Source organism: uncultured Streptococcus sp. (assembly GCF_905372115.1).
GTDB lineage: Bacteria > Bacillota > Bacilli > Lactobacillales > Streptococcaceae > Streptococcus.
Genome location: NZ_CAJPNR010000001.1, coordinates 57,672 through 114,334 on the forward strand (window position 1 = coordinate 57,672; position 56,663 = coordinate 114,334).

Sequence of the window (56,663 nt, forward strand, 5' to 3'; positions counted from 1 at the left end):
CGGATGGTACACCGAGATCCAGCTTTGGCGGTGGCCGCTTGGGTACTACTCACTATATGAGCAGACGGGTCTTGGTGGATTCGATCAAGTACCTGACAGAGCAGTATAAGGTAGATGGCTTCCGCTTTGATATGATGGGGGACCACGATGCTGAGTCCATCCAAAAAGCCTTTGAAGAAGCCAAAAAACTTAATCCAAATCTCATTATGCTGGGCGAGGGCTGGAAGACCTATACAGGTGATGAAAATAAAGCTGTCCAGCCGGCTGACCAATCTTGGATGAAGTCAACAGACACGGTAGCGGTCTTCTCAGATGATATTCGCAATACCTTGAAATCGGGTTATCCAAATGAGGGAACACCAGCCTTTATCACTGGTGGCAAGCGCAGTGTGGAAAATGTCTTCAAAAACATCAAGGCGCAGCCAACCAATTTTGAGGCGGATAGCCCGGGGGATGTGATCCAATACATCGCAGCCCATGATAATCTGACGCTCTTTGATATCATTGCCCAGTCGATCAAGAAAGATCCGGCAGTGGCTGCCAACTATCAGGAGATTCATCGTCGCCTGCGTCTGGGAAATCTGATGATTTTGACTTCGCAAGGGACACCATTTATCCACTCTGGTCAAGAATACGGCCGAACCAAGCAATTCCGTGATCCTGCCTATAAATATCCTGTCTCCGAAGACAAGGTTCCAAACAAAGCGCATTTGTTGACCAATGAGGACGGCACGCCGTTTGACTATCCGTACTTCATTCATGATTCTTATGATTCGAGCGACGCGGTCAACCACTTTGACTGGACCAAGGCGACTGATTCGGAGAAGTTCCCTGAAAATGCCAAGAGTCGTGCCTATATGAAAGGCTTGATTGCCTTGCGGAGATCAACAGATGCTTTTACCCGCAGCTCCAAAGATGAAGTGGAGCAAAATGTGACCCTCATCACCCAGCCTGGCAAGGATGGTATTGAGAAAGAAGACCTTGTTCTCGGCTACCAAGTGGTTGCGTCAAATGGCGATATTTATGCTGTCTTTGTCAATGCGGACACCAAGGAACGACAATTCAACTTTGGTGAAGCCTACAAGCATCTAGCAGGTGCAGAGGTTGTGGCAGATGGCAATATGGCAGGAGTGATAGCTATTTCTGATCCAGCAGGTATCACTAGAAACAGCAATGGTTTAGCCCTAGCTCCGCTCACAGCGACTATTTTGCGACTTCGAAAAGTTAACCCAGCTCAGGAAGAAAAATCCCAAGATCCAACAGCTCAAGAAGAGCAGCTGTCTGCCTCTTCTGTAGCCAAGGCTCAGCCTAAGCCTTTATCCTTGGATGCGCAAGAACCTCAGGATTCAGCAGTAAAAGAAGCGGCTAGCCAAACAGAAAAAACCTTGCCAAAAACGGGAACAAGCACTTCCCTACTGGCACTTTTAGGTGGCTTCCTTGCTTTCCTGGCCGGTCTGTTAACCTTTAGAAAGAAACAGTAAGGAGTTCTGCTTTTTATCTGATACACCTCAAATCACATCAGATTCGATGTCTCTCCGGAGCTTTTGGAGGCTGTAGATAAAAGGGATAGATAAAAAATTTAGATAGCAAAAACGCATAGAATCAACACTTTTATGATTTTATGCGTTTTTTAATGCAGAGTGTCATCATAAATGGATTCAAATTTTTATTTTCTGCTCAACTTTGTCAACGGTTAAGTCCTTTAGTTTCAAGTCAACAAAGGAAAAAATTGAATTAAACGACCATTCCCTTACTCAGTCTTGTGTATACAGAGTGTGTGCTGACATTGGGCACAGCTTTTCTCGTTGGTTGGTTGGTGCCGGTTTCGGATCTCGTATGGATAGATGCCCATATATTTTTTGAAGAGGGAGGAAAAGCGGCTGTGTGACTGGTAGCCAACGGTGAGAGCGACATCCTTGATACTGAGATGGGGCGTTTTCAAAAGCTGCTCGGCCATACTTATACGCCGGCGCTGCGTGTACTCAGTGATGGTCATATTGTATTTTAGCTTAAAAGCATTTTTCAGCTTTGTCTTGCTCATCATGGCAATTTTGGCCAACAGGTCTTGCGGGATATTGGATGCATAATGGTCATCAATATATCTGCTGACATTGCCGAGAGCCAGATCGTCTTCAGCATTCAAAGGGCTTGCTGTCTGATGGTTGTAGTACTCATTGATAATGACACTGAGCCATTCCTTGGCCTTAATCTCATAGAAAAGTTCACTTCCGATAGAGTTGACATGGTAATGCAAGAGCTCGTCTGCGATTTTTTCCAGCTTTCCAGCATTGAACTTGTGAGATTCTGTGAAAATATCACTGATTTCCCTTAGGTCTAGCTGGTACTGGGTCATCAGGTAGTCTTCAATCATCTGACGTTTAAAGTCAATTTCCACCGTTTGAAAAGGAGTTTGGCCATTTAGCAAGAAGCGGACAGACTGCTTTTGATTGAGAATGATAAAGCTAGATTTGCTGCGCAGAGCTTTGTAGGGAGACAAGCACTCTCCATGGGCAGCTTTCATATAGGAGGAAAAGGCTAAGAAATCTGGGAATTCCTTCAAATCCATGGTAAAAAAAGTGTCTCTTTTGATAAAGGAATCATGAATGTTGATGCGGAAATAGTCTGTTTCGTAATTCCAGTAAAATCCTTCCATCTCTTCCTTATCAACAAAGTAGGTCTTGCCGTGGGAGGAGAAACGCTGGCAGTTTTCTAGTAGAGTGTAGTTGCTATACGATAAAATGCTCTCAAAATCTTTGCTCATCAAATGTCCTTCCTTGCTACGATTAGCCAAATACTACAATTCGTCATAAAATTTAATATTGATTGTTGTTCATTTTTAAGAATGGTAAAATATTAGTAGTAATTTCAGTATATATGATTGACTTTGTTTTGACAAGTAGGAGAAGGTGATTTCGATGTTTTCAGTGTATAAGAAACTATTTTTTTACATTCCAGAGCGGAAAGGTCTGGCTTATCTTGCTATCATTTGTTCGACCTTGTCTTCTGTGCTGATGGTGGGCTCGCTTTATGTGCTTTATCAGTTTTTGGAGAAGGTTATTCGTTTTCAAGAGACCGAAGCTAGCCTTCCGACAGCCGTTACGGTAGTGTCTATGATGTTGGTCGCTTCGTTCCTATATACAGGATCAGGCCTTCTTGCTCACGTGGTGGCTTTTCGTTTAGAGACCAATCTGCGCAAGCGGGGCATTGATGGCCTCATGGCTTCTAACTTTTCCTTTTTTGACCAATCCAGCTCGGGAAAAACTCGTAAGATTATTGATGATAATGCAGCGGAGACGCATACGATTGTTGCTCATCTCATACCTGATAATGTTGGAGTGGTGGTGACGCCTTTGATGATTATCGGTCTGAGCTTTGCGGTACATCCGCTACTGGGTTTGCTGCTACTTGTTTTGATTGCTATTGGAGCTTGGCTGGTCAAGGGCATGATTGGGGAGAAGGAGCTCATGCAGCTTTATTCGGAGAAGCTGGAAAATCTGAACAGCGCCACTGTCGAATACGTTCGTGGTATGCAGGTGATTAAGATTTTCAAGACTTCAGTTGACTCTTTTAAAGCTTTGTCCCAAGCTATCCGAGAGTATTCAGACACGGCGTTAGATTATTCTTTTACCTGCCGTCAGGCATACGTCAGCTTTCAGGTGCTCTTTGCTTCTTATATTTTATTTCTGATTACGGGTTTTGTCTTTTTTCTGCCTGCTAGTCAGCACCTCAGTCTGCTACCTGCTTTTCTATTTCTCTTTTCAGTCATTGGTCTGCTGTTTACTTGCTTTATGCGGGTCATGTATCTGGGCATGTACCAGTACAAGGCCATCCAGGTGATTGATAAGATCGAGCATCTTTATACTGAGATGACCGATAGCAAGGTTTATCAGGGACAGGAGAGCCAATTGCTGGATTCCAGTGTGGAGTTCAAAGAGGTATCCTTTGGCTATGAGGAAGACCAGTTAATTTTGGAGAAACTATCTTTTCATTTGGAGTCAAATAAGGTCTATGCTTTGGTGGGAGCCAGCGGTAGCGGTAAGTCAACGATTGCTAAGCTCATTGCCGGTTTTTATAAGCCTTCTAACGGCCAGATTCTGCTGGGGCACAAGCCTCTAGAGTCCTACAGTCAGGAAGCGGCCATGCAGCAGATCGCCTTTGTATTTCAGCAGTCTAAGCTTTTTAAGAAGTCTATTTTTGATAATGTCAAGCTAGGTAATCCTGCAGCCAGCAATCAGGAAGTCATGCGGGCTCTGGAATTGGCCTGCTGCCAAGATATTCTGGATAAATTTTCTGAGCGGGAGCAGACCGTGATCGGCTCCAAAGGCGTCCATTTGTCGGGTGGCGAAATGCAGCGACTGGCTATTGCTCGAGCCATTCTCAAGGATGCTCAGCTGATTATTTTGGATGAGGCATCGGCCTCTACAGATGTCAATAATGAATACCAGATTCAGCAGGCCTTTGCGCATCTAATAGAGCATAAGACGGTCATCATCATTGCTCATCGTCTGAGCTCTATCAAGGGAGTGGACGAAATTTTAGTCATTGAGAAGGGCAAGATTATCGAGCGGGGTAAGGATGAGGAACTCTCTGTCAAGGGCAGTCTCTATCAGCATCTGAAAGAACTCTACGCCAGCGCTGACGAATGGAGGGTCTCTTGATGGAAAAATTGCAAAATTTATTTTCCCTAACACAGACCGGTGCCAAGCACCTTTTCAGGGCTTGTCTGGTTTCCTTTTTTGGCTTTTGTGCTCAAATGCTGCCAATGTTCTTCTTTATGTTTTATTTGCAGGGAGTTTTGACTGGGCGGCTGGCCTCGCCATGGATCTTCTTGCAGGGAGGTTTAGTGATTGTCTTGGTCCTTTATAGTATTATCTATCTGGATTACAATGCCACCTATACCACGACCTACAAGGAAAGCGCCAATATTCGGACAGATATTGCGGAAAGTCTGCAAAGTCTGCCCTTATCCTACTTTTCCAGTCATGACCTGTCCGATCTGTCTCAGACTATCATGAGTGATGTAGAGCGACTGGAACACGCCCTGAGTCATGCGATTTCCAAAACAATTGGTTTTGTCTTCTTCTTTGTCCTAGCTAGCTTGATGATGCTTCTAGGCAATCCGATAATGGGACTTTGCATCATTCTTCCACTGCTCTTGATTGCGGCTATGATTTGGTTATCTAAGGAGCTGCCCAAGCGGGCTTCGGGCCGTTACTGGCAGCAGCTGCGGGACAATTCAGAGAGTTTTCAGGAGGCGATTGAGCTACAGGAGGAGATTAAGGCTTACAATCTTGGTCCATCACTGAGCCAAAAACTTTACAGGCAGATGGAAGAGAGTGAGCGTATCCACCTAAAGACAGAGATCCTGCAAGGTCTGCCAATCTTAGCAGCTGGAGTAGGGTTGCGCCTGACCTTGGGGTTGGTCGTCTTGGTTGGTTCTTATCTTTTAGCGCAAGGCTGGATTCCATTACTTTATTTTCTGGGCTACCTTCTGGCTACTATTAAGATTATTGATGGTATGGAAGGCCTCTATATGAATGTGGCAGAGATTCTCTATATTGACTCCGCTGTTAAGCGGATCAAGGAGCTGCATACAGCATCCAAGCAGGCAGGAAGAGAGCAGGAACTTAAGAACTTTGATATCGAGCTAGTAGATGTTGGCTTTGCCTACAAGCCGGATCAGCCTGTTCTACAAAAGGTCAGCTTCACTGCCAAGCAAAATGAAATCACGGCCTTGGTTGGGCCGTCTGGCTGCGGAAAAACCAGTTTGCTACGGCTCATCTCCCGACTCTATGATTACCAAGAAGGGCATATTTATATCGATGGTCAGGAGCTGCAGGATATCAGCACCCAATCGCTCTTTGATTCGATCTCAATTGTCTTTCAGGATGTTATTCTTTTCGACGCTTCTGTCTTGGAGAATATCCGCCTTGGTCGGCCAACGGCTACGGATGAGGAGGTCAAAGAAGCTGCTCGCATGGCTAACTGTCAGGGATTTATTGAGCAGTTGCCGCAAGGTTATGACAGTCTGATTGGCGAAAATGGAGCCAAGCTATCAGGCGGTGAGCGCCAGCGGATTTCGATTGCGCGTGCTTTGCTCAAGCAAGCGCCTATTGTGATTTTGGATGAAATCACCTCATCACTCGATATTGAAAATGAAAAATTAATTCAAGAAAGTCTCAGTCTTCTGTTGAAAGACAAGACGGTCATCATCATCTCCCATCGCCTCAAGTCTGTCGAGAATGCGGATAAGATTGTCGTTTTAAAAGACGGTCAGGTGGATGGTATTGGCCGTCATGATGAGCTGCTGCAGGTCTCCAGTGTATACCAAGAGCTGGTAGAAACGGCGCAGTTGATTGAGAACTTTAAGTACAAGCACGCTTTTTAATGAAACATGGAGGTTTTCCTAATGAAACAAGCATCTTTTTCTGTAAAGGATCTGGTCAATGCCGGTCTCTTTTCCTTGCTCATTGTTATCGTGAGCTTTGTATCTGGTATGATTGGTTTTTTACCCATTACTATGCCGATTGTTCCCTTTTTCGGCGCCCTGATGTCTGGTCCTCTTTTCATGCTTTACAGTACCAAGATTCGTCGTTTTGGCATGGTACTGGTTATGGGGTTGGTGTCGGCTCTAGTCTTTGTAGCAACGGGGCACACGATTTTGATTGTGCTGGGAACGGTCCTAGCTGCTCTCTTAGGTGAGTACATCCTGAAGCGCGGTAACTATCGCAGTATCAAGCATGCCCGTTGGGCCTATGTTGCCTATAGTCTTTCTTCCTGTGCTAATCTCCTACCCATCTATTTGACGCGTGATGCCTACATGCAAAAGGTTATCGATCAAGGCTATGGCAAGGAATTTGCAGAGCAGATGTTTAGTGTCTTGCCAGATTGGTCATTCTTTCCGGTTTTGCTCTTAGGTGCTTTGGGTGCTTATCTGGGCTGCACGATTGGCATCAAGATGCTGAAAAAGCATTTTAGTCAATCTGGGATGGCATAGGGTGCGCCGATGAATCTGGATTTTAGAAGCAAAATAGCCATGACAGTGGTGATTTCCTATATCTTGCTGCTGGGAAATCTGCATCATCATTACTTTCCAGTAGTTGTCTTTCTATCTGCTTTGCCTTATCTCTTGCTCTTGCTGGAGAGAAAGTATGTGGAAGCTCTCAAAGGTTTGGTCTTGCTAGGGATTGCTATCCTGATGCAGCTCTTTCTGTTGCACCGGCTGTCTTCTTCAGTTTTAGAAGCTATTTTTCTCTTTATGAGCATGGTGGTCTTGCGGATGGCGCCGGGAGTGATGATGGGGCGCTATAGTCTTTTGACTACTTCTATGAGTGATTTGGTGGCGTCCTTGCAAAGGATGAAGCTGTCTGATAGTCTGATTATTCCGATTTCGGTCATGTTTCGTTTCTTCTACACTGTCAAGGAAGACTATCATCAGGTCAAGGATGCCATGTATCTACATGGATTGACCGGCAAAACCTTTTTCAGCCAGCCAGTCCGAATGATAGAATACTGCTATGTTCCCCTCCTTATGTGTCTGACACGGACGGCAGATGATGTGGCCGTTTCAGCCATGACGCGAGGTTTGATTGTCGGCGGTCAGCGTTCTAGCCTGTCCCAGACTAAGATGCACATACAGGATTATCTATGTCTGAGTCTGATGTTGGCAGTTTTAGCCTTAGATATTTGGAGTCGCTATGCTTGAGTTTAAAGAGTTTACTATTTCTTATGACGGACCAATTTTGGAGGAGGTCAATCTGCGGTTTGAGCCAGGGCAGATAACGGTAATCAGCGGAGCTTCTGGCAGTGGTAAGAGCAGCTTGCTCAAGGCAATCAATGGCATTATTCCGCATTTTCAGCCAGCAGAGCTAATGGGCAGTCTGATTTACAAGGGACAGGAGTTGCAGGAGTTGGATTTGGCTCAGCGCAGCCGTTTCATTTCGACCGTTTTTCAGAATCCCAAGACCCAGTTTTATGCGACCAACTCGACCGATGAGATGGCCTTTGCCTTGGAAAATCGTAATCTGCCGCGCGAGGAAATCTTGGAGCGGATTGATTATTATACGGAACTGTTGGGGATGAAACAGTTACTGGATCGAGATATTTTCACGCTGTCAGGCGGAGAAAAACAGCTCTTAGCCATTACCAGCGTAGCCTGTATGGACAATGCTATCTATATGTTTGATGAGCCGTCCTCCTCTCTGGATCGCGATGCTATTGAGAGACTGAAGGAAGTCTTGCTTAAGCTTAAGTCTCTGGGCAAGACTATTATTATCGCTGAGCATCGGCTATATTACCTGCGGGAGATAATGGATCAGTTTGTTTTGCTAGAGGGGAATCGGGCAACAAGCCACCTGCCAGAGGAGCTGGATACTGCTTTTATTGGCCAGCATCGGCTGCGCAGTTTGAGCAGGATTGAAAAAGCAGACTTGCAAGTATTGGACTATCAGGTCAAACAGATGACAGATAAGAATTTTGACTCGAATCAGGCACTAGTGGCTCAAGACTATCTTTACAGTTATGGCCGAAAGCAGATTTTTGATATGAATCTTTCTCTAAATCAGGGGATTCACTTTATCATCGGGCAAAACGGGGTGGGCAAGAGTACCTTTCTACGCTCGCTTTGTGGTTTAATCAAGTCTTTCAAGGGGCAGACCTTCTTTCATGGGCTGGTTGTCAAGCCTAGCTATGATTGGATCGGTATGGTCATGCAAGATGTCAACTACCAGCTCTTCACTGAGTCGGTCTGGTCGGAAATTTCTATAGTCAGCGATGATGCTACTGCTAAGCAAGCGGCCTTGGCTCAGGTCGGGTTATTAGATAAGAAAGACCGCCATCCTCAGAGTTTGTCGGGTGGTGAAAAGCAACGGCTTCTCTTAGCGATGGCCAAGGTTTCAGATAAGCCTATTGTCATCTTAGATGAGCCAACCAGTGGCCTCTGCCGCCCTCAGATGGATCAGATGATCAAGGACCTGCATCAAATGGCCCAAGCAGGCAAACTAGTCATTTTGGTGACACACGACTATGAGCTGATTCATAATTGTGGCGGCCATATTGTCGAATTTGTCAGGACGGTGGGACAGAACTAAACATTGAATATTTGTAGCTTCGTAATCCTTGTTTCTAGGCTCAGATCTACAAGGTTTTCCATAGCTTTTAAATAGTCCCAGCCTCACGAAGATGATTGAAGTATTAGCTGTGATAATCAAGGATAGATGTTTGATATAATAAAAAAAGCCGGTCAGGCTTTTTTATTATGTCTGCGTTAAACACTCTTACCAGGCAAGAGACTGACTGGCAGGAAATAGCCAGTCGTTTGAACTTCTTGGCCGGCAATTTTTTTGAGGAGCAGGTCTACAGAGAGGCAGGCAATATCTTTCAGCGGTTGCTTGATCGTTGCCAGCTGCGGGTAGTAGTTCTCTATAAAGTAGGTGCCGTCGTAGCCGATGATTTTCAAATCTTTGGGAATCTGGATGTCTAGCTCCTGAGCGACTTTCATAATTAAGATGGCTGTCAAATCATCTGAAGCAAAAATAGCATCGGGCTTAGTTTGACTCAGGATTTGCTTGATTTCCATTTCCTTTCGGACGGGTGAAAAATCACTCGAAACATTGATAATCGGTGCGTCCGGCAGGACGGAAGCAAAGCCAGCATGGCGCAGGCCGGTCGGTGAGTTGGAATTGTCATTGCCAGTAATCATGATGATATTTTGAGCTCCAGCCTTGACCAAGGTCTGAGCCGCCAGCACTCCGCCGCCATAGTTGTCTGAGGAGACAACTGGGATATCCGGCGAAAGATTGCGGTCAAAGGCAATGATTGGTGCGGTCACACGATTGTAGTCCTCGATACCTAGATTGTGGCTGCCAGAAATGATGCCGTCCACCTGATTGGCTTCCAGCATCTCAAGGTATTCACGCTCCTTATCTGAGTCATGCTCACTATTACAGATGATGGTTTTATAGCCTTGTTTAAAGAGCTCATGCTCCAGCTTACCAATCAATTCTGCGTAAAAGACATTGCTGATATTAGGGAAAATGAGTCCAATTAGCTTGGCTGATTTACCTTGGAGACTGCGTGCCAGATTGTTAGGCTTGTAGGCCAGCTCTCGCATGGCTGCCTCAACCTTAGAAATCGTTTTTTCGGATAAGTAGCCTTTTCTGTTGATGACGCGGGAAACAGTTGTGGGGCTGACTCCTGCAAGTTTTGCTACATCAGTTAGCTTTGCGACCATAATCTAATTCATAGTAAGTACCGGTTGGATTGCCCTTAGTAATAGCAATACCTGTTTGGTCTTCTCTAGGGAAGACACGGCCGGAAAATACTTTCTCTCCTTTATTGATGAAAATTTCAAAAATTGATTTATCTATAAATATACTAGCATTTGTAGCTTCTTTGTCAATATTGCAGCTTCGGCTGGTTCCAAAGTCCAGAGCGAATGGCTCACCCGCTTGACTGCGGTCAACGGTCACTTGACCTTCCTTAAGATCAAAATTGATGCGTAACCCCTTGTCATCTTTGTCCGCAAAGAGGAGGATTTCATGCTCGGTGTTTGCAGCGAGATTCAGTTCTAGTTCGTAGCTGTTCTTGCTTTCTGCCAAAGCAGCGAAAGGCTGTTCCTCTGCTCGCAAATCCTTGATAGCAGGCACTGGGTACTGGTAGAGTTTGCCGTCTTTCAGGGTCAATTCCTTGACGAGGGAGAAGGCTCCTTGATGGTCGAAGCGGTCAGATGGGTATTCCACATCAGGCAAGCCTAGCCAGCTGACAGCCAGTGCGCGACCGTCAGGTGCGTTAAAGGCTTGGGTCGCGTAGCACTCAAAGCCGTAGTCCAGATTTTGGATAGGGCTAGGATCAATCATAGCAGCTTTATTTGTGTCAAACGATTGACCTATTTTATACATATTTGGATAAATATTGTCATAATCCAGTACGTCCTTAGACAAACCTTGAGGGCAATAGAGCAGGACTGGTTGGTCGTTGATAAAGACTAGATTAGGACACTCCATCATGTAGGCTGTCTTGTCATTGGCGAAGTCTAAATCGCTGACGACTTCCCAGTTGGTATAGTCGTTATCAAGAGCCTTGTAAAGCTTGACATAGCCTTGTTTGTCTAGATTTTGCCCACCGACAATAGCATAGAACTGCCCTTTGTAGTTGAAAATCTGCGGATCACGGAAGTGGTCGGTCGCTTCAGCAGGTTGCTCAATCAAGACCTTGTCAATTTTTTCCAGCTTACCCGATTTATCTAACAAGGCACCGATTTGATAAGGGTGACGCACCCAGTTCTCATCACGAACATTGCCAGTGTAGAAGAGAAAGAGCTTGTCGTCAAACTGCATGGCAGAGCCAGAGTAGGCACCGTGGCTGTCCAGAGAAGTATCTGGCAGCACCCGAAGACCAGTTTCCGTGAAGTGAACGAGGTCATCGCTTTCCAACTGTACCCAGCACTTGAGTCCATGAGCAGCTCCGAAAGGAAAGTTTTGATAGAAAACGACCCACTTGCCGTCAAAATAAGAAAAGCCATTGGGGTCATTGAGGAGACCTGTCTGAGGCTCCACATGGTAGTTAGCCCGCCAAGGAGATTTAGCGATGTTTTCTTTAATCTGCTGTAGCTCTTCCTGAGTCCAGTCTTCATAGCGTTTGTAGCGTTTTTCAGTCGTCCAAGCCAATCTTTTGTCCTCCGAATCATATTATTTCTTATTACTATAGTAAACGTTTTCTGTCGAAAAATCAACATTTAACAGTAAAAAAATATTTTTTCTGCAAAACGCTTGACATATTTTTGAATCATGGTAAAATAATATTCGTAAAGGTGATAAAATCGCTTTCAAAAAGTTAAAAATATTTATAAGGAGATTTTTGCAAATGGATTATTCAAAAGTTGCAAAACAGGTCATTGAGGCTGTTGGAAAAGATAATCTTGTGGCAGCAGCACATTGTGCAACTAGATTGCGCCTCGTGTTGAAAGATGACAGTATTATTAATCAAAAAGCATTGGACGATAATGCTGATGTTAAAGGGACTTTTAAAACAGATGGTCAATATCAGGTTATCATTGGTCCTGGTGATGTAAACTTTGTTTACGCTGAGATTATAAAAGAAACTGGTCTTAAAGAAGTTTCAACTGATGATTTGAAGCAGATTGCTGCTAGTGGAAAGAAGTTTAATCCTATTATGGCTTTGATTAAACTCTTGTCCGATATTTTTGTACCTATTATTCCAGCCTTAGTTGCAGGCGGTCTTTTGATGGCTCTTCGTAATTTCCTGACCTCAGAAGGATTGTTTGGGCCACAATCGATTGAGCAAATGGTTCCAGCTATTAAGGGGCTGTCAGAAATGATTCAGCTCATGTCTGCTGCACCATTCATGTTCCTGCCGATTCTTGTTGGTATCTCAGCTGCAAAACGTTTTGGAGCTAACCAGTTCCTGGGTGCTGCAATCGGTATGATTATGACGACACCAGACCTTGGAGGGGCTGAGAAATTTTGGGATATTTTTGGTTATCATGTGACACAAACAAGTTATGTTTACCAAGTAATTCCGGTTCTCGCTGCAGTATGGATTTTGGCTCACCTTGAAAAATTCTTCCACAAGAAGTTGCCATCAGCTGTTGATTTCACCTTCACGCCATTGCTATCAGTTATGATTACTGGATTTTTGACATTTACTGTAGTTGGTCCAGTAATGCTATTGGTATCTAACGGTATTACAGATGCAATCGTTTGGCTTTATAACATAACAAGCTTTATTGGTATGAGTATCTTCGGAGGAACCTATTCATTAATTGTAATGACTGGTCTTCACCAATCTTTCCCAGCCATCGAAACACAATTGCTTTCGGCTTGGCAAAATGGCAGTGGTCATGGTGACTTTATCTTTGTTGTTGCTTCTATGGCCAATGTTGCGCAAGGTGCAGCTACATTCGCAATCTTGTTCTTAACTAAGAATGCTAAAACAAAAGGTCTTGCATCTTCTGCAGGTGTCTCAGCTCTCTTGGGTATTACAGAGCCGGCTCTCTTTGGTGTAAACTTGAAATATAAATTCCCATTCTTCTGTGCCCTTATCGGATCAGCAGTAGGAGCTTTCTTTGCAGGTCTTCTCCAAGTTATTGCTGTGTCTCTTGGTTCGGCAGGTTTCCTTGGTTTCCTTTCAATTGATGCTAAATCAATTCCGTTCTATTTCTTATGTGAAGTTATTGCTTTTGCAATTGCCTTTGCTTTGACTTATTTCTACGGTAAGACAAAAGCGGCAGATGTCTTTGCAGCAGAAGCTGTTGCCGCAACGGCTGATGAAGCAGCAGGAGCAGAAGTAGCTAATGACACAGTTGCTGAAGAAAAGGCTGCTCTCCAAGACGAGAGAATCCTTGCTCCAATCGTTGGTCAGGCAGTAGCTTTGAGCGATGTTGATGATCCTGTTTTCTCTAGCGGAGCGATGGGGCAAGGACTTGCCATCAAGCCTAGTGAGGGTGTGGTTTACGCCCCAGCTGATGCAGAAGTTACGATCGCTTTTGCGACAGGCCATGCCTATGGTTTGAAGACAGCTAATGGTGCTGAAATTCTGATTCACGTCGGAATTGATACAGTGTCTATGAATGGCGAAGGTTTTGACCAAAAGGTTGCTCAAGGCGACAAGGTCAAAGCTGGTGATGTTCTGGGAACATTTGAAGCTGAGAAAATTGCAGCCGCTGGTCTGGATGATACGACTATGGTCATCGTTACCAACACAGCTGATTACGCTTCTGTGACTCCAGTAGCAGAAGGAGCACTTGCTAAAGGTGACGCAGTTATTGAAGTGAAAGCTTAATGGAATTTAGAAAACGAACAAATCAGCTTTTGTTCGTTTTTTATGTCATAAGTACAGTCTTGTTGAAAAAGCTTTAAAAAGACTGTTTTTGGCAAGAAGTCTGCAAGAGATATGCTATAATGAATAGAGTAAAAATCAAATGTTAAAAGAGGATTTATAATGACAAAATTGTATGGAAGTTTGGAAGCGGGCGGCACTAAGTTTGTCTGTGCTGTAGGCGATGAACGGTTTGAAGTTGTTGAAAAGACACAGTTTCCAACGACCACGCCTATTGAAACGCTGGATAAGACGATTGAGTTCTTTTCTCGTTTTGACAATCTAGCTGGTTTAGCTGTTGGTTCTTTCGGGCCAATTGATATTGACCCTAATTCAAAGACTTACGGCTTTATCACGACGACGCCTAAGCCGCATTGGGCTAATGTGGATATTGTCGGCGCTCTGCGCCGAGCTCTCAATGTGCCTATTTACTTCACAACGGATGTCAATAGTTCAGCTTACGGTGAAGTAGTAGCCCGCAACAATGCTGGAGGCCGCATTGAAAATCTGGTCTATTATACGATTGGGACAGGAATAGGTGCTGGCGCTATCCAGCGAGGCGAATTTGTCGGCGGAACAGGTCATCCGGAAATGGGGCATTATTATGTAGCTAAGCACCCTATGGATGTGGAAAAAGAGTTCAATGGTGTTTGTCCTTTCCACAATGGCTGTTTGGAAGGATTGGCGGCTGGACCAAGCTTAGAAGCGCGGACCGGAGTTCGTGGGGAAAATATTAAACTTAATAGTTCCGTCTGGGATATTCAAGCTTACTATATCGCTCAGGCGGCTATTCAGGCGACAGTGACTTTCCGTCCAGATGTCATCGTCTTTGGTGGCGGGGTTATGGCTCAGCAGCACATGCTGGATCGGGTTCGTGAGAAATTCACAGTTCTTCTGAATGGTTATTTGCCAGTTCCCGATGTTCGTGACTATATCGTGACACCGGCTGTGGCTGGAAATGGCTCCGCAACACTGGGGAACTTTGTACTGGCTAAAGAAGTTAGCGAGCGCCACGCAAAATAAGCTTATAGGGTCTGATTTATCAGGCCATTCTCTATGAGGAAAAGTAATGGAAAAAGCAATTGTCAAAGATATTTTCTTCCTGCAGCAACCATCAGAGCAAGCAAGTAGAGAAGACCTTTATCTGGCTCAAGACTTGCAGGATACTCTGCAGGCCAATCGAGAAAACTGTATAGGGCTCGCAGCCAATATGATTGGCGAGCGTAAGCGAGTCATTATCTTTCTATATGGTTTGGTGCCGGTAGTCATGTTTAATCCGGTGCTGCGCTCTAAGTCAGGCCCTTATCAGACAGAAGAGAGCTGCCTGTCCTTGGTTGGAAGCCGTCCTACCCAACGTTATCAGGAAATCACAATTGATTATCTGGATAAACATTGGCAGCAGCAGACCATGACCTTGAAAGGCCTGCCTGCCCAAATCTGCCAGCATGAATTGGATCATTTGGAAGGGATTATCATTTAGAAAAATTTGACAAAATTGCAAAAAATGTCTAAAATTAGAGATAATTAGCAGAATAATATTGAAGGAGGCAAGATGTAAATGAAAACAAAAACTTTAGCACTGATAAGCGGTCTGGTTGGTTTGATTGGAGGGACTATTTTGCTGCTCTCGAATATCTTTTTTGTTCCTTTTTCAGCCCTACTAGGTGATTCTGGCCTGAATTTACTGGGAGCGGTGATTAAATTGGCAGCTCTGGGCTTGGGAATTACTTCCTTGGCTTATTACAAAGGTCAAATGCGTTTCAGTGTCGCAGCGGGCGTCCTCCTTATCGTCGGAAGCAGCAACATCGCGCCCATTCCATTTATAGGCTGGATTGCAGGCATTCTCCTTATCATTGGAGGGGCTCTATTCCTCGCTTCTTCTTCAAAATTTTAATGCGGGACCAATCAATTTTTAGGCTGTTTGTCAGTTTGAAAGGAAGGGTGAAGAAATTTTCTTCGCTTTTTTTCTTGTTGAAAAAATAGTTCTCATGGAAACTTTTTTCTTGACTTTCTTTTTTCTTGTGTTAAAATAGTTCTCACGAAAACTATTTTTACAAAGGATACAGGTATGGATAAGCCTTTACTGGAATTGAAGCGTTTTGGACGAAAGATTCATCTCATAGCGGAAAAGCTTGCCAAGGAGCAAGGGATTGAGTCCATGGCTGGGCCTCAGGGGCAGGTCTTGCATATTGTCGCCTGTCGTATGGAAGAGGGGAAGGATACCCTTATCAAGGATATTGAGCAGGAGTTGGATATTTCCAAATCGGTGGCCTCTAACTTAATGAAAAGGATGGAGAAGAATGGCTTTATCAAGCTGGAAATGGGCAAGACAGACAAGCGGGCTAAATATATCCGTCTCACTCCGCAGTCGCAGGAAAGAATGAAAAAAATCCGTGACTTTTTTGATGAAATGAACCTTTCTATTTTGAATGGTGTTTCTGAGCAGGAACTGCTGATTTTTTCTCAAGTCATGGCCAAGTTTTATCAGAATATCGAAAGTTTAGAAAATGGAGGGAAAGATGTTTAAGTTATTTAAACGGCTGACGGTAAGGGAAGTGAGCATGATTGTTCTCAGTGTGCTCTTCACCTTCCTAACGGTATATCTGGAATTAGAAGTTCCAACCTATATTTCGACGATTACAGAGTTGCTGCAAACACCAGGGACTGGTTTGGCAGATTTGTGGGAGCCAGGTCTGAAAATGATCGGCCTGTCTTTTGCTAGCTTGCTGTCAGCTATTGTGGTTGGCTTTTTTGCCGCTCGTATAGCAGCCAGCTTTACCCAGAGCTTGCGGAGCGATATTTTCAACCGTGTGCTAGACTATTCGCAGACGGAGATTAAGAAATTTTCAATCCCTAGTCTGCTGACTCGGACGACAAATGATATTACCCAGGTACAGACCTTAATTACCATGGGGCTTCAGGTGGTGACCAGGGGACCGATTATGGCGATTTGGGCCATGACCAAGATTATTGGCAAGTCCGAGAACTGGCTGATAGCAGTTCTTATTGCTGTTATAGTCAATATCCTGCTGACAGTAGTTTTGGTGACATTGGCCTTTCCCAAACAGTCAGTTGCGCAACGCTTGGTCGATAAGCTAAACAGTGTCACTAGAGAGAGTCTGACTGGGATTCGCGTGGTCCGGGCTTACAATGCTGAGGATTATCAGGATGAGAAATTTGCGGCGGCCAATGATGAAGTAACCCGACTTAATCTTTTCATCGGTCGTCTGATGGCTATGATGAATCCAGTTATGATGGGGATTTCCAGCGGATTGACACTGGCTATTTACTGGATTGGTGCTTATTTGATCCAGGAGGCTGGGCTGCAGGAGCGTCTCCCACTCTTCAGTGATATGGTCGTCTTTATGTCCTATGCTATGCAGATTGTGATTGGATTCTTGCTCATGGGGGCCCTCTTCATCGTCCTGCCTCGGACCATTGTATCGGCTGGCCGGATTAATGAAGTACTGGACCTGCATTCTTCTATCACCAGTCCAGAACAGCCTAAGGCAGCAGCGGATAGCAAGGGAGAGGTGGTCTTTCGAGATGTGTCCTTCCGCTATTCCAAGAATTCAGAAGCGGTCATTGAGCATGTTAGCTTTACAGCGCAGGCTGGTGATACCGTGGCCTTTATCGGTTCAACCGGTTCAGGGAAATCCACGCTAGTCAATCTCATTCCTCGTTTCTATGATGTGACTGAAGGAGAGATTCTGGTAGATGGTGTCAACGTTCAGGATTATCAGCTGGAAGACCTGCATAATAAGGTCGGCTACATCCCTCAAAAGGCTGTGCTTTTCTCTGGCGATGTTGAGAGCAATCTGGACTTCGGTCAAAGCAAAGAAAGCCCGCTAGATGAGCAGAAAATGTGGGAGGCTCTTGACCTAGCACAGGCTAAACCCTTTGTCCAAGAGAAGGAAAAGGGGCTGAAAGCAGAAGTGGCTCAAAGCGGGACCAACTTCTCTGGTGGTCAGCGTCAGCGTTTGGCTATTGCCAGAGCATTGGCTCGTAAGCCAGAAATCCTCATCTTTGACGACTCCTTCTCAGCTCTAGACTATAAGACAGACCGCATTTTGCGCAAGGAACTGGCTGAGCGGACGCAGGATATGACCAAGCTAATTGTGGCACAGCGGATTTCTACTATCATGGATGCGGATCAAATCTTGGTCTTGGATGCTGGTAAGGTGGTCGGTCAAGGTACCCACCGAGAGCTTTTGGCCAACAACGAAGTCTATCAAGAAATTGCCTACTCACAACTATCCAAGGAGGAATTAGAAAATGGAAAATAAGAAGCCTTCATTATTTAGCCAGATACGGCCTTATCTCAAAGGCTTCCAGCTTCCTCTTGCTTTGGCATTTGTGGGAGCTGTCTTGTCAAACATTATCACGGTCTATGGGCCAAATAAATTAAAAGAAATTACCAATCTCATCTCTGAAGGTTTGGCTACCAATATTGATTTAAAAGCTGTGTCTGAGATTGCACTTCTGCTGACCGTGCTCTATGCAGTTGGAGCCCTGCTCAACTACGGGCAGTCCTTTATCATCAGTACGGTTATCCAGTATTTCTCCAAGCGGCTGCGGACGGCCATTGCAGAGAAGATTAACAAGCTGCCGCTGGGCTATTTCGATAGTCATTCTCAGGGGGATACTCTGTCGCGCGTGACCAATGACGTAGATACGGTCGGCCAATCCCTCAACCAGAGTCTGGGAAATGTTATCTCTGCCAGCCTGCTCTTGGTGGCTGTGGTTTTGACCATGTTCTTCATGAACTGGATCTTGGCCTTGGTAACCATCTTAGCTACTGTAGTCGGCTTTGTCTTTGTCGGCCTCATCATGGGCAAGTCTCAGGGCTATTTCACCGCCCAGCAAAACGATCTGGCTGCAGTAAACGGTTATGTGGAGGAGATGTACTCTGGTCATAATGTTGTTACCAGCTATAATGCCATTGAGAAGTCTAAGGAGCGCTTTGCAGTTCTCAATCACAATCTCTATAACAGTATTTGGAAATCGCAATTTATCTCTAGCATGATGATGCCGCTCATGTTCTTTACGGGGAATTTTGCTTATGTGCTGGTTATTTTGGTCGGTGCTGCTCTGGCAATTAATGGCTCTATTAGTATCGGAATTATTGTCGCCTTTATGGTTTATGTGCGGACCTTCTCTCAGCCTTTGTCACAGATTGCCCAAGGTATCGCCGTCTTGCAGCAGGCTGGTGCAGCACTGGTTCGTGTCTTTGAATTTCTGGCTGAGCCTGATATGGAAGACGACCAATATAAAGAGCAGCAGCTTACTGCTGTCAAGGGAGATGTTGCCTTTGAAGAAGTCTTCTTTGGCTACAAGCCGGACCAGACCATTATTCATGATTTCTCAGCCCAGGCCAAAGCAGGACAGAAGATTGCCATTGTCGGCCCAACAGGTGCGGGTAAGACGACTATCGTTAATCTCCTTATGAAGTTCTATGAAATTGACAAGGGACGGATCAGCATTGATGGTATAGATATTAAGGATATGAAACGCTCCGAGGTTCACGATGCCTTTTCAATGGTCTTGCAGGATACCTGGCTCTTTGAGGGGACTATCCGAGAGAACTTGATTTATAATCAGGAGCATGTGACGGATGAAGCAGTTGTTGCTGCAGCGAAGGCGGTCGGTGTTCATCACTTTATCATGACTCTGCCGCTGGGCTATGATACAGTGCTAGATGACAGGGTCAACTTGTCGGTCGGTCAGAAGCAACTGCTGACCATCGCTCGTGCTCTACTGAAAGATGCACCGCTCTTGATTTTGGATGAGGCAACTTCATCAGTCGATACGCGGACGGAGGAGCTGATTCAAAAGGCTATGGACAAACTCATGGAAGGACGGACTTCCTTTGTCATTGCCCACCGCCTGTCCACTATCCGTAATGCGGATCTCATCTTGGTCATGCGCGATGGAAATATCATTGAGCAGGGCAACCACGATGAACTCATGGATCAGAATGGCTTCTATGCAGACCTCTATAATAGTCAATTTGTAGAGGAAGATGCAGGTTGATGATCAAATAAAACATCAGGAATGTTGCTTTTCCTGATGTTTTTTTAAATTTAACAGAATTTTAAAAAATGCTCAGTTTTCAGTAAGGACGCTCTAGAATCTTGACTTTTTTCAGAGGTGCTCTAGGAAAAACTTGACAGCTTTTCTTGTTTATATTAAAATAAATTTAATATACGAACTGAAAGCGAACACAACGGCGTGTTTGGACGACATATATGTGAGCAACGGTGCTACAAAAAATAAAACTTCTTTATTTTTTGTAGTACTTTTTTTATCAGCGAATCTGGAGTAAAAACGATGAAGCAATTTATGCTGGCTGGTGTTTCCAGCGGTGTCGGAAAGACCACAGTTACCCTAGGGATTTTGAAAGCTCTGGCAGACAGAGGCTATCAGGTCCAGCCTTATAAGGTTGGACCAGATTATATTGATACGGCTTACCATAGTCGGATTACCAAGCGGCCGTCGCGGAATGTGGACAGCTTTATGATACCGGATAATCAGAGTCTGGCTTGGTCCTACTACAAATGGCATGGAGACGCAGATGTGGCAGTGGTTGAAGGAGTCATGGGCCTCTTTGATGGTCTGGGAACAGATAAGGACTGTGCGTCCTCTGCTTCTGTTGCTAAGAAGTTGGGTATTCCAGTTGTCTTGATTATCGATGGGAAGGCGACATCCACCTCGGCAGCAGCCATGGTCCATGGCTTTGCGACTTTTGATCCGGATTTGGATATTGCTGGAGTCATTATCAATCGGGTGGCTTCACAGAACCACTATGAACTCATCAAGGGCGCCATAGAGCGGTATACCGATGTTGAAGTTCTGGGTCATCTTCCTAAGAATGCAACAGCAGAGCTGCCATCGCGCCATCTGGGTCTAATCCCTGATGTAGAAATGGATGATTTGGACCATCGATTTGAGGACTTGGGAGCGGCAGCAGCCAAGCATATAAATCTAGACAGGCTGCTGGAAAAGGCAGAACTTCCCGATAAGCGGATGACCAATCCTTTTCATATCCGAAACGATCAGCCCTTGACTTTGGCTTATGCTTTGGATGATGCTTTCCACTTTTACTACGAAGATAATCTAGACTTTTTAAGAGAGCTCAATGTCCAGCTAGTGCCTTTCAGCCCTCTGAAGGATAAGGAATTGCCAGCTGCAGATGCTTATTATTTTGGCGGTGGTTTTCCAGAAGTCTATGCTCAGGAGCTGATGACAAATGCTGATTTCCGGGCTTCGGTTAAGAAAGCTCACGAGCAGGGCCGGCCAATCTACGCAGAATGCGGTGGCCTCATGTATCTGGGAGAGTTGCTGGAAGTAGAGGGTCAGGTCTATGAAATGGTTGGCATTTTCAAGGGCAAGAGCCTGATGACACCCGGCCTAAAAAGCTTTGGTTATTGCCAAGCAGAAACGCAGGGAGACAGTCTTTTTGGTCCTAAAGGTACTGCGGTCAGGGGACATGAGTTTCATCATTCGGTCTTTGAGACGGAGGAAGATACGGTCCTCAAGCTAGAGAAGGTCAGAGACGGTCAGGTCGTAGCTGCCTGGACAGGCGGTTATCAAAAGGGCCGTACCTTTGCCAGCTACCTGCATGTTCATTTTTATCAGGACGAGCAGCTACTGGCCAACTGGCTGAACTATATCAAAGAGGCGAATTGATATGACACTCATTGCAATTTTTCTAGCCGTCTTACTGGACTGGCTGATTGGCGACCCCTATAGCTGGCCTCATCCAGTCAAGTGGATAGGTTCCTATATTTATCTATGCATGCGCTTGCAGGAGAAAAGGCAGTTTTCGCCCTATCTATTTGGCTTTTTCCTCTGGCTGACAACGGTTGCCTTGGCGTTGGGGGTGAGCTACGGGTTACTCTGGTTAGCTGGCCTGGTCCATCCGGTCCTCTACTGGATCGTCTGGATCTATCTGGCCTATGCCAGTCTGGCGGCTAAAAGTCTAGCTTTTGAGGCCCAAAAGGTTTACCATAGGCTCAAGTTTGGCACTTTGGAGGAAGCTAGAAAGCAAGTTGGCATGATTGTCGGCCGTGAAACTTCTCAGCTGACACCAGAGGAAATCAGCAAGGCGACGATTGAGACGGTGGCTGAAAATACTAGCGACGGGGTTATCGGACCGCTGCTCTGCCTCTTTCTAGGTGGCCCCATCTTAGCCATGACATACAAGGCCATCAATACCTTGGACTCCATGGTAGGCTATAAGACGGAGAAATACCACAAAATCGGCTTGATATCTGCCAAGATGGATGATTTGGCCAATCTGATTCCTGCGCGTTTGACTTGGCTTTTCTTGATTCTCAGCAGTCAGATTTTACTGCTGGATGTCAAAGGAGCCCTGCGGATTGGCTGGCGGGATCGCTACCAGCATGCTAGTCCCAACAGTGCTTTTTCAGAGGCAGTTGTAGCTGGAGCTCTGGGCATTCAGCTGGGCGGACCGCACGTCTATCATGGAGAGCTGATTGAGAAGCCAACCATAGGAGAGGATTCCAGACCGGTTGCGGCGGATGATATTCAGACGGCTATCTCTCTGCTTTATACAAGCACCATGACAAGTTTAATCTTGTTCACTCTTTTTTATTTAGTAAAGCAAGCATATTTCTAGGAGTATACTATGACATATATCCAAAATCCTTCCTCTATCGAGGAAAAGAGTTTTCAAATTATTCAGTCTATGATTACTGAAAAAGATCCCGATTACGTCTTCCATTCGGAAATGGAAGAATCCATTATTAAGAGGGCTATCCATACGACGGGAGATTTCGATTATCTCTATACTATGCGATTTGAGCATGATGTCCTAAAAAAAATAGAAGAGGTAATCAGAGCTAAGGGGACCATTCTGCTGGACTCTAATATATCTCTCAATGGGATTAATAAGCGCGTGCTTGACCAGCTGGGTGTGAGCTACCGCTGTTTGATCAGCGATGAAGAAGTGGTTGCGCTGGCTAAGGAAAAGCAGATTACCAGAGCTATGGCAGCGGTTGAGATAGCAGCTAAGATTGAAGGTCCTAAAGTATTTGCCTTCGGTGGTGCTCCTACTGCCTTGTCTTATCTGATTGAGCTGGCAGATCAGGGATTGGTAGAAGCGGATGCAGTGATTGGGGTTCCAGTCGGCTTTATCAATGTCGAAGAGTCAAAAGAAGAACTGCTTCAGTCAGGTCTTCCGGCCCTTGTCAATCTCGGCAGAAAAGGCGGCAGCACGATTGTAGTAGCCATTATCAATGCCATTATCTACCAGCTGAGAGAAGTGGTGACGGATGACTATGTCCGCTACTCTACACCATCCAGTAAAGAAGGAGGAAAGAACTAGATGTCCTATCTAAAAGCAGCGCACAAGATTGAAGAAGCTAGTTTCAGTAAGATTCAGGAAATTATTGACCAAGAGCATCCAGATATTCATTTTTCGGATCCTTTTGAAGAGGCAGTGCTCAAGCGGGTTGTCTTTACCAGTGCAGACTTTGACTACCTCTACAATATCAAGTTTTCCAATCAGGTGATTGAGAAAATTCTCTACGTCCTCCGAAACAAGGGCACCATTTTTACAGATACAACCATGGTCTTGGGTGGTTTTAATAAAAAACTGCTGGATGACTTAGGTGTTTCCTATCGCTGTCTGGTCAATGAGCCAGCAGTCTTTCAGGAAGCTAAGGAAAAAGGAATTACTCGCTCCATGGCTGCTGTAGAATATGCAGCTAAAGTGGATGCTCCAAAACTGTTTGTCTTCGGGAATGCTCCAACGTCTATCTTCAAGGTTTTGGATATGGTCGAAGAAGGAAGCTTGCAGCCGGATGCGGTTGTCGGGGTTCCAGTCGGATTTGTCGGAGCGGCAGAATCCAAGCTCAAGCTCCATGAAAGTCCTGTGCCTTCTATTGCGGCACTGGGCCAAAAAGGCGGCAGTACCATTGCAGCAGCTGTGGTCAATGCCATTCTCTACCAGCTCAAGCTAGGCACTACGGACTATGAGCGTTACAGTGTTTCAGATAAAAAGCAGGCTCCGGAGAAAGGAGAGGGCTAATGATGGATGAATACGCTTATGTCAATGGAAAGAAATTAAGAAAAGGTTTTACAACTGGTACTTGTGCGACGGCAGCGACTGTTGCAGCCTTGAGCATGATCTTAAATCAGGAAAGAGAAGAAAAGGTTACTGTTCATACGGCTTCAGGTGTGGAAGTGACAATGGATGTTCACAATCCTTCCTTTGGAACAGAAGAAGCGACAGCGGCCATTGAAAAAGATGGCGGTGATGATGCGGATGCGACACATGGTCTCTTGATTTATTCGACCGTGACCCTTTTGCCAGATCAGACGGAAATCGAGATTGACGGAGGTCAGGGCGTCGGGCGCGTGACCGAGAAGGGGCTGGCCTGTGATGTCGGCATGGCAGCCATCAATCCGACTCCTAGACGGATGATTGAGCAGCATGTCCGTGAGATTATCGGTCCCAACTGTGGAGCACGGGTTATCATTTCCGTTCCTGGCGGCGAAGAAACGGCCAAGCTGACCTACAATTCCAGACTAGGTATTGTAGGCGGTATTTCAATCTTGGGAACGACAGGGATTGTCAATCCTATGTCCGAGGATAGCTGGAAGGCGTCCATAACGATCGAGTTAACCATGCTCTATAATCAAGGACATCGCTCAGTCGTCTTGGTGCCAGGGAATTACGGTGAAGATTTTGCTACTAATACTGTGGGGATTCCAGCTGGGCGCATCGTCAATATGAGTAACTTTGTCGGCCATGTCCTCAAAGAAGTCCAGCGCATCGGATTTACCAAGGTTTTGATGATCGGTCACATGGGCAAGTTTGTCAAAGTGGCGGCTGGGATTTTCTCTACCCACAGCAAGGACTCGGATGCCCGTATGGAAACGCTGGTGGCTAATCTAGCCCTGATGGGGGCGCCCATGGAGCTGCTGGAAAAGGTTGACAAGTGCTTGACGACCGAGGCAGCTGGGACAGCCATTAAAGAATTTTCTTACGAGGGGGTCTATCAGGTCTTGGCAGATAAGATCAAGGCTAGAAGTGAGCGCCTGCTCCGCTATCGTAAGCCAGAAGTCAGTATTGAAGTGGTCGTCTTTGGGACTGAGGAAGGCTATTTGGCATCAACCCAGCCTTTAGAGCAGATAAAGGAGGAATGGACATGATTTATGTTATCGGAATTGGTCCGGGAGATCCGAGCTATGGTCTTCTGGGACAGGAAGCCTATTTTGAAAAGGCTGACCGCATTTTAGGCAGCGAGCGGCATTTAGAAATTTTGCCACCTACTTATAAGGATAAGGGCCTAGTCCCGCCTAAAAAATTAGCCGCGCTGGCGGAATTGCTGGGGAGCTTTGGTGAGGATGAGGAAATTTTATATCTGGCCTCAGGCGACCCGCTGATTTACGGTTTGGGCAAATGGCTATCAGAGAAGTTTAAGGGGCGCGTAGTTATCTCGCCAGGTATCAGCGCCATGCAGTATCTGGCCAGCAGAATTGCCTTGCCCATGAACGATGCTTATCTGACGAGCAGCCATGCTAAGGAGCCTAACTTTGACTTGATTATGAGTTTGTCAAAAGTCTTTATGGTGACCGATCAGAAAGTTGGCCCCTACGAGATTGCTCAAGAGGCAGTTAAAAGAGGCTTAGATAAGGTGCTAGTCATCGGTGAGCAGCTGAGTTATGAAGACGAGCGTATTACCATTCTGCCTGCGAGTGAGGTAGAAGATAGAGAATATGAAATGAATGTGGTGGTGGTGTTAGATGAGGGATTCGGAATTTATCAGGGCTAAGGTCCCAATGACTAAGGAAGAAGTCAGAGCCATCAGTTTGGATAAGTTGGAGCTGCATCGAGCCAAGCGCATGCTAGATGTCGGCTCTGGAACTGGCAGTGTCACGATTCAGGCAGCCCGAACCTATCCAGAACTGGAAGTAGTGGCAGTGGAGCGAAATGAAGACGCGGTGGCCTTGACGCAGGAGAATATCCAGCACTTTGGCTGCCACAATGTCCGTCTCCATCAAGGACTAGCTCCGATTGAGCTGGAAGGCAGCTTTGATGCCATTTTTGTCGGAGGAACCGGGGGCAATATGCAGGAGATTTTCGACTGGTGTGCCCAGCTCATGGAGCCGGGCGGTCGGCTGGTCTTGAACTTTATCCTGCTGGAGAATGCTCTGGAAGCAGCTCAAATAGCGGAGCAGATGGACTGGGAGGATTTAGAGATTGTCTCCGTTCAGGCTAGTCGCTGGACAGCTATAGGTAAGGGGCACTACTTCAAGCCTCAGAATCCGACTATTATCGTTTCCTGTAAGAGAAAAGAAAGAGAGGCTAATTGATGTCCAAAGTACATTTTGTTGGAGCAGGCCCAGGTGACGTGGAGCTGATTACGCTCAAAGGTTACAAGCAACTATCTGAGGCTGATGTGGTCATTTACGCAGGCTCCTTGGTCAATCCAGATCTGCTGAACTACTGTAAGGAAGGGGCTGAAATTCACGACAGCGCCGGCATGCACTTGATGGAAATCATCGATGTCATGGAGGCTAGCGTCAAGGCTGGTAAAGATGTGGTCCGCCTGCAGACGGGAGATTTCTCCATCTACGGCTCCATTCGAGAGCAGATCGAAGAGATGAAGAAGCGGGGCATAGAGTTTGACTGTACGCCGGGCGTCAGCTCTTTTCTGGGAGCTGCTTCCAGTATTGGGGCAGAGTATACTGTACCAGAGGTTTCTCAAAGCCTCATCATCACTCGGATGGCTGGCCGGACGCCTGTGCCAGATCGGGAATCCCTGAAAAGCTATGCTCAGCACCGGACATCTATGGCTATCTTCCTGTCCGTTCAAGGCATTGAAAAGGTCGTCAGCGAGCTGATTGAGGGTGGCTATCCTCCAGAAACGCCTGTGGCTGTCATTTACAAGGCTACTTGGCCGGATGAAAAGAAGGTCTTTGGCGATTTGACAAACATTGCTGAGAAAGTCAAGGAAGCTAAGATTAGAAAGACAGCTTTGATTTTGGTCGGTGACTTTTTAGGTCAGGAATTCTACTATTCTAAGCTCTACCATGCAGATTTTCAGCATGAGTTTAGACGGGGGAAGAGCAGCCATGCCAAGTGATTCTCAAGCCCGCTACGCAATCGCAACTGTGACAGCGGTCGGCAAGGACTTGGCTCTGACTCTGCGGGAGAAGCTGGGCAAGGAAATCCCTATCTATACGACGCCTCGATTGGCAGATGACAGGGTAATTGCCATTGAAGGACGAGTGGTTGAGGCACTTGGTCAGCTCTTTCAAGAAGTGGATGTCCTCATTTGTATCATGGCTATCGGGGCAGTTGTGCGAGCTATTGCTCCAGTCTTGAAAGACAAGGCGAGCGATCCAGCAGTAGTGGTCATGGATGAGAAAGCGACGAATGTCATCAGCCTGCTGAGCGGGCATCTAGGCGGAGCCAATCAAGTGACGCGAGACATCGCAGAATTGCTCGGTTCCAATCCTGTTATCACGACAGCAACGGATGTGCAGAATGTAACAGCTCTGGACAATCTGGCTCAGTCGGTCAATGGCTGGCGACCGGAATTGAGAGAATTTATCAAACCTTTCAACAGCTATCTAGGCAGCGGCCGAACCGTCTATTTCTATCAGGAAAAGGACTGGGTTACCGACCTTCGCGGTCTGACTCTGGTGGATGAGGAAGACCTTGTGGCTGTTCTCAAGGGAAGGGAACCACTGATTCTGCTGACTGCAGAAAAAAAGGTCCTTCAAAGAGAAAATCTAGTTATCATCTATCCCCAACCCTATATCTTAGGAGTTGGTGCTAGAAAGGATGTGGCTCCAGCTGTCTTCCGAGAAGGCTTTGAGGAATTCTGTCAACAGCAGGGGATTTCTGCCAGTGAGATTTCCAAAATTGTCAGCATTGATGTCAAGAAGGATGAAGCAGCCATTCTGGCCTTGGCTGAGGAATTGGGCTGTCCCTTTGAGACCTTTAGCAAGGAGGAGCTGTCTGTCGTAGCAGACCGCTATCCTCAGTCAGAATTTGTCAAAAAGACAGTCGGAGTCGGCAGTGTCGCCTTGGCCAGCGCAGATCTGGCCAGTCAGGGCCAAGTCCTGACAGAGCGCTTTGCCAAGAACGGCTGTACCTATGCGCTTGCAAAAGCAATAACCAAAAAGTAAACCAAAAAGAGCAGACGGTCTTATGAACCAACTGCCCTTCTAAAATTTTATCATACCCATAAAGGAGAAAAAATATATGTTATACGTTATCGGATTAGGCCCAGGTAAAGAAGAATTGATGTCACAAGAAGCATTGGCTGCTATAGCCGATTGTGAAATTATCGTCGGCTACTCGACTTATATGCGATTGATTCTTGATTTGGTCAAGGACAAGGAACTCGTAGCGAATGGTATGCGCCAGGAAATCGACCGTTGTCAAAAGGCCATTGATTTGGCTAGAGAGACTGGCAAAAATGTCGGAGTTGTTTCCAGTGGAGATGCCGGAGTCTATGGAATGGCTGGCTTGATTTTAGAATTGCTGGGAGATGCCAGTGATGTAGAAGTTAAGGTGGTTCCAGGTATTACAGCTAGTCTGGGTGCTGCTGCAGTTATGGGTGCTCCCCTCATGAACGACTTCTGTCATATCAGTCTGAGTGACTTGATGACGCCTTGGGAAATGATTGAGAAGCGTCTGCATGCCGCAGCTCAAGGTGACTTTGTAGTCTGCCTCTACAACCCTCGGAGTAAGGGACGTCCAGACCATTTGGCAAAAGCACTTTCTATCATGTCTGAGTACAAGTCAGAGGATACCATTGTCGGTATCGGTAAGGACATTGGCCGTAAGGATGAGGAAATCATCTTGACGACTATCAAAGATTTGGATGAGACTTTGGTAGATATGACGACAATCGTTATCGTTGGTAACAAAGAAACTTATGTTAAAAACGGACGCATGATCACACCTCGAGGATATACTTTATGATGAAATTACTGCTGGGAGGGACATCCGACAGCACCGCTATTTTAGAAGTGCTTGACCGCTTGAAAATCAATGTGACCAGCTCTGTTGTCACAGACTACGGCCGGCACTTGGCTTCCAAATTCGGCCAGCCGGTCATTCAGGGCCGGCTGACAGCCGAGGACATGGTTGCCTTTATCAAAGAGAATGATGTGGATGAAATCATTGATGCAACCCATCCTTTTGCGGACATTGTGTCCAAGGAAGCCATTCGGGCGGCAGAGATGGCTGGTGTATCTTACCTGCGCTTTGAGCGTCAGGCGACCTTGGATTTGAGCGGAGCCATCGTGGTGCATTCGACCCAAGAAGCGATTGATGAGATTGCCAAGCGCGGCTACAAGACTGTTTATCTAGGAACAGGCAGCAAGACCCTGCCGCTCTTTGTCAATGGGCTGCCAGAGCAGCGGATTGTTGTTCGCGTTCTGCCGACTTCGGAAGTGCTTCTGGCTTGTGAGCAGCTGGGACTGGTAGCGGATCAGATTGATGCGATTAAGGCTCCATTTTCCAAAGAGTGTAATAAAGAGCTCTTACTGCGCTCGGGAGCAGATGTCTTTGTTTCCAAGGAGAGCGGTACCGTCGGTGGTATTCGTGAAAAGATTGATGGCTGTCAAGAGCTGGGGATGGACTGCATTATCATCTCTCGGCCAATTGTGGCCTATCCGCAGATGGTTTCTAGCTTAGAAGAGCTAGAGGCTTATCTGACAAAATAGCTAATAAAAGGAGAAAAAATGTCCGGTTTAGTAACATTACTGGGAGCAGGTCCAGGCGATGCGGAGTTGTTGACCCTCAAAGGCAAGAGACGTCTTCAAGAAGCAGATGTATTGGTCTTTGACCGTTTAGTCAATCAAGAGCTCTTTCAGCATCTAAAGTCTGACTGCGAAAAGATAGATGTCGGCAAAAAGCCAGGCCAGCCTTGCATCCGACAGGAAGAAATTGAAAAGATTCTTATCGAAAAAGCCCGTCAGGGCAAGCGGGTAGTCCGCCTCAAGAGTGGCGATCCCTATATCTTTGGCCGAGGCGGAGAAGAAGGAGTCAAGCTGGTGGAAGCTGGTGTGGACTTTGAAGTGGTTCCAGGCATCACCTCTGCTGTGGCTGGTCTGACCTATGCAGGGATTCCTATGACTTATCGGGATGTAGCGACTAGCTTCCATGTCTTTACTGCCCATCTCAAAGATGAGACAGAAATGCTCAATTGGGAAGCCATTTCTGAGCTCAAAGGAACCTTGGTCTTCCTCATGGGCATGAAAAATCTGCCTTCCATCGTCCAAGAGCTGACGGCTAGAGGCTATGGCAAGGACAAGCCAGCCGCCATCGTTGAATGGGGAACCCATCCTCAGCAGCGCTCGGTGGACGGAACCTTGGGCAACATCGTAGAACTAGCAGAAGCTGCGGACTTTAAAGCACCTAGTGTCATCGTGGTAGGTGATGTCGTAGCCTATAGACAGCAGCTAAATTTCCATGAGAATCTGCCGCTTTTCGGCCGGAAAATCTTCATCCAGCAATCAGAGACTGGCAGACTTCCTCGTTTGCTCAGGGATGCTGGAGCTGCGCTGACCACTTTCCCTGCTCGAGATTTGGTTGAAGAGTTAGACTTGCAGCTGCCGGACTTGGAGCAAGTAGACGGTCTCCTCTTTGCAGACATGCAGAGCTGGCCGCTCTTCTTGAAAGCCCTCCGCAAGGCAGGCAAAGACTTGCGCAGTCTGCCGCACATCCGCTTTGCAGCTATTGGTCATCATACGGCTAAGTCTATCGAAGCGAGCGGCATTGTGCTGGATCGGATGACGCCTCAGCAGTCGGATACGGATTTCGCGGCTGCTCTGGAAAAAGAAGGCGGCAACTGGTATATTCTGACAGCTGAGCATAAGAAAGCCAGTCTAGCAGAACTCTATTCCCTGCCGATTATTGCTAGCCATAGGCTGGCCTTTGACAGTCAGATTAACAGTGCCAATTGGTCAGAGATTGAAGTTGTCTGTCTTCCGAACTCTGCTGCGGCCATGAACTTTGTCGCAGCCAGTCAAGAAGCTGGATTTGACTGGAAGGAAGTTCCTATCGTTGTCATGGGTGCCAGCACGCGGGCTGTTTTAGAGGAAGCAGGCTTTAGCAAGATTGTTGAGACAGATGAAGCGACCATCGCTTCCATCATCGATAAATGTCGGGAAATTCTCTGAAAGGATGCAGGTCATGAGTAAAGCTATAGTAGTAGTCAGTTTCGGAACGACCTATCCCGAGACCAGACGCAAAACAATCGAGGCTTGTGAGCAGGCTATTCAGGAACATTTTCCAGACTATCCGGTCCACCGAGCTTTTACCTCAAATGTCGTTAGACGGCGGATTAAGAAGCAGGAAGGGCTAGATATTCCTACGGTCAAAGAGGTGTTAGAGCAGCTCTTGGAAGCGGGCACTGAGGAGGTCTATATCCAGCCTCTCCATGTCATTTTGGGCAGCGAGTATGAAAAGATTCTTGCCCAAGCCAAAGAGTTTGAATCAGCTTTTAAAAAGCTGGTCGTTGCCAAGCCTCTGCTCAACAGTCAGGAAGACTATGAGGCTGTCAAGGATATTCTGCTGGAACGGTATGGCCATGAGGGGCAAGATGCAGCAACAGTTTTGATGGGCCATGGCAGTCAGCATTATGCTTTTACAGCTTATGCGGCCTTGGATCATATGATGAAAGGAAACTCAGTCTATATCGGATGTGTAGAGAGTTATCCTCCGGTTGAGTTGATTGAGCAGGAACTAAAAGAAAAGGGTGTTCGAGAAGTGCATCTAGCACCTTTCATGTTGGTGGCGGGCGACCATGCGACCAATGATATGAGCTCGGATGAGGAAGGGTCTTGGTATCACTTCTTCAAGGAGCAGGGATATGAAGTCAAGGCTCATCTGGTTGGTCTGGGCGAATACCCTGAAGTTCAACAGCTCTACATCCAGCACTTAGAAGAAATCATCGAATAGGAGGAAGGAATGGCAAAATTTTACGGAATTGGTGTGGGACCGGGTGATAGCGAGCTAGTGACTATCAAGGCCAGTCGGCTTTTGGAAGACTTAGATATTCTCTATACACCAGAGGCTAAGAAGGGGAGCAAGAGCTTTGCATTAGGTATTGCAGATCCTTACCTGAAAGAGCATTTGGAAATCAAGCAGCGGCATTTCCCTATGGTTCGTTCCAATTCGACCAAAGAAGTCCAATGGCAGGCCATCTCTGCTGAAATCGCAGAGGATGTCAAGTCTGGCAAGAATGTCGGCTTTATCACACTGGGTGACCCCATGGTCTACAGCACTTATAGCTATCTGCTGGCTCTGCTGGAAAAGGAAATCGACTGTCAGACTATCCCTGGTATCACCTCTTTCTGCAGCATGGCTTCCGAGCTAGGTCAGCCCCTGACCATGGATGAGGAGTCTCTGGCGGTCATGCCGGCTACGGCTTCTGCTGAGAAGATTGAGGCGGCGCTTGAGCTGCATGACTCGATTGTGATCATGAAGGTGGCCAATCACCTAGATACTGTCCTGCCCCTTCTCGAAAAGCTCGGTCTCTTGCAGCAGACTTTTATGGTTAGTAATTCTTCGACGGATAAGCAGCAGACTCTGCTGGGCCTAGAAGGAATCACACCAGAAACCAAGCTGCCTTATTTTACTACCTTCCTCGTGAAAAAGAAGATTTTTTAATATCAGAACCCATGTTCATGGATAGGCATTCATCCTTTTGAGCTTAGGTTCTTAGTAAAGGAAAAAACATGAAACTATTGAAAAATAAAAAAGTAACTTTTGTGGCCTTGTTGGCTATTTTGGCGGTACTGAGTACCCAGTCTGTGTCAGCTATGCATATCATGGAAGGCTATCTTCCACTCTTTTGGTGTATCTTCTGGTTCGCCGTATTCCTGCCTTTCTTTGTAGTAGGCTTAATGCGCATCAAGAAAATCGTTGCAGAGGATCCAAATTCCAAGACCATGCTGGCCTTGTCTGGTGCCTTTATCTTTATCCTATCTTCTTTGAAGATTCCTTCTGTGACAGGATCCAGCTCGCATCCGACTGGGGTTGGTCTGGGGACTGCTATGTTTGGTCCATCCGTTATCAGCGTTTTGGGAACCATCTGCTTGCTCTTCCAAGCCCTTCTCTTAGCTCACGGCGGCTTGACAACTCTGGGTGCCAATGCTTTCTCAATGGCAGTGGTTGGTCCATTTGTCGGTTATTTCGTTTATAAGTTTGCTAAATCCATCAAGCTGTCTACGCCAGTATCTATCTTTATCTGTGCTGTGATTGCGGACTTGGCGACTTATGCGACAACTTCTATCCAGCTCGGTTTGGTCTTCCCAGATGCTAACAGCGGTTTTGTTGGTTCTGCACTGAAGTTCATGGGTGTCTTCTTGACCACTCAAATCCCAATTGCCATCGTAGAAGGATTGCTGACAGTTGTCCTCTATAACTTAATCTCAGAAAATGTCAAAGAAAGAGCAGGTCTGTTCAAATGAAAAAATATAAGAATCTCATCTTGATCTTGGCTGCAGTAGCAGTCACTCTAGCTGCCTTTATCTTTGCCCCTAAGGGTGTGGAATACAGTGGAACAGATGACGCTGCTGAAAAAACTATTAGTTCTATCCAAAAGGACTACGAGCCTTGGTTTTCACCGATTTTTGAGCCAGCTGGTCCAGAAGTAGAAAGTCTGCTCTTTACCCTGCAAGGCAGTATCGGAGCGGGGATCATCTTCTATGTTATTGGCTACCACAAAGGGAAAAAACAAGGCCAACAAAAGGAAGTTTCTGAACATAAATAAAAGCCTTCAACAGTAAGAGCGAGCTCTGGTTCTTGATAGCGATTAAGCCTGTCTGGGACTGGAGTTGCTCTGTTCTGGGAGGTATTGCAAAACATAGCTAGAAAGGAGAGCTACCTCATGTTTGCGATTGATAAATACGCCTATCAAAACCGGTTGAAAAATCTGCCGGTTGCTTATAAATTTGTCATCTATGTACTCTTGTTAGCTGTCAGTTTTTCTGGTGTCAGGAGTCTGCAGCTAGGGCTCATTGTCTTGGTGGCGCCTCTGACTTGCTATCTAGCTCGGCTTCCGTGGTTGCGCTATCTAAAGTGGTATCTGCACGCCAGTATTTTTATTCTGATTAGTCTCTTGACCTTTGTCTTGACCTATCAGAATAATCAGGAACAGCTCTTGCTGGCCTTGCCTTTAGGTCAGGGTTATCTGGGCATCAGCCAATCCTCTGTCCAGCAGACCATTTTTATCCTTTTGCGCATCTACTCATCCTTGGTTTCGACTTATTTCTTTGTCCTGACGGTACCTTTTGCTCAGATGCTGCGGCTTTTTAAAGCCATGCACGTCCCGCGGGTACTGCTAGACTTGATTGTCCTCATGTATCGCTTCATTTTCCTGGTCTTCTATGAGTTTGTGACCATTCGGGATACCTTGGACTTGAAATTCTCCTTTTACAATAAAAGGAAGCAACACCAGGCTTGGGGTAGATTAGCCAATACTCTCTTTGTCAAACTGCTGGATGATAATCAGCATTTAAATGAGGTGCTGACGCTAAGATTTGATGCAGAGCACAGTGAATAATGAAAGCGCATTTACAAGAAGACTGCTTTTATACTATAATGGAAAGTAGATAGGAAACTCAGATGTTACAAGTGAAGAATATTTCTTTTGCGTATGACGAAAATCCAACGCTGCACGATATTTCTATGGACTTCGAAGAGGGCCGGATTACCGGTATTTTGGGCGTTAACGGCTCAGGTAAGTCTACCATCATGAAAATCATCACCCGCCTGCTCAAACCGCAGAAGGGCAGCATTTTATATGATGGTCAGCCTGTGGGCGACTCTAAGAAGGCCTTGTTTCAGTATCGGCAGCATGTCAATATGGTCTTTCAGAATCCAGAGCAGCAGCTCTTTTATACCATTGTGAAGGACGATATTGGCATGGCCTTGGAAAATTTAGGCTATGAAGAAGACGAGATAGCAAGCAGAGTCGCAACGGCTTTAGAGATGATGGACATCTCTCATCTGCAAGACAGACCCTTGCAGTATCTGAGCTACGGTCAGAAAAAACGGGTGGCTATTGCAGGTATGCTGGCCCTGCAGCCAAAGTATCTGCTGCTTGATGAGCCGACAGCTGGACTGGATCCAAAAGGGCGGGACCAGATGGCTGCGACTATGAAAAAGCTAGTCCAGGCTGGAACCAACATCATCGTATCCAGCCATGATATGGATCTGATGTATGATTGCTGTGACTATGCCTATCTGCTGCAGAAGGGGCATTTGATCGCACAGGGCAGCAAGTTTGATTTCTTCCAGCAGGGAGATTTGCTAATAGAGGCAGGCTTGGCTGTACCTTGGATTGTCAAGCTTCATCAGACTATCCAGACGCCACTGGCAGAAAATGAAGCTGCTTTCTTTGAGCAGCTAGGAGGAAATGGGAAATGGTCAAATCATTGATGGTACAGGGGACTGCCTCAGATGCTGGGAAGAGCATTATTGCGGCGGGACTCTGTCGGATTTTTAAGCAGGATGGCCTAGAAGTGGTGCCTTTTAAGTCGCAGAATATGGCGCTTAATTCCTTTATTACCAAAAAAGGAGATGAAATGGGCCGGGCTCAGGTCGTTCAGGCTGAGGCAGCTGGCAAAGAGCCGGATGTCCGCATGAATCCAGTCCTGCTCAAACCCACCTCTGACCGCAAGTCCCAAGTTGTTTTTCTAGGACGAGTACTGCGGGATATGGATGCTGTCGAATACCATGAGTACAAGCAGCAGCTCCTGCCTAAGATTAAGGAAGTCTATGAGGAGTTGGGTGCTGAAAATGATATCATCGTCATCGAGGGTGCTGGCAGTCCAGCTGAAATCAATCTCAATGACCGAGACATTGTCAATATGGGCATGGCCAAGCTGGTCGATGCGCCAGTGATTTTAGTGGCGGATATTGATAAGGGAGGTGTCTTTGCCTCTATCTACGGAACAATTGAGCTTATGCCGCCTGAGGACCGCAAGCGAATCAAGGGTGTTATTATCAATAAATTCCGAGGCGATGTGGCCCTGCTGCAGTCCGGTATTGACATGATTGAGGAGCTGACCCAGGTGCCGGTCATCGGAGTCGTGCCTTATGCCCAGCTGGATATTGACAGTGAAGACAGTGTGGCATTGGTACAGAAAAGCCGGCGCTTTGATAGCAGAAAGAGTCTAGACATCGCAGTTGTCAGCCTCAAGCGCCTGTCCAACTTTACGGATTTTCACAGTCTAGAAATCCAACCAGATGTTTCTGTCCGCTATGTCCAGCCGGGAGATGCAATCGGCCGGCCGGATCTCTTGATTCTGCCGGGCAGCAAAAACACTATCGAAGACATGAACTATCTGCGAGAGTCTGGTCTTGAAGCCGAGATTCTCGAGTGTCTGGAGCAAGGCGTGCGAATCTTTGGTATCTGCGGCGGCTATCAGCTGCTGGGACAAAAGATTAGCGATCCCCTTCACCTAGAGTCTGACTTAGATGAGATTAGCGGTCTAGGTATTTTAGAGACAGAGACGGTGCTTCAGCCGGTCAAGAGGACGACTCAGGTCAGAGCCCTGCATGAGGGGCAAGAGCTAGAGGGTTACGAGATTCACATGGGAGAAACCAAGCTGGCGGATAGTCTGGAGGCATTCTCCATCATCAAGGAGCAAAATGGTGAAGCAACCGAGCGACTAGATGGAGCAGTGGCTTATGGCGGGCAGGTGCAGGGGACCTACCTTCATGGGGTCTTTGACAATCTAGAATGGACTCGTCAGTATCTGAATGAACTTCGTCTGGCTAAGGGCTTAGAACCCCTAGAGGACCAGCTTGTCAGTATCAAAGACTTTAAAGACAGAGAGTATGATAAGTTGGCAGACGTCCTGCGCCAGTCTTTGGATATGGAGCAGATTTATCAAATCATCAACAGAGAAGAAAAATGAGAATTTATACGAAATACGGTGACAAGGGCTTTACACGGCTCTACGGTGGGGATCGAGTATCCAAGACTCATATTCGGGTCGAAGCTTATGGAACGATGGATGAGCTATGCTCTCATCTAGGCTATGTCGTATCTGAGATGCGTGACTATCCGATCTTGGACGACCTGCGTCTGGAATGCGAGGAAATCCAGCAGCATCTATTTGACTGCGGCAGCGACTTGGCTACACCGAGGGAACTGCGTCCCTACAAGCAGGAGCCAGCCAATGTCAGCTGGTTGGAGGAGCGGATGGATGAGTATATGCATATCCCTCCTAAAATCGACCGCTTTATCATCCCGGGCGGCCATCGGATTGCGAGTCTCCTGCATGTGGCCCGCACCATGACCAGACGCTTAGAGCGGCGCATGGTAGCTGTTATAGAAGCAGAAGAAGCGGTCAATGAGGTAGGATTGATCTACATCAACCGTTTGTCGGATTACTTTTTTGTACTGGCTCGCTTGGTCAATGACCGTCTAGAGGAGCCAGATACAGTCTACAAACGCAGCGCAAAAATCTTTCGGGAAAAGAAATAGGAGAAGCCAGCATGTATCCAGTCATGATTAATATCAGAGAGAAGAAAGTCGTGGTAGTGGGAGGCGGCAAGGTCGCAGCGCGGAAGATTAAGACCCTGCTGGCTGAGCAGGCTGCTGTGACAGTGGTCAGTCCGACTCTGCATACTGATATTCCGCAGGCGGAGATCCAGTGGCTAGCTAGACCCTACCAGACAGGCGATTTGGAAGGCGCTAAGCTGGTCTTTGCCTGTACAGATCAGGAGGAAGTTAACCGTCAGATTATGGAGGAGGCGGCACCCAGTCAGCTGGTGAACAATACGGGCGACAAGACCTTCTCTGACTTTTATAATGTAGCCATTGCGCGAAAGAAGGACGTATCTGTCATGATCTCGACCAATGGTCTCTCGCCCAGCCGTTCCAAGGAGATTCGCAAGAAGATAGAAGCAATTTTAGACCAACTTTAAAAGAAGGAAAGAAGCATGCACCTATTATATGTGGGTTTGACCCATCGGGAAACGCCGCTGACAATTTTGGAAAAAGCGCATTTTTCAGATCAGGAGGGGCTGAAAGCTCTAAAGCTCCTGAAAAGAGAAAAAAGTATCTTGGAAAATATTATTCTGTCCACCTGCAATCGGACCGAGCTCTATCTAGTGGTGGACCAGCTGCACACTGGCCGCTACTATTCCAAGCATTTTTTGGCAGACTGGTTTCAAATTCCTGTCAAGGAGCTGGAAGAGTATTTAGTCTTTCGTGAGGGGGATGAGGCCTTGCGGCATCTGCTGCGGGTCTCTATCGGATTGGAATCCAAGATTGTCGGTGAAAGTCAGGTCTTGGGCCAGCTCAAGCAGGCTTTCCTGACAGCGCAAGATGCTGGTACGACTGGAATTGTTCTCAATCAGGCTTTCAAGCAGGCGCTGACCTTTGCTAAGCGCATGCATGATTCTTATCGAATCAATGACCGCCCCATTTCTATCGGACTGACGGCTATCCAAGAATTGGACCGATTGGGGCTGGATTACAGCACTAAAAAGGTAGCTGTTATCGGTCTGGGAGAGATTGGTCAGCTAGTGACCAAGTATGCCTTACAGCGGCCTTTCAAGTCAGTCATGCTGCTCAATCGGACGGTCAGCAAGGCCCAAGTATTTCTGACAGAGGATAGGGTATCTGCTCATGGCTGGGATGAATTGGAAGCGGTGCTGGCGGATGCGGATGTGGTCTTTTCAGCGGTTAAAACGGAAGAATACATTATCTTTCCTTCCATGCTTAAGGCGGATGCGGTCGTGTTTGACCTCTGTCTGCCTCGTTCCTGCCATCCGAGCTCGTCTCTCAAGCTCTATAATATCGAAAATCTAACCAATCAACTGGAGAAATATAAGGCGGAGCGGCAGGAGATTGCCGGTCAGATTGCTTTGGAGATTGATGAGGAGTTGCTCAAGTTTGCTGACTGGCGCCAGCAGCTAGGCATTGTTCCCCTGATTCAAGAAATCCGGGACAAGGCTTTGGAAGCTCAAGCTTCGGCCATGGAAAGCCTTAATCGCAAGATTCCAGATTTGACCGAGCGGGAGCAGAAGCAGATTTCCAAGCACATGAAGAGTATTATCAACCAAGTCTTGAAGGAGCCAATCTTGCAGCTCAAAGAGCTGTCAGTCGGAGAGCATTCAGACTATGACATTGCCTTGATTGCCAAGATATTTGGCTTGCACAGAGAAAGGGGAAAAGATGAAGGTCATTAAGGTAGGAACCCGCAAGAGTAAGCTGGCCATGACCCAGACCCAACAGTTAGTAGATCAGCTCAAGGAGCTCCATCCAGAGCGGGATTTTGTCCTCGTTCCCTATACGACAAAAGGAGATCGCTTGACCCATGTCAGCCTCCAGGAAATTGGCGGTAAGGGAGTCTTTGTCAAGGAAATCGAGCGAGCCCTCTTGGCTGGTGAGATTGATATGGCGGTCCACAGTCTCAAGGACATGCCGGCTAAACTAGCTGAGGGCTGTGCGCTCGGTGCGATTAGTCAGCGAGAAGATGTTCGTGATTGCTTGATTTTCCGTCAAGCTGGCCAGACGCTGGCTGACCTGCCTAAGGGCGCTCTTATAGGAACCAGCAGCATTCGCCGGCAGGTTCAGCTGCAGGCTCAGAGGCCGGATTTGGCTTTCAAGCCACTGAGGGGCAACATTGATACACGCATCAAGAAGCTGGAAGAGGGCGAATACGACGCCATTGTCTTGGCTATGGCTGGACTTAAGCGCTTGGGCTTGCTGAACCAAAGCCGCCGTCTTCACATTCAGCCTTTAGAGACCAGTCTTTGTCTGCCAGCTATTTCTCAGGGAGCTTTGGCAGTGGAATGCCGGGAAGAGGATGAGGAGCTACGGAGTCTCTTGGCAACTGTTCAGAATGAGAAGACAGCTGCTGAAGTGGCAGTTGAGCGGGCAATTTTGGCTCAGATGAATGCAGACTGTACCTTCCCTATCGCTGCTTTTGCCCAGAAAAAAGGTCAGGACTATCACTTAGATGCCATGCTGGCCAAGGAGGACGGTCAATGTGTCTTTGTCAGCCTTCAAGGGCAGGATGGCCAGCAATTGGCAGAGCAGGCTGTGCACCAGTTAGCTGATAAGGGAGCAGTAGGAATGCCATGGTTAAAAAAATAATCTTTACCAGAGAGCAGGCGCCGGACTCTGCCTGGTTAGCAGAAATCAGACAGGCTGGATTTGAGACGCATCATGTTCCTCTCATTCGCTGTCAATCTTTGCCCTTACCAGAAGCTATCCAAGCAGTTCTACCAGAATCCGACTGGGTCTTTTTTACCAGCGCTGTCGCGGTGGAGGCTTTCAGTCCCTATCTGAAAGCTGGCTACCAGATTGCGACCATTGGACCGCAGACCAGTCAGGCGCTGGACAAGCTAGGCCGAGCTTGTGATTTTCAGGCCAGCAGCCACTATGGTCTTGACTTTATTCAGGAGTGGCTGGATTTGGCTCTGCCGACGCAGAAGATCTTGCTGCCCCAGAGTAGCCTATCCAATCCTAGTCCGGCTGAAAAATTAAAAGAAGCAGGTCATGATGTCTGGGCTTGGCCTATGTACGAAACGACCTCAAACCCTGCTGGTCAGGACCAGCTCGAGACCTATCTGTCCCAAGAGGATGTGATTTGGACCTTTGCCAGTCCATCGGCTTGGCAGAGTTTTTGTGCTATTAAGCCCCATCTAGCGTCCAGCCATCAGATTGCAGTAATTGGCAAGACAACGGCTCAGGCAGTCAAGGAGTCCGGCTATGAGGTAGACTACCAGCCCCAGAGTCCTTCTGTTGAGGAAATGGTCAAGGAAATAATCAAGAAAGAAGAGAAGAAGCATGGAATTTTATAGACATCGCAGGCTGAGAAGAAGTAGCGGTCTGCGGCAGCTGGTTAGAGAAACCAAGCTGTCTGTGGATGATTTTATCCAACCCTTGTTTGTCAAGGAAGGCTTGACTGAAAAGCAAGAAGTTGCCTCTATGCCGGGAGTTTATCAGTTCTCCATCGAGGATTTGCTGCCAGAAGTGCAGGAATGTGTGGACTTGGGCATTCGGGCTTTTATCGTCTTTGGCATTCCGTCAGAAAAGGACGAAAGAGGCAGTCAGGCTTCAGCTGAAAATGGCATTGTCCAGGGAGCTATCCGTCTGATCAAGAAGCATTTCCCTGAGACGGTCGTCATTGCAGACACCTGTCTCTGTGAGTTTACCAGTCACGGCCATTGCGGCATTTTGCGAGGGGAGGAAGTGGACAATAATCTGTCTCTGACTAGACTGACAGAAGTCGCTGTCAGCCAAGCCAGGGCTGGAGCAGATGTCATTGCGCCTTCCAATGCCATGGACGGTTTTGTGGCGGCTATCCGTCAGGGGCTTGATGCGGCTAGCTTTGAAGAGATTCCGATCATGTCCTATGCCATTAAGTTTGCCTCTAGCTTTTATGGACCTTTCCGAGATGCAGGTGAGAGTGCTCCGGCCTTTGGCGACCGCAAGACCTATCAGATGGATCCGGCTAATCGCTTGGAGGCTCTAAGAGAAGCCAAGAGTGATGAGGAGCAGGGAGCAGACTTTCTCATGGTTAAGCCGGCTCTGTCCTTTCTGGATATCCTCAGAGAGCTGCGCCAGGAAACCCGGCTGCCTCTGGTGACCTATAATGTCAGCGGAGAATACGCCATGGTCAAGGCAGCAGCTCAGCAGGGCTGGATCAATGAAAAAGCCATTGTCATGGAAACCTTGACCAGTATGAAGCGGGCTGGTGCAGACTTGATTATCACTTATTTTGCTAAGGATGCGGCCGGCTATCTGAGAGAAGGATAGAGACTGCGGAAACTCAGCAGTTTTCTAGATAAGGAGGACCAACTTGAAGAGAGAACATTCCAACCAATATTTCACAGAGGCTCAACAGCTCTTTCCAGGCGGAGTCAACAGCCCTGTCAGGGCTTTTAAGGCTGTGGGCGGTCATCCGCTTTTTATCGAAAAAGCCAGCGGAGCCTATTTGCATGATGTCGATGGCAACCGTTATATTGACTACGTCCTGTCTTGGGGGCCTATGATTTTGGGGCATGCTCCTAAGGATGTGTTACCAGCAGTTGTGGAAGCTATTTGGGAAGGAACCAGCTTTGGTGCTCCTAGTCCCAGAGAAATTGCCCTCGGCCAGCTGGTGCAGGAGCGCCTGCCTTTCATGGAAAGAATGCGGATGGTCAATTCGGGAACGGAAGCGACCATGAGCGCCATTCGGGTAGCGCGTGGAGTGACCAAGCGCTCTAAAATTGTCAAATTTATCGGCTGCTATCACGGCCACAGCGATTCCTTTTTGGTTCAGGCTGGTTCAGGCTTGGCCAGCTTTGGGATTGCTGATTCTGCCGGAGTCATTGCTCAGGTAGCTGGGGAAACTCTGGCTTTACCTTACAATGACACAGATGCTCTGAAGGCTTGCTTTGAAAAGCACGGAGACGACATTGCCTGTGTCATTTTAGAAGCCGTTGCTGGCAATATGGGCTTGATTCCTGCGGATGCGGACTTTATCAGTACTATTCGCTCCCTCACTCAGGAATACGGCTCTCTCTTCATCGTGGACGAGGTCATGAGTGGTTTCCGAGCTCATTATCAGGGGGCAGTCGGCCTCTATCAGACAGAGCCAGACCTTGTCTGCTTAGGCAAGGTTATCGGTGGCGGCTTCCCAGTTGCAGCCTTTGGCGGTAAGGCTGTCTATATGGATCAGGTAGCGCCTCTAGGCAGCATCTATCAAGCTGGTACCTTGTCGGGCAATCCAGTCGCCATGACGGCCGGTTACGAAACGCTGAAACAGCTGACACCGGAGCTCTTTGCTGAGATCGAAGAGAAAACAAGCTACCTCTGTGATGGCTTGCGAAATCTAGCAGACAAGTACAGTATTGATTTGCAAGTCGTATCAAAAGGTACCATGTTTGGCTTCTTCTTCAGTCAGAAGCCAGTTCGCAATTTTGAGGATTCTAAGGCGGCTGACCATGCTCAGTTTGCAAGACTGCACGGTCTCTTGCTGGAAGAGGGCATTTATCTGGCGCCATCTCAGTATGAAACCAACTTTATGTCCAGTGCCCATACTAGAGCGGATTTAGACCAGACCTTGGCAGCCTTTGAGCAGGCATTTCAAGTAATGAAAGAAGAAGCAAATGGCTAAGATTGTGTTAGTGACAGGCGGTGCCAGAAGCGGTAAGTCGGCATTTGCGGAGGAGCAGTTGGCGGACCGAGAGAGAGTTTGCTACATTGCGACCGGCCTGCCCCGAGGGGAAGATCCAGAATGGCAGGAGCGGATTCGGCTGCACCAAGAACGGCGGCCGGCTTCCTGGACGACTCAGGAGCAGTATGCAGGGCTGGCCGACTGGTTACGAGAACAGTCGCATCCAGTTTATCTGCTGGATTGTGCCACTCTTCTGACCAGCAATCGCCTCTTTGATTTGATTGCTCAGCATTTTCCAGACAAGCTGGAGCTGACGGAGGAGCATTTTCTCAGTCGGCAGGAGCAGTCTTTCCTGCTGCAGCTCTTGGAAGAAGAATGGCAAGAGCTCTTGTCTACAATCCATCAGACTGATGCTGAGTGCTGGATTGTAACGGACGAGGTTGGACTGGGCATTGTCCCAGAGACCAGACTAGGACGCTTCTTTCGTGATGTGCAGGGCAAGATTAACCAATTGATTGCAAAGGAGGCGAGCGAGGCTTATCTAGTCATCTGCGGCCTTGCTCAGCAGTTGAAATGATAAAGGCATTGATTATCTATACCCAATTTTTTAGCCGGATTGTGATTCCAAAGGCAGTGGATATCTCCTACTTGCGACGGGGACTTCCTTTTCTGACCCTCTTTGGCCTCTTGCTGGGCTTGATTTCAGGTGGATTTTATTTCCTGACGAGCCTAGTCCTGCCAGGGATGGTCGCTTGGGTTCTGACCCTTGCTTTTGATGTTCTGCTGACAGGTGGTTTTCATTTAGACGCCCTGGCGGATACGGCAGACGGTCTCTTCTCCTCCCGTAAGAAGGAGCGGATGCTAGAGATTATGAAGGACAGTCGGATTGGCAGCAATGGCGTTCTGGCGCTCATTCTCTACTATGCTCTGATGCTGGTTCTCTACCCTTATCTGCCAGAGCCTCGCTGGTTTATCGTGGCTAGTCTGACCATGATTGGCAAGGCTGGTCTGAGCCTACAGCTTTACCGGATGACCTATGCTAGAGAAGGCGGTGGCTCGGGAAATTTCTTCAGTGGCAGCAAGACTAGTCATATCCTGCTTGCCCAGCTTTTGCCTTTGCTCCTGTCTCTGCTGGTTTTCAGTTGGAGAGGCCTTCTGGCTTACGGCTTAGTATTTTTGGGAGCAATTGGCTATCGTCGTTTCGTTTATAATAAAATTGACGGCCACACAGGCGATACGCTAGGGGCCTATGTCGAAATTGCCCAGCTCCTCTATCTTTTAGGATTGGTGGTGCTGGGATGAAAAGATGGTATTTGATGCGGCATGGTCAGACAGACTACAACCGCAGGCGCTGTTTCTACGGCAGCCATGATGTCTCTATCAACGAGCAAGGCCAAGCGGACTCCAAGCAGCTGGCGCTACTGATGCAGGAGCACACGGTCGATGCAATCTACACTAGTAGTCTCAAGCGGACGCAGGAAACAGCCCAGCTGGCTTTTCCAGACAGGCAAGTCAAGGCCTTAGCTGATTTTGACGAGCGAGGTTTCGGACAATGGGAAGGTTTGACAGCTGATGAGATTCAGGCAGCCTTTCCAGAAATCTGGCAGGCTTGGCTGGAGGCTCCCTTTGAGATTACGCCTCCTGAGGCAGAAGTGTTCGCTGACTTTCAGACCAGAGTCTGGGCAGCAACAGACCGCCTGCTAGATAGTGCTGATGAGTCAATCGCTCTAGTAGCTCATTTGGGAGTCCTTCGCTTGATTTACCAGCATTTGGTTGATGGAGAGGCTGTTTTTTGGAACATTGATGTCCCCCAAGGACGAGTGCTGCTCTTGGAAGAGCGTGACCAGACTTGGCAGGCGACCTTACTCTAAGGATTTATTATAAAAAAACAAACAATATGATTTATCTTGGGAAAGAGGTGACCAGATGAATACACAGATTCAGGATAAATTTACTTTTAAAAATGGTCAGACTGTGCGCAATCGCGTTGTCTTGGCTCCCATGACCATCTGCGCTAGTGATCCGGGCGGCTATGTTTCTCAGGCAGATATTGACTTTTTTGCCCGTCGGTCGAGGTCGGTTGGTATGGTCATTACTGGCAGTACCTATGTCCATCCTCTGGGCAAGTCCTTTGCGGAGAGCTTCAGTGGCGCCGAGGACGATAAGATTAAGGGGCTTAGCCGTCTGGCCAAGGCTATCAAGGACCAAGGGGCTCTGGCTATTGTACAGCTTTATCATGGTGGTCGCATGGTTCTGCCTGATTTGATTGACGGTCAGCCAGTAGCACCCAGTGCTGTTAAGGCTCCACGCGATTATCTGGCGGAGCCGAGGGCGCTCAAGAACGCTGAAGTGGAGCAGGTGATAGAGGACTTTCTGTCAGCTATCAGACGGGCGATTCAGGCTGGCTTTGATGGCGTCGAGCTTCATGGCGCCAATACCTACCTGATCCAGCAGTTTGTCTCTCCTCATTCAAATGTCCGTCAGGACAAGTGGGGCGGCAGTCTTAACAACCGCCTGCGCTTTCCAAAGACCTTGCTGAAAAGAGCCAAGCAACTAGTCAAAGAAGAGGCCGACCGCCCCTTCCTGATTGGCTACCGCTTTTCTCCGGAAGAGATTGAGGAGCCAGGAATCCAGCTTTATGATACCCTGCAGTTGCTGGAGCAGCTCATCTATCATCAGGTGGACTATCTGCATATTTCGACCTCTGGTGTCTGGCGCTCGTCTATCAGAGATTCTCAGGACTCGGAGCCAGTAATTCAGAAAATTATCAGAAAAATTAATGATAGAGTGCCCCTGATTGGTGTCGGTCAGATTGATACCAAGCAGGATGCCCAGCGTGTATTGGATGCGGGGATTCCGCTCTTTGCCCTCGGCAAGGCCCTGCTCCTAGACCCAGACTGGGCTGAAAAAGTTGTCTCCGGCCGAGAGGCAGAAGTTATCCGAGCTTATCGCGATGAGTTGCAAGCTGATTTGGCTCTGCCAACTGCCTTTGTCGAAGATACTAGAAGCTATCTGGAAGGAAAAGATTAAGACAAGCACATCCCCAAGGAGGAAAGAGAATGAGCAATCACTTGTTTTTCACTCGTTTGCTCTCTCATCTTCAGGACATAGAACCACCTTAGACAGAGAGCGAAGCGTATTTAGATTTGACTAGGACAGACCGTCTTAAAGTAGTTTACAAAATAGAAAAGGAAGTTGAATATTTTATGAAACATTTTAAAAAAATTATGGCTCTAGCCTTGGCAGGCCTAGCCCTAGCCTCCTGTGTAAACCCTAGCAAAACCAGTGAGCCTTCTGGCGATAGTGGCAGTAAGACTGTAACCATTGGTTATACGCAATTTCCAGCAAATGTAGATCCAGCAGCGGAATACAATGGCTGGTTCACGGTCCGTTACGGAGTGGGAGAAACCCTCTTTAAGATGGACGACAAACTTGAAGTAAAACCTTGGCTGGCTGAGAAAATCGAAGCAGTCTCAGACCTAGAGTGGAAAATTACCCTCAAGGATAAGGTGACTTTCCAAAATGGTGAAAAAATGACCGGTGAAAAGGTCAAAGCTTCTCTGGAACGCTTGATTAAGACCAGCGAACGGGCAGCATCAGATATGGGCATTGACAGTATCTCTGCGGAGGGTCAAACCGTGACCATCAAGACAAAGGCTGTGCAACCTATCATGGCGAATCTCTTGGCAGAGCCATACTCCGCCATTGTCGATACGACTGGCAAGAGTGCATCTGACAAGGCTCCTGTCGGAACTGGCCCTTACATGGTGACCAAGTACACTCCTGAGAGCGGAGCAGAGCTCAAGGCTTATGATGACTACTGGGATGGCAAGCCAAAAGTTGCTAATCTGAAGATTAAATACTTCTCTGATCCGACAGCTATTTCTGCAGCCCTCAAGTCTAAGGAAGTTGATGCCGTCTATGGTCTGCCTTATGCAAATCTAAGTACTTATGCTTCCGATAAGAACTACAAAATTTCTGAAGTAGAAGGTTCCCGCTACCTAGCTTACTACTATAACTTTGAAAATCCTTACGTAGCAGATGACAAGTTCCGTCAGGCTTTAGATACCTTGGTAGATAAGAAGACCTACTCTGAATCCCTCTTTAAAGGCTCAGCTGTGCCAGCTGTTGGCCCTTTCCCTAAAGGATTTGCCTTTGCCCTGCAAAAGAGCGTCCATGAATTTAACGTAGAAAAAGCTAAAAAACTCTTGGATGAAGCTGGCTACAAGGATACTGACGGCGATGGCTACCGTGAAAAAGACGGTCAAAAAGTCAGCATTGAGCTGCTGTCCTTTACTCGTCTGCCTGAAATGCCGCTGGCTGTAGAAGCAAGCCAACAACAACTCAAGGAAGTCGGAATCGAAGCGACTATTAAGAAAGTTGAAGTCAGTGCCGTTGCCAGTGAAAAGGACTATGCCTTCACACCTTACGCGGTGGTAGCAGCTCCTATCGGTGATCCGTATGCCTTCTTCAACAGTGCCGTTAAGACCAATGGTACAGCCAATATCGGTCACTACAGCAACCCAGAAGCAGACAAGAAAATCGAAGAGTTAGCGACTGAAACTGATCCAGCTAAGCGCAATCAGCTCAGCAAGGAAATCCAAGAAATCATGGATAAGGACTACGGCTTTACCATCATCGGCTTCTTCAAGGTCGCTCTGGTAATGGACAAGTCCGTCTCTGGTTTGGAATCCCATCCAACAGACTACTATCACGTCAGCAACAAACTATCAAAGGAATAAAACATGCTGGAAATGAAAGATCTGCTGGTGCAGTCAGCAGATAAAGTCATTCTCGATCGGGTCTCCCTCTCTCTTGCTGAGGGGGAGTCCCTTTCGATTGTGGGCGAGAGTGGCAGTGGCAAGTCTACCCTGCTCAAGATGCTGCTAGGTCTCCCTCTTAGGGGGCTGACAGTAACAGAGGGCAGTATTACCTTTGAGGGGCAGGAAATTCAGCCCCAGGACCACCGCATTTATCTGCCTTTTGTTGGCCGAGAAGTGGCCTGGATTAGCCAGCATGCCAGTCTCAGCTTTAATAACCGCCGTAAGATCAAAAAGCATTATCAGGACTTGGTGAAGAATCAGGGCCAGCAAGCATCAAATCTCCGTCCCTTGGAGGAATGTCTAGAGATGGTGGGACTGCTGCCTGAAAAAGTCGTCAATAAGTATCCTTTCGAGCTCAGTGGCGGTATGATGCAGCTAGTCGGTGTGGCGCTAGCTCTAGCTAGCAGACCCAAACTATTGCTGGCTGATGAGCCGACCAGCGCTCTGGATGTCCTGTCGAAAATGAAGCTGCTTGATCTCTTGAGCCAGCTTCATCAAGAGGAAAACATGGCCATTCTCTTTGTCACACATGATATCAGCGTAGCTGAGCATCTAGCGCAAAAAGTAGTTGTCATGAAGGAAGGACAGATTGTCGAAAGCGGTCCAGCCCATCAAGTTCTCCGCCATCCTGAGCAGGCCTATACCCAGAAATTGCTGAAGGCTGTGCCTAAGCTGGCAGAGTTTAGAGAAGGGGAGCAGCTATGAATCAAGTATTAGTTGGTCAGCAGCTGACTTACGAGTATGATCAGATAGGCGAGCGGAGAATCGGTGTCTTTGATATTGATATTCGCTTGGGAAAGGGACAGGCTTTGGGTCTGGTCGGTGAATCAGGCTCTGGAAAAAGTACTATTGCCAAGCTCATCTGCCGCTTTTTAAAGCCGGACCAAGGGGAGCTGACTCTACTGGGCCAGCCAGTCTCTGCCTACAAGGATAGGGACTACTATGCTCGGGTCCAGTACATCGCCCAGCAGCCCCAGTCGACCTTTCATCCCAAGCGCAGCATTCAGCAGAGCCTAGAAGAGGTCTGTCGAAACTTCTCTCTCTATCAGCAGCAGTCAGATAGAAAGCAGGCCATCCATGACTTGCTGAGATCGGTCGGTCTGACATCTGAGCTTGCCCAGCGGCTTCCGCATCAGCTGAGCGGAGGAGAATGTCAGCGGGCAGCTATTGCCCGTGCCCTGCTGATTAATCCCGATGTACTTATCTGCGATGAAATCACCAGTGCTCTGGATGTGACCGTTCAGTATGAAGTCATGCAGCTGCTGGCAGATATCAAGGAGCGCTCGCAGACCTCCTTTCTCTTCATCTCTCATGACATCGCTCTGGTCAGCAATTTTGCGGAAGATTTGGTCGTCCTCAAGGACGGAATCGTGCAAGAAAAGGGCAGCATGCGAGAGGTCGTCTCTGCTCCTAAGAGTGACTATACCAAGCTCTTGCTCAGTCAGTACAGGGAGGATAAAGATGAGGATTAAGCAAGAACTAGACTCTATGGCTCCATGCAGCAGCTATCAAGGAAGTCTGCCTATCACGGATGAGCTGGCTATCCAGTACACTCTGCTTAAAGGACAGGCTACCCAGCCCTTGCTGACCATCAGTGCTGCAGTCCATGGCTGCGAGTATGTCGGAGTTAAGGCGCTGATGGATTTGGCGCATGAGTGGGACTTTAACTTTCAGGGCTCTGTCCTCCTCCTGCATGCAGTCAATGTCAGTGGCTTCTGGGCTCGGGAGACGACGCTTGTACCTGAGGACGGTCTCAATCTGAACAGGATCTTTCAGGACCAAGGGCCAGTTTCCAGCCTCAGCTATCAGATTCGGTCTGTGATTGAGAGCCAGGTCTTTAGTGTCAGTGATTTCCTGATTGACCTGCACAGTGGCAATCGGGAAGAACTGCTGACCCCTCATGGTTACTATTCCCTGCGGGCAAATCCAGAGGTAATGGAGAAGTCCTATCAGATGCTGCAGGCTTCTGGGACACCGATAATCTACCAATCTCAGGACCGTGGCAATCTTTATCACGCTGCCTCGGTGGACTATGGTTTGCCTAGCATCCTGCTGGAGCAGGGAGAAAACGGTACCTGTCTGCCAGAGGATGTGCTGGCCATGAAGGAGTCGGTCAAGCAAGTCGCCCGCTATCTTTTTGAAGGGACTATGCCCTATTATAAGCAGGCGCCACTGATCTTTGACGACAGTTACTATCTGACCTGTCAAAGGTCAGGCTGCTGGATGTGCTTTGTCCGGCCCAATCAAACAGTACAGGCTGGTCAGGTCATCGGCGAAATCTGTGATATTTATGGCAATATTTTAGAAAAGGTGACTGCCAAGGAAGACGGTCTGGTCCTCTACCAGAAAGCGACCTTGGTCGTCCACCAAGGCGAAGTGCTGTTGGCTGTAGCTAGCAAGAAGCCTGGAAGCTACCAGACATCTGAAAGGGAGGCGCATGATTAAATTTATTATCAAAACGATTCTGCAATTCGTCCTCATCCTGCTCTGCGTCAGCTTTATCTCCTTTTTGCTGGTTTATCTAGCACCGGGAGATCCGGCTGAGAGCATCCTCAACGCTCAGGGTATTCCTTATACCAAGGAACTGTTGGAAATCAAACGAGCAGAGATGGGCCTGAATGGCAGCTTTATGGAGCAATATCTGGCCTGGCTGGGCAGGATTGTCCATGGTGACTTTGGTGTGACCTATAATTCAGGAGCTTCGGTCTGGGAGCAGCTGGTTTTCTATTTTCCCAATACAGTCTACCTAGCTTTTTATACCCTGCTAGCAACTCTGGGAATTTCCTTGCCGACAGCTCTCTACACATCCTACCATGCTGGAAAGCCTATCGACCGCTTCCTGATGGCAGGTCTGGCCTTCCTGAATGCCATTCCTAGCTTTGTTATGGGAATTATCCTGATTCTGATTTTTTCCGTTCAGTTGCATTGGTTTCCCATTCAGGCAACGGCCAATGAGCTGGGCTTGGTCTTGCCAGTCATAACACTGGCCATGATCATGTCTACTCGCTACATCCCGCAGCTGCGGACCGCTTTGATAGAAGTCCTGTATTCGCCAGAAGTGGAAGGTGCACGGGGACGAGGAATTCGAGAGGGACAGATCCTGCTGCATGACGTGCTTTACAATGTTCTGCCCTTTCTTCTGACCTTGGTCAGCCTCTCGCTGGGCTCTCTCTTGGGCGGGGTGGCTATTATCGAGCACCTCTTTTCCTGGCCGGGCATCGGTAAGATGCTGATTGGAGTAGTTGCCAAGCGGGATTATCCCCTTGTTCAGGGGGCGGTCCTCTTTATCACAGCTGGGGTCTTGACTGTAAATCTAGTCTTTCAGCTGCTCATGGTTTGGCTCAATCCTCGCGTCCGACTGGCTCAGGAAAATCCCAAACTGCTGCCGCGCATGAAAAGACTAAAAACGAGCAAAGGGGGTTCGTATGGATAAGAAAATCAGTCGAAAACTCCTGGTCTTGGGCGGCCTTATCATCCTGGCCTTGGTCCTTTCCTCCTTGGCTCCTCGTCTCTTGGGTGACAGTTTGACTAAGGTTAATCTGGGTCAAGCCTTGCAAGGACCGAGCAGCAGTGAGTGGTTCGGAACAGACGCTCTAGGTCGGTCTGTCTTTGCGCGTGCCGTGAGCGGGGGTGCGGAAACAGTTCTGCCTGCCCTGATGATTCTGATACTGATTGCGGCGGTGGGCTCCTTTATCGGGGTGACCAGTGCTTTCATCGGCGGGAAATTCGACCAGTTCATCTTGCTGGTAATCACGGCCTTTCAGTCTTTTCCATCTATCATTTTGGTCATTGCCATCGTCAGTATCTTGGGCATCGGTCTCCAGCAGACCCTCATCGCTATCTGCCTGACGGCCTGGACCAAGTACGCCTACCTGATGCGCTCCATGACCTTGCAGCTGAAAAATGAACCTTATATCCAGTCCTCGAAAATGTATGGCAATAGTTTTTGGACTACCCTGAAAAACTATTATTTCCCTAGTCTGTTTCCGCAGATTCTGACGACCATGAGCTTTGACATCAGCACCATTATCATGGAAATCGCGGGTCTCAGCTTTGTCGGACTGGGCGCTCAGGCACCATCGCCAGAGTGGGGAGCCATGATTAATGACGGCCGGATTTACATTCAGGAAGCCCCTTGGATTGTGGTCTTTCCTTGTATATTGCTGATTCTGACCATTCTCCTCTTTACCAAGTTCGGAGACGCTCTGAACAGCAAGTACAATCGCATGAGTTGAACATCAAAAAATCAACAGCTAAAAAAACTGCAGCCTCTATCTCTTGGGACTGCAATCATAAAAAATATGAATACAAGAAAGTGATTCAATAAAAATGAGAAAAAAACTATTTTTATTAGTTGTCCTCTTGCTGCCTTTATTCTTGGTAGCCTGCCAGCAAAATTCAAACTCTTCCCAAAAGGTCGATGAGAAAGACAAACTCACCATGGTTTGGGGCGAAGACTTTGGGGATGTCAATCCTCACCGCTACAATCCAGACCAATTTGTCATTCAGGATATGGTCTATGAAGGCCTGGTCCGCTACGGTGACAATGGTAAAATCGAGCCAGCCTTGGCTGAAAGCTGGGATATCAGCGAAGATGGTAAAACCTATACCTTCAAGCTGAGAAAGGCAAAATTCTCAGACGACTCTGACTTTAATGCAGAGAATGTCAAACGCAATTTCGATACCGTCTTTTCAGAAGAAAATAAGAAAAACCACACTTGGTTTGACTTTACTAACCAATTGGAAAGCTACCGAGTTGTCGATGAGCATACCTTTGAGATTAAACTCAAACAAGCTTACAGTGCGACTCTCTATGATTTATCCATGATTCGTCCAATCCGCTTCGTAGCTGATGCTGCTTTCCCTGATGGAGACGACACAACTAAGGACAACCTCAAAAAGCCAATCGGAACAGGTCAATGGGTTGTCAAAGACAAGAAGGCAAATGAGTACATCACCTTTGCCCGTAATGAAAATTACTGGGGTGAAAAGCCTAAATTGAAAGAAGTAACGGTCAAGATTATTCCAGATCCACAAACCCGTGCTCTTGAGTTTGAGTCTGGCAATGTTGACTTGATCTATGGAAATGGCGTTATCGGTCTGGATAACTTTGCCAAGTATGCCAAGGATGACAAGTACACGACAGACGTATCTCAGCCAATGTCCAGCCGCCTCATGCTCTTGAATGCCAAGCAAGAAATCTTCAAAGACAAGTCTGTCCGTCAGGCTATGAACCATGCGGTTGATAAGAAGTCTATCGCGAAAGACATTTTCCGAGGAACAGAAACACCAGCTGATACTATCTTCTCTAAGTCTACCCCTCACTCTGACGCCAATCTGACTCCCTATGAATACGATATCGAGCTGGCTGAAAAGATGCTGGATCAAGCAGGCTGGAAGAAAGGCTCTGACGGTATCCGCGAAAAAGACGGCAAGAAATTGAGCCTAAATGTTCCTTATATCTCATCTAAGGCGACAGACAAGGACTTGGTTGAGTACTTCCAAGGCGAATGGAAGAAAATCGGAATTGATGTTCAGCTCAAAGCGATGGAAGAAGATGACTATTGGGAAAATATTAAGACTGGCGACTTTGATTTGATGCTGACCTTCTCTTGGGGAGCACCTTGGGATCCACATGCTTGGATGACTGCTCTAACTTCACCAGCAGACCATGGCCACCCAGAAAATGTTTCCCTAGAAGCTCTGCCATCTAAGTCAGAAATGGACAGCATTATCAAGGCGACTCTGGTTGAGCCAGACGAAGTAAAAGTTGATGAAGGCTATAAGAAAGTTCTCACTATGCTCCATGATGAAGCTATCTATATCCCAATCACTTACCAATCCGTTGTCTCTGTCTATCGCAAGGGAGAACTCGATGGCATGCGCTTTGCTCCAGAAGAAAATGCCTTCCCACTGCGCTACATTGAGAAAAAATAAAAGCTAACTTCATACATACAAATTTGCATATAAAGGGAGTGGTGCTGCTAAGTGAAAAGCTTAGCAGCCGCCCCTTTTCTTTTAAGGACTATGAAAAAAGATTTATTTAAAAAAATAGTTTCTTTCCTAGCTGCCCTATTGATGATATCAGTATTGACCTTTCTCTTGGCCAAGCTATCCTCAGCTGATCAAGCAGAAAATTATCTAAGGGTATCTAAGATTCAAGTGACTCCTCAATCCTTGGAAAAAGCCAGAGAATATCTGGGCCTCAATCAACCTTGGCCCCAGCAGTATCTAGGTTGGCTGACTAAGGCTCTTCAAGGAGATTTTGGAACGTCTTATCTATTAAAGGTTCCTGTCCTGCCCTTGGTGTTGGAACGTTTCCAGTCGACTCTTTCTCTGGGCTTGACATCCTTTGCGCTCATTTTGCTTACATCCATTCCTTTGGGAATTTTTAGTGCAGTCTACAAGGGTTCTCTCTTTGATAAGGTCACTCGCTTTCTATCCTTTTCCAGCGTTTCCATGCCCAGCTTTTGGTTAGGCTACATGCTGATTGTAGTTTTTGCTGTTCAGCTCAGATGGTTGCCAGTTTCGGGCAAGCAGGACCTTAGCAGCTTGATTCTTCCTAGTCTGACTCTTAGTATGTCATTGATTGGCCAATATACCGCTTTGATCCGCAAGGCTGTGCTGGAACAGATGAACAGTGTCCATGTTGAAAATGCTCTCCTGCGCGGAGTCAGCAAGTTCTTCCTGGTCAAGAACCATCTCTTGAGAAATTCCCTGCCAGCCATTGCGACAGGCCTGAGCCTGACCTTGGTCTATCTCCTGACAGGCTCCTTGATTGTCGAGGAAGTCTTCTCTTGGAACGGTGTCGGCTCTCTCTTTGTAGATGCGCTGCAGTCTGTGGACCTTCCCATCATCCAGTGCTGTATGCTTTTATTTGGCCTATTATTCTTGGGAAATAATATTCTAACCCAGCAGCTGCCGCTCTGGATAGACCCTAGAGTCAGAAAAAGGAGGAGCAATGTCTAAACGATTTATTTTTTCAAGTGTCATTTTGCTGGCCTTCTTCATCTGTGCTCTCTTTGCTCCCTATCTATCCTCTTTTGATCCCCAGCATGTAGAAATCTCAAACAAACTAATGGCTCCTGACGCTGTTCATCTATTGGGAACCGATCAGCTGGGCAGAGATGTCTTGTCTCGTCTGCTGCACGGGGCTCGTTATTCTCTCTTTTTATCCCTGACCATCAGTCTGCTGGAAGTGGTTATCGGTGTAACAGTTGGCTTGCTGATTGGATGGTATCAGGGAAAGGCTGAATCAACCTTCTTATGGTTTGCAAATGTTATTTCTGCCTTTCCTAGCTTTCTGCTATCGCTAGCTACAGTTGGGATATTAGGACAGGGAATGACCAATATGATTTTAGCCATTGTCATCATAGAGTGGGTTTACTATGCTCGGGTGACGGCCAATCTGGTCAAGAGTGCCAAAGAGGAAGCCTATGTCATTTCTGCTCAGACCATGGGACTCTCTCAGATTCATATTCTCAAAACTCATATCCTGCCCTTTATCTACAAGCCCATATTGATTATTGTGCTGATGAATATCGGGAATATCATTCTCATGATTTCTGGCTTTTCCTTTCTGGGAATCGGTGTCCAGCCCAACATTACCGAGTGGGGCATGATGCTGCATGATGCTAGAAGCCATTTTCAAACAGCAACTTGGATGATGCTGGCGCCCGGCCTGGCTATCTTTCTGACGGTGGTCGCCTTTAATCTTTTTGCCGAATGCTTTGAAGAGAAAGGCTGGAAACAGATATGGAAAAAATAGCAGTAAAGAAACTGACAGCCCAAATCGAGCAAAAGACCATTCTGCAGGACATCAGCTTTGAAGTGGAGGCAGGGCAGTCTCTGCTCATTATCGGGGAGAGTGGTTCTGGTAAAACCCTCTTAACCAAGATATTGATTGGGCAGCTACCTTCATCTTTAAGCCTGCAAGGAGAAGTTCACTACGGCACCATGACTTTGGAGCGAAATTCTCTCAAAGCTTGGCAGCAGCTGCGGGGGAGACGAGTGGCCTATATGTCTCAAAATCCGATGGCTATGTTCAATCCCTTTCAGACCATTCAAAGTCATTTTTGGGAAACCCTGCGCAGCCATAGCAAGATTTCAAAAAGCGCTTGTCTGACAAAGGCAGTAGCTTCTATGAAAGAGGTCAGACTGGGAGAGCCGGAAGAGCTTTTGAAGAAATATCCTTTTGAGCTCAGCGGCGGTATGCTGCAGCGGGTCATGCTGGCTATCTTGCTTTGCATGGAGCCAGAGACCATCATTTTGGACGAGCCTACTTCGGCGCTGGATATCCACAATCGCGAGCAGATTATTCTCATCTTAAAGGAGCAGTTGGCTAAAGGAAAGACCATTATCACAGTGACTCATGATTATCATTTGGCGCGGGAGCTGGGAGGCAAGATGCTTGTCATGTATCAAGGGGCTATCATGGAGGAAGGGCCGGTGGCCAAGCTCCTCGAAAGTCCTTCGCAGACTTATAGCCAAGACCTTATCTTAGGAAATCCATACGAACGGTTGGTGAGACAAGATGCTGGAATGTAGACATGTTTTTAAAAAATTCGATGGCAAAATGGTTGTCAAAGACTGTAACTTCTCCGTCCAGAAAGGTGAAATTATCGGTCTGATGGGCGAGAGCGGCAGTGGTAAGAGTACACTGGCGAAATTGCTGATTGGTCTGGAAAAGCCCAGTCAAGGTCAGGTCTTACTGGATGGCCAGCCCTATTCAGTCAAAAATTCTGGCGTGAGAATTCTGCTGGTCTTTCAAGACTCGCTCCATTCGGTCAATCCGCATTTTACAGTCGAGCAGGTCTTGACAGAGGCGCTGCCAAAAGATGTGGCTAGAGAAGAGATAGAAGCTATTCTAGAAGA

Annotated in this window: 57 protein-coding genes (2 of these 57 cut by a window edge); 54 read left to right on the plus strand and 3 right to left on the minus strand. The window is 47.2% G+C overall.

All coding sequences use genetic code 11. The features are described 5' to 3' along the window. Positions 1-1,481, plus strand: the 3' end of a protein-coding gene (locus tag QZ169_RS00260; protein WP_295504020.1) for a pullulanase. 2,218 nt of this gene lie to the left of the window's left edge; the window shows 1,481 of its 3,699 coding nt (coding positions 2,219-3,699); its start codon lies off the left edge, out of view; it ends in the stop codon at positions 1,479-1,481. A 269-nt stretch (positions 1,482-1,750) separates the two neighbouring features. Here QZ169_RS00260 and QZ169_RS00265 read toward each other — a convergent pair whose 3' ends face one another. After that, a complete protein-coding gene (locus QZ169_RS00265) occupies positions 1,751-2,761 on the minus strand; it encodes a helix-turn-helix transcriptional regulator (RefSeq protein WP_002901166.1) in 1,011 nt (336 codons plus the stop codon). A gap of 154 nt (positions 2,762-2,915) precedes the next feature. On the opposite strand from QZ169_RS00265, the gene QZ169_RS00270 reads away from it, so the two are divergent. The 5 genes from QZ169_RS00270 to QZ169_RS00290 are packed head-to-tail and all read left to right on the plus strand — an operon-like array spanning position 2,916 to position 9,089. Beyond that, the gene (locus QZ169_RS00270) at positions 2,916-4,658 is read left to right on the plus strand and encodes an ABC transporter ATP-binding protein (protein ID WP_295504023.1); all 1,743 of its coding nucleotides are present in this window, start codon (positions 2,916-2,918) and stop codon (positions 4,656-4,658) included. After that, positions 4,643-6,388: an ABC transporter ATP-binding protein gene (locus QZ169_RS00275; RefSeq protein ID WP_295504025.1), complete on the plus strand. Its 1,746-nt coding sequence runs from the start codon at positions 4,643-4,645 to the stop codon at positions 6,386-6,388. The genes QZ169_RS00270 and QZ169_RS00275 overlap by 16 nt, the downstream gene beginning before the upstream one ends. Positions 6,389-6,409: 21 nt before the next feature. Further along, positions 6,410-6,997, plus strand: a complete 588-nt coding sequence (locus QZ169_RS00280) for an MptD family putative ECF transporter S component (protein WP_072073443.1) — start codon at positions 6,410-6,412, stop codon at positions 6,995-6,997. A 9-nt stretch (positions 6,998-7,006) separates the two neighbouring features. Then, complete coding sequence (locus QZ169_RS00285; RefSeq protein ID WP_295504028.1) at positions 7,007-7,705, plus strand: energy-coupling factor transporter transmembrane component T; 699 nt, start codon at positions 7,007-7,009, stop codon at positions 7,703-7,705. Continuing rightward, positions 7,698-9,089 carry an ATP-binding cassette domain-containing protein gene (locus QZ169_RS00290; protein WP_295504031.1) on the plus strand — a complete coding sequence of 464 codons (1,392 nt, stop codon included), beginning with the start codon at positions 7,698-7,700 and terminating at the stop codon, positions 9,087-9,089. The genes QZ169_RS00285 and QZ169_RS00290 overlap by 8 nt, the downstream gene beginning before the upstream one ends. 176 nt (positions 9,090-9,265) lie before the next feature. Here QZ169_RS00290 and QZ169_RS00295 read toward each other — a convergent pair whose 3' ends face one another. Both QZ169_RS00295 and QZ169_RS00300 read right to left on the minus strand, forming a co-directional pair. Then, the gene (locus QZ169_RS00295; protein ID WP_295504033.1) at positions 9,266-10,231 is read right to left on the minus strand and encodes a LacI family DNA-binding transcriptional regulator; all 966 of its coding nucleotides are present in this window, start codon (positions 10,229-10,231) and stop codon (positions 9,266-9,268) included. Next, positions 10,212-11,666 carry a sucrose-6-phosphate hydrolase gene (locus QZ169_RS00300; RefSeq protein WP_295504035.1) on the minus strand — a complete coding sequence of 485 codons (1,455 nt, stop codon included), beginning with the start codon at positions 11,664-11,666 and terminating at the stop codon, positions 10,212-10,214. The genes QZ169_RS00295 and QZ169_RS00300 overlap by 20 nt, the downstream gene beginning before the upstream one ends. A gap of 196 nt (positions 11,667-11,862) precedes the next feature. Between QZ169_RS00300 and QZ169_RS00305 the strand changes: the two genes are divergently transcribed. The 48 genes from QZ169_RS00305 to QZ169_RS00540 all read left to right on the plus strand — a co-directional run. Beyond that, entirely contained in the window at positions 11,863-13,800 is a 1,938-nt protein-coding gene (locus tag QZ169_RS00305) for a sucrose-specific PTS transporter subunit IIBC (RefSeq protein ID WP_295504037.1), read from the plus strand. A gap of 159 nt (positions 13,801-13,959) precedes the next feature. Next, positions 13,960-14,859, plus strand: a complete 900-nt coding sequence (gene scrK / locus QZ169_RS00310; protein ID WP_002907200.1) for a fructokinase ScrK — start codon at positions 13,960-13,962, stop codon at positions 14,857-14,859. A gap of 46 nt (positions 14,860-14,905) precedes the next feature. Next, positions 14,906-15,316: a peptide deformylase gene (locus tag QZ169_RS00315; RefSeq protein WP_295504040.1), complete on the plus strand. Its 411-nt coding sequence runs from the start codon at positions 14,906-14,908 to the stop codon at positions 15,314-15,316. Between the two features lie 78 nt (positions 15,317-15,394). Beyond that, positions 15,395-15,730: a hypothetical protein gene (locus tag QZ169_RS00320; protein WP_002903845.1), complete on the plus strand. Its 336-nt coding sequence runs from the start codon at positions 15,395-15,397 to the stop codon at positions 15,728-15,730. Positions 15,731-15,904: 174 nt separating this feature from the next. Next, positions 15,905-16,363, plus strand: a complete 459-nt coding sequence (locus tag QZ169_RS00325; RefSeq protein WP_002913878.1) for a MarR family winged helix-turn-helix transcriptional regulator — start codon at positions 15,905-15,907, stop codon at positions 16,361-16,363. Further along, complete coding sequence (locus QZ169_RS00330; protein ID WP_268686905.1) at positions 16,356-18,122, plus strand: ABC transporter ATP-binding protein; 1,767 nt, start codon at positions 16,356-16,358, stop codon at positions 18,120-18,122. The genes QZ169_RS00325 and QZ169_RS00330 overlap by 8 nt, the downstream gene beginning before the upstream one ends. Then, positions 18,112-19,869, plus strand: a complete 1,758-nt coding sequence (locus tag QZ169_RS00335; protein ID WP_295504042.1) for an ABC transporter ATP-binding protein — start codon at positions 18,112-18,114, stop codon at positions 19,867-19,869. Before QZ169_RS00330 ends, QZ169_RS00335 begins: the two co-directional genes overlap by 11 nt. Before the next feature lie 297 nt (positions 19,870-20,166). Next, entirely contained in the window at positions 20,167-21,525 is a 1,359-nt protein-coding gene (locus QZ169_RS00340; protein ID WP_295504044.1) for a cobyrinate a,c-diamide synthase, read from the plus strand. A gap of 1 nt (position 21,526) precedes the next feature. After that, complete coding sequence (gene cbiB, locus QZ169_RS00345) at positions 21,527-22,477, plus strand: adenosylcobinamide-phosphate synthase CbiB (RefSeq protein ID WP_295504047.1); 951 nt, start codon at positions 21,527-21,529, stop codon at positions 22,475-22,477. A 9-nt stretch (positions 22,478-22,486) separates the two neighbouring features. Next, positions 22,487-23,185: a cobalt-precorrin-8 methylmutase gene (locus tag QZ169_RS00350; RefSeq protein WP_002898267.1), complete on the plus strand. Its 699-nt coding sequence runs from the start codon at positions 22,487-22,489 to the stop codon at positions 23,183-23,185. Continuing rightward, entirely contained in the window at positions 23,186-23,890 is a 705-nt protein-coding gene (locus QZ169_RS00355; protein ID WP_295504050.1) for a cobalt-precorrin-8 methylmutase, read from the plus strand. It begins immediately after the preceding gene. Continuing rightward, positions 23,890-25,017, plus strand: a complete 1,128-nt coding sequence (gene cbiD, locus QZ169_RS00360) for a cobalt-precorrin-5B (C(1))-methyltransferase CbiD (RefSeq protein WP_009659614.1) — start codon at positions 23,890-23,892, stop codon at positions 25,015-25,017. The genes QZ169_RS00355 and cbiD overlap by 1 nt, the downstream gene beginning before the upstream one ends. Further along, positions 25,008-25,640 (plus strand): cobalt-precorrin-7 (C(5))-methyltransferase, encoded by a 633-nt coding sequence (locus QZ169_RS00365; protein ID WP_295504052.1) that lies wholly within the window; start codon positions 25,008-25,010, stop codon positions 25,638-25,640. The genes cbiD and QZ169_RS00365 overlap by 10 nt, the downstream gene beginning before the upstream one ends. Beyond that, positions 25,612-26,181 (plus strand): decarboxylating cobalt-precorrin-6B (C(15))-methyltransferase, encoded by a 570-nt coding sequence (locus tag QZ169_RS00370; protein ID WP_295504053.1) that lies wholly within the window; start codon positions 25,612-25,614, stop codon positions 26,179-26,181. The genes QZ169_RS00365 and QZ169_RS00370 overlap by 29 nt, the downstream gene beginning before the upstream one ends. Continuing rightward, entirely contained in the window at positions 26,181-26,954 is a 774-nt protein-coding gene (locus QZ169_RS00375) for a cobalt-precorrin-4 methyltransferase (RefSeq protein ID WP_295504054.1), read from the plus strand. The genes QZ169_RS00370 and QZ169_RS00375 overlap by 1 nt, the downstream gene beginning before the upstream one ends. Further along, on the plus strand, positions 26,944-28,005 hold the full coding sequence (cbiG, locus tag QZ169_RS00380; RefSeq protein ID WP_295504222.1) for a cobalt-precorrin 5A hydrolase: 1,062 nt from the start codon (positions 26,944-26,946) through the stop codon (positions 28,003-28,005). Before QZ169_RS00375 ends, cbiG begins: the two co-directional genes overlap by 11 nt. Positions 28,006-28,081: 76 nt before the next feature. After that, complete coding sequence (gene cobJ / locus QZ169_RS00385; protein ID WP_002917648.1) at positions 28,082-28,807, plus strand: precorrin-3B C(17)-methyltransferase; 726 nt, start codon at positions 28,082-28,084, stop codon at positions 28,805-28,807. Beyond that, on the plus strand, positions 28,804-29,553 hold the full coding sequence (cobK, locus tag QZ169_RS00390) for a precorrin-6A reductase (protein WP_223321855.1): 750 nt from the start codon (positions 28,804-28,806) through the stop codon (positions 29,551-29,553). Before cobJ ends, cobK begins: the two co-directional genes overlap by 4 nt. Before the next feature lie 18 nt (positions 29,554-29,571). Continuing rightward, positions 29,572-31,011, plus strand: coding sequence for a uroporphyrinogen-III C-methyltransferase (cobA, locus tag QZ169_RS00395; RefSeq protein ID WP_295504057.1), 1,440 nt, complete (start codon positions 29,572-29,574; stop codon positions 31,009-31,011). A 13-nt stretch (positions 31,012-31,024) separates the two neighbouring features. Next, entirely contained in the window at positions 31,025-31,792 is a 768-nt protein-coding gene (locus QZ169_RS00400) for a sirohydrochlorin cobaltochelatase (protein WP_295504059.1), read from the plus strand. 9 nt (positions 31,793-31,801) lie between these two features. Continuing rightward, on the plus strand, positions 31,802-32,503 hold the full coding sequence (locus QZ169_RS00405; protein WP_295504062.1) for a cobalt-factor II C(20)-methyltransferase: 702 nt from the start codon (positions 31,802-31,804) through the stop codon (positions 32,501-32,503). Between the two features lie 68 nt (positions 32,504-32,571). Continuing rightward, on the plus strand, positions 32,572-33,306 hold the full coding sequence (locus tag QZ169_RS00410; protein WP_002901131.1) for an energy-coupling factor ABC transporter permease: 735 nt from the start codon (positions 32,572-32,574) through the stop codon (positions 33,304-33,306). After that, on the plus strand, positions 33,303-33,608 hold the full coding sequence (locus QZ169_RS00415; RefSeq protein WP_002910535.1) for an energy-coupling factor ABC transporter substrate-binding protein: 306 nt from the start codon (positions 33,303-33,305) through the stop codon (positions 33,606-33,608). Before QZ169_RS00410 ends, QZ169_RS00415 begins: the two co-directional genes overlap by 4 nt. A gap of 117 nt (positions 33,609-33,725) precedes the next feature. Then, a complete protein-coding gene (locus QZ169_RS00420) occupies positions 33,726-34,400 on the plus strand; it encodes a CbiQ family ECF transporter T component (RefSeq protein ID WP_032908916.1) in 675 nt (224 codons plus the stop codon). A 62-nt stretch (positions 34,401-34,462) separates the two neighbouring features. Continuing rightward, the gene (locus QZ169_RS00425) at positions 34,463-35,278 is read left to right on the plus strand and encodes an energy-coupling factor ABC transporter ATP-binding protein (protein ID WP_295504065.1); all 816 of its coding nucleotides are present in this window, start codon (positions 34,463-34,465) and stop codon (positions 35,276-35,278) included. Next, positions 35,263-36,762, plus strand: coding sequence for a cobyric acid synthase (locus tag QZ169_RS00430; protein WP_295504067.1), 1,500 nt, complete (start codon positions 35,263-35,265; stop codon positions 36,760-36,762). The genes QZ169_RS00425 and QZ169_RS00430 overlap by 16 nt, the downstream gene beginning before the upstream one ends. Beyond that, positions 36,759-37,334 (plus strand): cob(I)yrinic acid a,c-diamide adenosyltransferase, encoded by a 576-nt coding sequence (locus tag QZ169_RS00435; RefSeq protein ID WP_002919585.1) that lies wholly within the window; start codon positions 36,759-36,761, stop codon positions 37,332-37,334. Before QZ169_RS00430 ends, QZ169_RS00435 begins: the two co-directional genes overlap by 4 nt. Before the next feature lie 11 nt (positions 37,335-37,345). Continuing rightward, positions 37,346-37,777 (plus strand): bifunctional precorrin-2 dehydrogenase/sirohydrochlorin ferrochelatase, encoded by a 432-nt coding sequence (locus tag QZ169_RS00440; protein ID WP_223310298.1) that lies wholly within the window; start codon positions 37,346-37,348, stop codon positions 37,775-37,777. A 15-nt stretch (positions 37,778-37,792) separates the two neighbouring features. Further along, entirely contained in the window at positions 37,793-39,046 is a 1,254-nt protein-coding gene (hemA, locus tag QZ169_RS00445; protein ID WP_295504073.1) for a glutamyl-tRNA reductase, read from the plus strand. Beyond that, complete coding sequence (gene hemC / locus QZ169_RS00450) at positions 39,033-39,956, plus strand: hydroxymethylbilane synthase (RefSeq protein ID WP_295504075.1); 924 nt, start codon at positions 39,033-39,035, stop codon at positions 39,954-39,956. The genes hemA and hemC overlap by 14 nt, the downstream gene beginning before the upstream one ends. Further along, entirely contained in the window at positions 39,941-40,666 is a 726-nt protein-coding gene (locus tag QZ169_RS00455) for a uroporphyrinogen-III synthase (protein ID WP_295504077.1), read from the plus strand. Before hemC ends, QZ169_RS00455 begins: the two co-directional genes overlap by 16 nt. Beyond that, a complete protein-coding gene (gene hemB, locus QZ169_RS00460) occupies positions 40,653-41,624 on the plus strand; it encodes a porphobilinogen synthase (RefSeq protein ID WP_295504079.1) in 972 nt (323 codons plus the stop codon). Before QZ169_RS00455 ends, hemB begins: the two co-directional genes overlap by 14 nt. A gap of 43 nt (positions 41,625-41,667) precedes the next feature. Continuing rightward, the gene (gene hemL, locus QZ169_RS00465) at positions 41,668-42,966 is read left to right on the plus strand and encodes a glutamate-1-semialdehyde 2,1-aminomutase (protein WP_295504083.1); all 1,299 of its coding nucleotides are present in this window, start codon (positions 41,668-41,670) and stop codon (positions 42,964-42,966) included. Continuing rightward, positions 42,959-43,543: a bifunctional adenosylcobinamide kinase/adenosylcobinamide-phosphate guanylyltransferase gene (cobU, locus tag QZ169_RS00470; RefSeq protein ID WP_295504085.1), complete on the plus strand. Its 585-nt coding sequence runs from the start codon at positions 42,959-42,961 to the stop codon at positions 43,541-43,543. The genes hemL and cobU overlap by 8 nt, the downstream gene beginning before the upstream one ends. Further along, positions 43,540-44,268: an adenosylcobinamide-GDP ribazoletransferase gene (cobS, locus tag QZ169_RS00475; protein WP_072073478.1), complete on the plus strand. Its 729-nt coding sequence runs from the start codon at positions 43,540-43,542 to the stop codon at positions 44,266-44,268. The genes cobU and cobS overlap by 4 nt, the downstream gene beginning before the upstream one ends. Further along, entirely contained in the window at positions 44,265-44,837 is a 573-nt protein-coding gene (locus tag QZ169_RS00480; protein WP_295504087.1) for a histidine phosphatase family protein, read from the plus strand. The genes cobS and QZ169_RS00480 overlap by 4 nt, the downstream gene beginning before the upstream one ends. Before the next feature lie 55 nt (positions 44,838-44,892). Beyond that, a complete protein-coding gene (locus QZ169_RS00485; RefSeq protein ID WP_295504089.1) occupies positions 44,893-45,996 on the plus strand; it encodes an NADH-dependent flavin oxidoreductase in 1,104 nt (367 codons plus the stop codon). Between the two features lie 116 nt (positions 45,997-46,112). After that, positions 46,113-47,708, plus strand: coding sequence for an ABC transporter substrate-binding protein (locus QZ169_RS00490; RefSeq protein ID WP_295504091.1), 1,596 nt, complete (start codon positions 46,113-46,115; stop codon positions 47,706-47,708). 3 nt (positions 47,709-47,711) lie between these two features. Beyond that, positions 47,712-48,494: an ABC transporter ATP-binding protein gene (locus QZ169_RS00495; RefSeq protein ID WP_295504093.1), complete on the plus strand. Its 783-nt coding sequence runs from the start codon at positions 47,712-47,714 to the stop codon at positions 48,492-48,494. Continuing rightward, a complete protein-coding gene (locus QZ169_RS00500; protein WP_295504095.1) occupies positions 48,491-49,261 on the plus strand; it encodes an ABC transporter ATP-binding protein in 771 nt (256 codons plus the stop codon). The genes QZ169_RS00495 and QZ169_RS00500 overlap by 4 nt, the downstream gene beginning before the upstream one ends. Further along, a complete protein-coding gene (locus QZ169_RS00505; RefSeq protein ID WP_295504097.1) occupies positions 49,251-50,234 on the plus strand; it encodes a M14 family metallopeptidase in 984 nt (327 codons plus the stop codon). The genes QZ169_RS00500 and QZ169_RS00505 overlap by 11 nt, the downstream gene beginning before the upstream one ends. After that, positions 50,227-51,222 (plus strand): ABC transporter permease, encoded by a 996-nt coding sequence (locus QZ169_RS00510; RefSeq protein WP_295504099.1) that lies wholly within the window; start codon positions 50,227-50,229, stop codon positions 51,220-51,222. Before QZ169_RS00505 ends, QZ169_RS00510 begins: the two co-directional genes overlap by 8 nt. Further along, a complete protein-coding gene (locus QZ169_RS00515; protein ID WP_295504101.1) occupies positions 51,215-52,024 on the plus strand; it encodes an ABC transporter permease in 810 nt (269 codons plus the stop codon). The genes QZ169_RS00510 and QZ169_RS00515 overlap by 8 nt, the downstream gene beginning before the upstream one ends. Positions 52,025-52,118: 94 nt before the next feature. Beyond that, positions 52,119-53,726, plus strand: coding sequence for a nickel ABC transporter substrate-binding protein (gene nikA, locus QZ169_RS00520; RefSeq protein ID WP_295504103.1), 1,608 nt, complete (start codon positions 52,119-52,121; stop codon positions 53,724-53,726). A gap of 90 nt (positions 53,727-53,816) precedes the next feature. Continuing rightward, the gene (locus QZ169_RS00525) at positions 53,817-54,758 is read left to right on the plus strand and encodes an ABC transporter permease (protein ID WP_295504105.1); all 942 of its coding nucleotides are present in this window, start codon (positions 53,817-53,819) and stop codon (positions 54,756-54,758) included. Then, complete coding sequence (locus QZ169_RS00530; RefSeq protein ID WP_295504107.1) at positions 54,751-55,557, plus strand: ABC transporter permease; 807 nt, start codon at positions 54,751-54,753, stop codon at positions 55,555-55,557. The genes QZ169_RS00525 and QZ169_RS00530 overlap by 8 nt, the downstream gene beginning before the upstream one ends. Then, on the plus strand, positions 55,545-56,336 hold the full coding sequence (locus QZ169_RS00535; protein WP_295504109.1) for an ABC transporter ATP-binding protein: 792 nt from the start codon (positions 55,545-55,547) through the stop codon (positions 56,334-56,336). Before QZ169_RS00530 ends, QZ169_RS00535 begins: the two co-directional genes overlap by 13 nt. Continuing rightward, positions 56,323-56,663, plus strand: partial view of an ABC transporter ATP-binding protein gene (locus QZ169_RS00540; protein WP_295504111.1) — the beginning only. 370 nt of this gene lie beyond the right edge of the window; 341 of the gene's 711 nt are visible here — the first part of the coding sequence; its start codon is at positions 56,323-56,325; its stop codon lies beyond the right edge, outside the window. Before QZ169_RS00535 ends, QZ169_RS00540 begins: the two co-directional genes overlap by 14 nt.

Excerpts from the sequence above, each read along its gene's own strand:
- QZ169_RS00265 (WP_002901166.1), bottom strand. The coding sequence starts at position 2,761 with ATGAGCAAAGATTTTGAGAGCATTTTATCGTATAGCAACTACACTCTA.
- QZ169_RS00270 (WP_295504023.1), top strand. The coding sequence starts at position 2,916 with ATGTTTTCAGTGTATAAGAAACTATTTTTTTACATTCCAGAGCGGAAA.
- QZ169_RS00275 (WP_295504025.1), top strand. The coding sequence starts at position 4,643 with ATGGAGGGTCTCTTGATGGAAAAATTGCAAAATTTATTTTCCCTAACA.
- QZ169_RS00280 (WP_072073443.1), top strand. The coding sequence starts at position 6,410 with ATGAAACAAGCATCTTTTTCTGTAAAGGATCTGGTCAATGCCGGTCTC.
- QZ169_RS00285 (WP_295504028.1), top strand. The coding sequence starts at position 7,007 with ATGAATCTGGATTTTAGAAGCAAAATAGCCATGACAGTGGTGATTTCC.
- QZ169_RS00290 (WP_295504031.1), top strand. The coding sequence starts at position 7,698 with ATGCTTGAGTTTAAAGAGTTTACTATTTCTTATGACGGACCAATTTTG.
- QZ169_RS00295 (WP_295504033.1), bottom strand. The coding sequence starts at position 10,231 with ATGGTCGCAAAGCTAACTGATGTAGCAAAACTTGCAGGAGTCAGCCCC.
- QZ169_RS00305 (WP_295504037.1), top strand. The coding sequence starts at position 11,863 with ATGGATTATTCAAAAGTTGCAAAACAGGTCATTGAGGCTGTTGGAAAA.
- scrK (WP_002907200.1), top strand. The coding sequence starts at position 13,960 with ATGACAAAATTGTATGGAAGTTTGGAAGCGGGCGGCACTAAGTTTGTC.
- QZ169_RS00315 (WP_295504040.1), top strand. The coding sequence starts at position 14,906 with ATGGAAAAAGCAATTGTCAAAGATATTTTCTTCCTGCAGCAACCATCA.
- QZ169_RS00320 (WP_002903845.1), top strand. The coding sequence starts at position 15,395 with ATGAAAACAAAAACTTTAGCACTGATAAGCGGTCTGGTTGGTTTGATT.
- QZ169_RS00325 (WP_002913878.1), top strand. The coding sequence starts at position 15,905 with ATGGATAAGCCTTTACTGGAATTGAAGCGTTTTGGACGAAAGATTCAT.
- QZ169_RS00330 (WP_268686905.1), top strand. The coding sequence starts at position 16,356 with ATGTTTAAGTTATTTAAACGGCTGACGGTAAGGGAAGTGAGCATGATT.
- QZ169_RS00335 (WP_295504042.1), top strand. The coding sequence starts at position 18,112 with ATGGAAAATAAGAAGCCTTCATTATTTAGCCAGATACGGCCTTATCTC.
- QZ169_RS00340 (WP_295504044.1), top strand. The coding sequence starts at position 20,167 with ATGAAGCAATTTATGCTGGCTGGTGTTTCCAGCGGTGTCGGAAAGACC.
- cbiB (WP_295504047.1), top strand. The coding sequence starts at position 21,527 with ATGACACTCATTGCAATTTTTCTAGCCGTCTTACTGGACTGGCTGATT.
- QZ169_RS00350 (WP_002898267.1), top strand. The coding sequence starts at position 22,487 with ATGACATATATCCAAAATCCTTCCTCTATCGAGGAAAAGAGTTTTCAA.
- QZ169_RS00355 (WP_295504050.1), top strand. The coding sequence starts at position 23,186 with ATGTCCTATCTAAAAGCAGCGCACAAGATTGAAGAAGCTAGTTTCAGT.
- cbiD (WP_009659614.1), top strand. The coding sequence starts at position 23,890 with ATGATGGATGAATACGCTTATGTCAATGGAAAGAAATTAAGAAAAGGT.
- QZ169_RS00365 (WP_295504052.1), top strand. The coding sequence starts at position 25,008 with ATGGACATGATTTATGTTATCGGAATTGGTCCGGGAGATCCGAGCTAT.
- QZ169_RS00370 (WP_295504053.1), top strand. The coding sequence starts at position 25,612 with ATGAGGGATTCGGAATTTATCAGGGCTAAGGTCCCAATGACTAAGGAA.
- QZ169_RS00375 (WP_295504054.1), top strand. The coding sequence starts at position 26,181 with ATGTCCAAAGTACATTTTGTTGGAGCAGGCCCAGGTGACGTGGAGCTG.
- cbiG (WP_295504222.1), top strand. The coding sequence starts at position 26,944 with ATGCCAAGTGATTCTCAAGCCCGCTACGCAATCGCAACTGTGACAGCG.
- cobJ (WP_002917648.1), top strand. The coding sequence starts at position 28,082 with ATGTTATACGTTATCGGATTAGGCCCAGGTAAAGAAGAATTGATGTCA.
- cobK (WP_223321855.1), top strand. The coding sequence starts at position 28,804 with ATGATGAAATTACTGCTGGGAGGGACATCCGACAGCACCGCTATTTTA.
- cobA (WP_295504057.1), top strand. The coding sequence starts at position 29,572 with ATGTCCGGTTTAGTAACATTACTGGGAGCAGGTCCAGGCGATGCGGAG.
- QZ169_RS00400 (WP_295504059.1), top strand. The coding sequence starts at position 31,025 with ATGAGTAAAGCTATAGTAGTAGTCAGTTTCGGAACGACCTATCCCGAG.
- QZ169_RS00405 (WP_295504062.1), top strand. The coding sequence starts at position 31,802 with ATGGCAAAATTTTACGGAATTGGTGTGGGACCGGGTGATAGCGAGCTA.
- QZ169_RS00410 (WP_002901131.1), top strand. The coding sequence starts at position 32,572 with ATGAAACTATTGAAAAATAAAAAAGTAACTTTTGTGGCCTTGTTGGCT.
- QZ169_RS00415 (WP_002910535.1), top strand. The coding sequence starts at position 33,303 with ATGAAAAAATATAAGAATCTCATCTTGATCTTGGCTGCAGTAGCAGTC.
- QZ169_RS00420 (WP_032908916.1), top strand. The coding sequence starts at position 33,726 with ATGTTTGCGATTGATAAATACGCCTATCAAAACCGGTTGAAAAATCTG.
- QZ169_RS00425 (WP_295504065.1), top strand. The coding sequence starts at position 34,463 with ATGTTACAAGTGAAGAATATTTCTTTTGCGTATGACGAAAATCCAACG.
- QZ169_RS00430 (WP_295504067.1), top strand. The coding sequence starts at position 35,263 with ATGGTCAAATCATTGATGGTACAGGGGACTGCCTCAGATGCTGGGAAG.
- QZ169_RS00435 (WP_002919585.1), top strand. The coding sequence starts at position 36,759 with ATGAGAATTTATACGAAATACGGTGACAAGGGCTTTACACGGCTCTAC.
- QZ169_RS00440 (WP_223310298.1), top strand. The coding sequence starts at position 37,346 with ATGTATCCAGTCATGATTAATATCAGAGAGAAGAAAGTCGTGGTAGTG.
- hemA (WP_295504073.1), top strand. The coding sequence starts at position 37,793 with ATGCACCTATTATATGTGGGTTTGACCCATCGGGAAACGCCGCTGACA.
- hemC (WP_295504075.1), top strand. The coding sequence starts at position 39,033 with ATGAAGGTCATTAAGGTAGGAACCCGCAAGAGTAAGCTGGCCATGACC.
- QZ169_RS00455 (WP_295504077.1), top strand. The coding sequence starts at position 39,941 with ATGGTTAAAAAAATAATCTTTACCAGAGAGCAGGCGCCGGACTCTGCC.
- hemB (WP_295504079.1), top strand. The coding sequence starts at position 40,653 with ATGGAATTTTATAGACATCGCAGGCTGAGAAGAAGTAGCGGTCTGCGG.
- cobU (WP_295504085.1), top strand. The coding sequence starts at position 42,959 with ATGGCTAAGATTGTGTTAGTGACAGGCGGTGCCAGAAGCGGTAAGTCG.
- cobS (WP_072073478.1), top strand. The coding sequence starts at position 43,540 with ATGATAAAGGCATTGATTATCTATACCCAATTTTTTAGCCGGATTGTG.
- QZ169_RS00480 (WP_295504087.1), top strand. The coding sequence starts at position 44,265 with ATGAAAAGATGGTATTTGATGCGGCATGGTCAGACAGACTACAACCGC.
- QZ169_RS00485 (WP_295504089.1), top strand. The coding sequence starts at position 44,893 with ATGAATACACAGATTCAGGATAAATTTACTTTTAAAAATGGTCAGACT.
- QZ169_RS00495 (WP_295504093.1), top strand. The coding sequence starts at position 47,712 with ATGCTGGAAATGAAAGATCTGCTGGTGCAGTCAGCAGATAAAGTCATT.
- QZ169_RS00500 (WP_295504095.1), top strand. The coding sequence starts at position 48,491 with ATGAATCAAGTATTAGTTGGTCAGCAGCTGACTTACGAGTATGATCAG.
- QZ169_RS00505 (WP_295504097.1), top strand. The coding sequence starts at position 49,251 with ATGAGGATTAAGCAAGAACTAGACTCTATGGCTCCATGCAGCAGCTAT.
- QZ169_RS00510 (WP_295504099.1), top strand. The coding sequence starts at position 50,227 with ATGATTAAATTTATTATCAAAACGATTCTGCAATTCGTCCTCATCCTG.
- QZ169_RS00515 (WP_295504101.1), top strand. The coding sequence starts at position 51,215 with ATGGATAAGAAAATCAGTCGAAAACTCCTGGTCTTGGGCGGCCTTATC.
- nikA (WP_295504103.1), top strand. The coding sequence starts at position 52,119 with ATGAGAAAAAAACTATTTTTATTAGTTGTCCTCTTGCTGCCTTTATTC.
- QZ169_RS00525 (WP_295504105.1), top strand. The coding sequence starts at position 53,817 with ATGAAAAAAGATTTATTTAAAAAAATAGTTTCTTTCCTAGCTGCCCTA.
- QZ169_RS00530 (WP_295504107.1), top strand. The coding sequence starts at position 54,751 with ATGTCTAAACGATTTATTTTTTCAAGTGTCATTTTGCTGGCCTTCTTC.
- QZ169_RS00535 (WP_295504109.1), top strand. The coding sequence starts at position 55,545 with ATGGAAAAAATAGCAGTAAAGAAACTGACAGCCCAAATCGAGCAAAAG.